This window comes from Methylobacterium sp. WL8 (genome assembly GCF_008040045.1).
In the GTDB taxonomy this organism is placed as follows: domain Bacteria; phylum Pseudomonadota; class Alphaproteobacteria; order Rhizobiales; family Beijerinckiaceae; genus Methylobacterium; species Methylobacterium cerastii.
In genome coordinates this window covers 1-44,450 of the sequence record NZ_VRVF01000041.1, presented here as the reverse complement: position 1 = coordinate 44,450, position 44,450 = coordinate 1, and the positions used below count along the sequence as shown (strand labels likewise).

The window sequence follows — 44,450 nt, the reverse complement described above, 5'->3', positions numbered from 1 at the left end:
GGCGTGACCGTCGTGCAGAGCGGCCTGAACCGCAACAACAGCACCGAGTTCGCTGTCGTGCGCGCCGGCCTGAACTACAAGTTCGGCTCGTACTAGGACCTTCGGGACCGGACGCGGCCCGCACCCCGGGCCGCAGCCGAACCCGATCCTCGACCCGATACAGAGAAGCCCGGCCGAAAGGCCGGGCTTCTTGCGTTTTGCAGACCCGTTACTCGCACTGAGCTACGCACGAAAAAGCCCGGCCGCAGGGCCGGGCTTCGTGTCGCACCGCCAATGGGGTCGCCTCAGATGTCGAGGTCGGTCTTCTCGGCGAAGACGGCGCGCTCGGAGATGAAGGCGAAGCGCGCCTCGGGCTTGTTGCCCATCAGGCGCTCGACCGCGTCGCCCGTCGATTCGCGGGCTTCGTCGAGAACCGCGACGCGCAGCAGGATGCGCTTCTTCGGGTCCATCGTGGTTTCCTTCAGCTGCGCCGGCATCATCTCGCCCAGCCCCTTGAACCGGCTGATCTCGACCTTGCCGCCCTTGAACACCGACTTGATCAGCTGCTCCTTGTGGGCGTCGTCGCGGGCATAGGCCGTCTTGGTGCCCTGCTGCAGCCGGTAGAGCGGCGGCATCGCGAGGTAGAGGTGTCCCTTGTCGATCAGCTTGGGCATCTGTCGGTAGAAGAAGGTGATCAGCAGCGAAGCGATGTGGGCGCCGTCGACGTCGGCGTCCGTCATGATGATCACCTTGTCGTAGCGCAGGTCCTCCCCGCGGTACTGTCCGCCCGTGCCGCACCCTAACGCCAGGGTCAGGTCGCCGATCAGCTGGTTGGCGCCGAGCTTGTCGCGGCTCGCCGAGGCGACGTTCAGGATCTTGCCGCGCAGCGGGAGGATCGCCTGCGTGGCCCGGTCGCGCGCCTGCTTGGCCGAGCCGCCGGCCGAGTCGCCCTCGACGATGAAGATTTCGGAGCCCGCGGTGCCGGCGGCCGAGCAGTCGGCGAGCTTGCCGGGGAGCCGCAGCTTGCGCGTCGCGGTCTTGCGCGCGACCTCCTTCTCCTGGCGCCGGCGCAGGCGCTCCTCGGCCCGGTCGATCACCCAGTCGAGCACCTTGTTGGCCTGGGCCGGCGAGGCGGCGAGCCAATGGTCGAAGGCGTCGCGGATCGCCGTCTCGACGATGCGCGACGCCTCGACGGTGGCGAGCTTGTCCTTGGTCTGGCCCTGGAACTCGGGCTCGCGGATGAACACCGACAGCATCGAGGCGCAGGTGGCCATCACGTCGTCGGTGGTGACGGCCGTCATGCGCTTGGCCTGGTTCACCCGCTCGGCATGCTCGCGCAAGGCCCGCAAAAGCGCGACGCGCAGGCCCGATTCGTGGGTGCCGCCCTCCAGCGTCGGAATGGTGTTGCAGTAGGAAGCCGAGACGCCGTCGTCGTGCACCATCCAGGCGACGGCCCATTCGAGGGAGCCGTGCGAGCCGGGTTTGGTGATCTTGCCGGAGAAGATCGCGTCGGTGACGAGCTCCTTGCCCTCGATGTCGCGGGCGAGGTAGTCGCGCAGGCCGCCGGGGAAGCGGTGCACTGCCTCGGCCGGCACGTCGGTGCCCTCGATCAGAGACGGCGCGCAGCGCCAGCGGATCTCGACGCCGCCGAACAGGTAGGCTTTCGAGCGCGCCATCTTGAACAGGCGGCGCGGGTCGAATGCCAGCGAGCCGAAGATCTGCGCGTCGGGATGGAAGCGGATGCGCGTGCCCCGGCGGTTCTGCACCCGCCCGACCGTCTCCAGCCCACCCTGGGCATGCCCGCGCGAAAAACTCTGGCGGTAAAGGGTCTGGTTGCGCGCGACCTCGACCTCCAGCACGTCGGACAGCGCGTTGACGACGGAGATGCCGACGCCGTGCAGGCCGCCGCTGGTCTCGTAGACCTTGGAGTCGAACTTCCCGCCCGCATGCAGCGTCGTCATGATGACTTCGAGGGCGGACTTGCCCGGAAACTTCGGGTGCGGGTCGACCGGGATGCCGCGGCCGTTGTCGGTGACCACGAGCGCGCCCGACGCCTCGAGCTCGACCTCGATGAAGCTGGCATGGCCCGCTACCGCCTCGTCCATCGAGTTGTCGATCACCTCGGAGAAGAGGTGGTGCAGCGCCCGCTCGTCGGTGCCGCCGATATACATGCCGGGCCGGCGCCGCACCGGCTCCAATCCCTCCAGCACCTCGATGTCGGACGCGGTGTAGCCGGCCTCAGAACCGACGAGCGGGTCGAGCGCCGCCATCGGCGCCGCGGGCTTGCGCCGGCGGTCGGATGCGGGCGGAAGGTCGACGGCGCCCTTGGCAGCGCCTTTGGCGCCCGGTCCGAACAGGTCGCGAGCGGGGTCGCTCACGCGACGGGCTCCAGGCTTAGGGTCACGTCTCGCATGGGCTTTCATCCGCTCACGATATCGGAACAAAACAGAAACATCAAAGGCGATCCGCCCGCGATTCCGTGGCGCAGCTTCGCATGTGCGGCGCGCGCCCACCAAACGCTGCGATGCAACCGTCATCGGAGTGATGCGCAGCTCTGGTTAAGATCGCCTCACGTTGCAGTTTCGCGCGGAACTGGGGAGGGCATCCTGCATTATACCGCAAAAGCTCCGCCGCGCTTAGGGCAGGGAACGCCACCGATGACGACCGCTTCGATCGAGGCCCGGACCCTCACCCTCGCTCGCCTGGAGCGCGCCGCCGGACAGGCCTTCGGCTGCGAGCAGGAGGGTGCGTCCGCGTCCCGCCTCACGCTCGTCGGCCCGACCACCATCGCCCTGGCGACCTTCGCGACGGCGCTTGCGGCGACGATCAGCTATCTGATCTGAGACGTCCGAGCGTCTTCACGCGAAGCGGTCACCGGCTCGCATGAAGACGATGCTTCGTGATTGGACCGGATCACCGAGCCGGCGGCGAACGGTCTAGCCGCTCGCCTTCTTCGTCGCAGCCGGCTTCGCAACGGTCGTCTTGGATGCGGGCGTCTTGGATGCGGGCGTCTTGGCCGCCGCGGCCTTCGGGGCCGTGCGCTTCTTCGCAGCCGGCTTGGCAGCGGATTTGGCAGGTGCGTCCACATCCTTGGTGGCCTTCGCGGGCTTCCGCGCCGCCGTCTTGGCGCCACGGGCCGGCGCGGCCTTGCGGCCCCGGCTCGGCTTGCCGCCGCCGGCCGCGCGCTTGGCGTTGACCAGGTCGATGCCCTCTGCGAGCGTCAGCGCCTCGGCGGCCGTCGACTTCGGCAGGGTCGCGTTGACCTCGCCGTCGGTGACGTAGGGGCCGTACTTGCCGGCCTTCACAACGAGCTCGCGCCCCGTCGCCTCGTCCTTGCCGATCGGACGGCCGGGATCGGAGGAGGGGCGACCGCGCCCGCCACCCTGTTCCTTGGCGACGATCAGGTCGATCGCCCGGTTGGCGCCGACCTCGAGCACGTCGTCGTCCTTGCCGAGGTTCGCGTAGGTCTTGCCGTGCTGCACGTAGGGCCCGAAGCGGCCGAGGTTGGCCAGGATCGGCTCGCCGGTCTCAGGGTGCTTGGCGACCTCGCGCGGCAGCGATAGCAGACGCAGCGCCTTCTCCAGGTCGACCATCGAGGGCGTCACGCCCTTCGGCAGCGACGAGCGCTTGGGCTTGGCCGCATCCTTCTCTGTCGATGCCTCGCCGAGCTGGACGAACGGACCGAAGCGGCCGTCGCGGATCGTCACCGGCAGGCCCGAGACCGGGTCGTTGCCGAGCAGCCGCGTCCCGGGCGGGCTGCCGTCCGGCGAAGACCCGTCGCCCTCGCCGTCGACGCCCGCGGCCGAGAGCTGGCGGGTGAACTTGCACTCGGGATAGTTCGAGCAGCCGACGAAGGAGCCGAACTTGCCGAGCTTCAGCGAGAGCTGGCCCGAGCCGCAGGTCGGGCATGTGCGCGGGTTCGAGCCGTCCGCCTTCTGCGGAAAGATGTGGTCGCCGAGCAGCGTGTTCAGCGCTTCCAGCACCTCGGTGACGCGCAGCTCCTTGGTGCCGCCGACGGCGGCCGAGAAGTCGCGCCAGAAGTCGCGCAGCACGTCGCGCCAGTCGATCTCGGCGTTCGACACCCGGTCGAGCTGGCCTTCGAGGTCGGCTGTGAAGTCGTACTCGACGTAGCGCTTGAAGAAGCTCTCCAAGAAGCCGGTCACCAGCCGGCCCTTGTCCTCGGGCTGAAGGCGCTTCTTCTCGATTTTCACGTATTCGCGGTCGCGCAGGGTCTGAAGCACGGCGGCGTAGGTCGAGGGCCGGCCGATGCCGAGTTCCTCCATGCGCTTGACCAGGCTCGCCTCGGAGAAGCGCGGCGGCGGCTCGGTGAAATGCTGGGTCGAGGCGATGCGCTCGCGCTTCAGCGCCTCGCCGGCCTTCATCGGCGGCAGGCGCTTGCCGTCCTCGTCCTCCTCGTCGTCCTTGCCCTCTTGGTAGAGGGTGAGGAAGCCGTCGAACTTCACGACCTGGCCGGTGGCGCGCAGGTCGATCTTGCGCGGGCCGACGCTGGCCGTCACGTCCACGGTCGTGCGCTCCAGTTCGGCCGACTCCATCTGGCTCGCGACGGTGCGCGTCCAGATCAGGTCGTAGAGCTTGGCCTGCTCGGGATCGAGCATGCGCGCGACCTGCTTCGGCAGCCGGCCCATCTCGGTCGGGCGCACGGCCTCGTGGGCCTCCTGCGCGTTCTTGGCCTTGACGCTGTACTTGCGCGGCACGCCCGGCACGTACGTGTCGCCGAACTCGCGGCCGATCACGCGGCGCGCGTCGGCGATGGCTTCGGGCGCCATGTCGACGCCGTCGGTCCGCATGTAGGTGATGAGGCCCACGGTCTCGCCGCCGATGTCGACGCCCTCGTAGAGTTTCTGCGCGACGCGCATAGTCTGCGCCGGCGCCATCCCGAGTTTTCGCGATGCTTCCTGCTGCAGGGTCGACGTGGTGAAAGGCGGCTGCGGGTGGCGCTTGGCGGGCTTGGCCTCCACGCTCGCCACCTGGAAGGTCGCGAGCTCGAGGTCGCGCTTGAACGCGGCCGCGTCCTCGCCGTTGCCGACGTCGAGGCGCTGGATCCGCTTCCCGTCGGCGCCGACGAGCCGGGCCTCGAACACGCCGCCGTCGGCGGTCGAGAGCGTCGCCACCAGCGACCAGTACTCGCGCGGCTTGAAGCGCTCAATCTCGACCTCGCGCTCGCAGACGAGTCGCAGCGCCACCGACTGCACGCGCCCGGCCGAGCGGGCGCCGGGGAGCTTGCGCCACAGCACAGGCGAGAGGTTGAAGCCGACGAGGTAGTCGAGCGCCCGGCGGGCGAGGTAGGCGTCGACCAGCGCCTGGTCGATCTGGCGCGGCTGGCGCATCGCCGTCTCGACCGACGCCTTGGTGATCGCGTTGAAGGTGACGCGCTCGACGGGGATGCCCTTCAGCACCTTGCGGGCATTCAGCGCCTCCAGCACGTGCCAGGAGATCGCCTCGCCCTCGCGATCCGGGTCGGTCGCCAGGATCAGCTTGTCGGCGCCCTTCACGGCGCGGGCGATCTCGGACACCTGCTTCGATCCGCGGGCGTCGAGCTCCCAGATCATGTTGAAGTCGGCCTCCGGGTCGACCGAGCCGTCCTTGGCAGGAAGGTCCCGGATGTGCCCGAACGAGGCGATGACTTCATAGTCCCGGCCAAGATACTTGTTGATGGTCTTGGCTTTGGCCGGCGACTCGACGACGACGACTTTCATGGACGAAACAGCCTCTCGTCAAAGCCCGAGCAGCGGCAGGAACGCACCAATTGTGGGGTTTCGCGCCGCGGCCGGGCCGGACCTGCGCCGGGCATGAAGTGGTTCATGCCCCGCGGGTTGTCAAATGGGGGCTGTCCAAGGCGTGGCGCGAACGCGCCAGTACAGTCTCGCCGCAGCGGCGCTCCGACGGAGGGTGAGGACTCCGGAAACGCTACGCGACTCCCCCTCCCATGGGAGAAGGGACCCGCGCTCGACCAAACACCCGGTCGAGCGCGGCAAATCGCCAGGATTCGGAAGCGCGAGCCTCAGATCCCCGCGTACCACTCGTAGCCGCGGTCTTCCCAGTAGCCGCCCTGGCCGTCGCCGATCTTGGCGAGGGAATCGACCACCTCGATCCGCATCACGTACTTGGCCTGCTTGTAGCCGAGCTGGCGCTCGATCCGAAGGCGCAAGGGGGCGCCGTTCGAGACCGGGAGCGGCTTTCCGTTGAGGTCGTAGGCGAGGATCGTCTGCGGATGGAAGGCGTCGGTGAGGTCGATGCTCTCGTAGTAGCGGATCGGCGTGCGCGTCTCCTCCGGCTCCTCGGGCGGCGTGCCGCCCCAGGCGTCGGCATCGTTGCCCGCCGCAGCGACCTGGACGTGGCGCACCGCGCTCGGGTTCTCTGGTTGTATGAAGGCCCCGTCCTTGGTGCCGTCCTTGCCGCCCTCCAACCCGCCGCCGGCATATTCCAGCGTGTCGGCGCAGTGGAACACGACGTAGCGCGCCTGCGGCTTCAACCCGGCGCGGTTCAGCACCTCGGACAGGGGCACGCCGGCCCACTTGCCGATGCAGCTCCAGCCCTCGACGCAATCGTGCCGCGTGGTCTGCGTCCGCGACGGCAACCCGCGCAGGTCCGCGAGGCTGAAGCTCTGCGGGCGCTCGACCAGGCCGCCGACCTCGAGCTTGAAGGTGGAGAAGTTCGAGGCCGCCAGCGCCTTGTAGGCCTTGTCCGGCGGGTCGATCGTCCCGTTCGGCTTGAACACGGCCGAAATCTCGGACTCGGGGAATTCCCTGGCGAGCGAGGCGTTCGAGAGCAGCAGGCGCTGCACGAACAGGTTGGCGTCCTCCCCGGCCTTCAGGGTCCGCGGGCCGTAGGCGGAGCCGGCGAAGCGGTCGCAGCCGGCGAGCATCGCGGTGCCACCGAGCGCGGCGACGGTGGTGAGGAAGCGGCGGCGGTCGAGGGTGCTCATCGGCGGGTCGCTCCATCCTGCTCGATCGCGAACCAGCCGGTGACCATGCCGCGCATGTTGTTCCAAAACCCTGAGACCAGCACCAGCACCACGTGCACGATCACGAACAGCACCAGGAGGTTGGCCACGATGAAGTGGACCGTGCGGGCCGATTGCCGGCCGCCGAACGCATCGACGAGCCAGGGCCAGGCGGCGTCCATGCCGGGCGACATCGCAAGGCCGGCCAACACCATCGCCGGCAGCAGACCCGCGATGACGGCGAGGTAGGTCAGCTTCTGCAGCACGTTGTAGCGCTTGGCCTCCTCGCCCTTGGGGAAGTGCAGGGTGAGGTGCTCGCGCACCGAGCCGCCGATGTCGCGCACCTGGTCGCCGTCCGGGATCACCCGGCGGCGCAGCTGCCCCGACACCAGCCCGTAGAACAGGTAGATCGCGCCGTTGATCACCAGCGCCCAGGCAAACAGGAAGTGCCAGCGCCGGGCGGTGGCGAGGTCCTGCCCCGAGGGGATCGTGCTCCACGAAGGGAACGCCCGGTCGGCTATCTGGCCCTGGTCCTTGGAGAGGCCGAGCACGCCGGTCGTGTCGAAGGTGTAGCCGCCGACCGTGACGACGCCGCGGGCGTTGCCCTTGGCGTCGGTGTCGCTGGTGATCGCGAGCGCCGGGGTGTCGAAGGTCGACTTCGCGCCCCAGTACAGGGCCGGGTGCGCATTGAAGATTTGCAGCCCGCTCATCAGCAGGATCAGCAGGGAGGCGGCGTTGAGCCAATGCGCGAGGCGGATCACCAGCGGATGCCGGTAGATCGTCTCGCGGCGGGGGGACGCGGCGCCGGAGGGAATCGCCGGGGAAGCTGCCAAGGGAAGTTCGCCTGATTGCAGGAAAAGGATGGGAGGAACTGCGACCCATTCGCCGCGTGGTCCCAGCCGGTTACGTACAACCGCCGCGGAAAGTTGCCAGCCTCCGGATCGCGGCCCGCGCTTGCCGTCGCACCGGCCGCGACCTATCACGCGAGCCGATGAGCCAGCCGACGCACCCGAACTATCCCCACCGGCATCTCCTCGGGATAGAGGGCCTGTCGCGCCCCGACATCGAGGGGTTGCTCGACCGGGCGGATGCCGCGGTGGCGATCTCCCGCCAGGTCGAGAAGAAGCTCTCGACGCTGCGGGGCCGCACCCAGATCAATCTGTTCTTCGAGCCCTCGACGCGGACGCAATCCTCGTTCGAGCTCGCCGGTAAGCGCCTCGGCGCCGACGTGATGAACATGTCGGTGGCGTCTTCCTCGGTGAAGAAGGGCGAGACGCTGATCGACACTGCGGCGACCCTGAACGCGATGCGCCCCGACATCATCGTGGTGCGCCACCATTCGGCCGGCGCCGTGCACCTGCTCGCCCGCAAGGTGGACTGCTCGGTCGTGAACGCCGGCGACGGCGCCCACGAGCACCCGACCCAGGCGCTGCTCGACGCGCTGACCATCCGGCGCAACAAGGGGCGGATCGAGGGGCTTCGAGTCGCGATCTGCGGCGACGTGCTGCACAGCCGCGTCGCCCGCTCGAACCTGATCCTGCTTCAGGCGATGGGCGCGCGCGTCCGCGTGATCGCGCCGTCCTCGCTCCTGCCCGCTGGCATCGAGCGCTTCGGCGTCGAGGTGTTCACCGACATGCGTAAGGGCCTCGACGGCTGCGACATCGTGATGATGCTGCGCCTGCAGCGCGAGCGCATGAACGGCTCCTTCGTGCCGTCGGTGAAGGAGTACTTCCGCTATTATGGCCTCGACGCCGACAAGCTCGCGCTCGCCGCCCCCGACGCCCTGGTGATGCATCCCGGCCCGATGAACCGCGGCGTCGAGATCGCCTCGGACATCGCCGACGGCGCGCAATCGCTGATCCGCGAGCAGGTCGAGATGGGCGTCGCCGTGCGGATGGCGGTGATGGAAGCGCTGGCCTCGCACCTGCCGAACGCTTGACATGCCTCCGCGCGACTTCGACCTTGATATCCAGGCCATTCGGCGGCGCCTGGAACGGGAGGGTTGGATGACGCGACCGTTCAAGGGACCGCACGACATCTACGCGCATCCCGAGCGGGCGGGGACCGTCGCGGTGCCGCGCGGCCGCGGCGACCTTCCGGCCGGGACCGCGCGAAGCATCGCCCGGGCGGCCGGCTGGACGAAGGGGAGGCAGGAATCGTGACGGCGTATGTCGGCATTCTCGAGAAGGACCCGACCAGCCTCTGGGGCGTATGGTTCCCCGACCTGCCCGGCTGCATCGCCGCCGCCGAGACGGCCGACGCGACCGTGATCCAGGCGGCCGAGGCGCTTGTGCAGTGGATGGCGCTGATCGAGGAGGACGGACGGACCCTGCCGCCTGCGCGGACCATCGAGGTCCTCCGTCAGGACGTGGACGTCTCGCAGGCACTTGCCGCCGGCCACGCCGCCGTCGTCATCCGTCCCCCCTTCGACGAGCTCGGACTCGACGAGACGGCGATCAGAGCGATCGATTCGGCTGCCGAGCGCCGCGGCCTTTCCCGGCGTGATCTCGTTCGCGAGATGGTCCTCAATCAGATCGCGGTTTGATCCCCCCCAGATGCTGCTCCTCACCAACGCCGCCCTCCTCGACCCGGCCTCCGGCCGCGAAGGGCCGGGCCATGTCCTGATCCGCGACGGCCGCATCGCCGACGTCGCCTGGGGCGCCGAGCCCGGCACCCCGGAGGGCGCGAAGGCGATCGATTGCGGCGGGCACGTGCTGGCGCCGGGCCTGATCGACATGCGTGCCTTCGTCGGGGAACCCGGCGCCGAGCACCGCGAGACCCTGGCGAGCGCGAGCGCGGCGGCGGCGGCGGGAGGCGTCACGACGCTGGTCTGCATGCCGGACACCAACCCGGTGATCGACGGGCCGGCGATCGTCGACTTCGTGCTGCGGCGCGCCCGCGACACCGCCTGCGTCAACGTCCTGCCGGCCGCTGCCATCACCAAGGGACTCGCCGGACAGGAGATGACCGAGTTCGGCCTGCTCCAGGAAGCCGGCGCGGTCGCCTTCACCGACGGGCTGAGAGCCGTCACGCATGCTCAGGTGATGCGCCGGGCGATGACCTACGCCCGCGACTTCGGCGCCCTGCTGATGCAGCACGTCGAGGAGCCCGACCTGGTCGGCGAGGGGGTGATGAACGAGGGCGAGTTAGCGTCGCGCCTCGGACTGATGGGCATCCCGCGCGAAGCGGAGACGATGATGCTGGAGCGCGACCTCCGCCTCGTCCGCCTCACCGGCGCGCGCTACCACGCGGCGATGATCTCGTGCGCCGACTCAGTCGAGATCGTGCGTCGGGCCAAGGCGGACGGGCTGCCGGTGACCTGCGGCGCCTCGGTCAACAACCTCGTCCTGAACGAGGGCGACATCGGCCACTACCGCACTTTCTGCAAGCTCTCGCCGCCCCTGCGCGGCGAGGCCGACCGGCAGGCGCTGGCGGCGGCGCTGAACGAGGGGGTGATCGACGTGGTCGTCTCCGACCACAACCCGCAGGACGTGGAGACCAAGCGGTTGCCCTTCGCCGAGGCCGCCGACGGCGCGCTCGGGATCGAGACCCTGCTCGGCGCCTCGCTTCGCCTCGTGCGCGCGGGGGACGTCTCCCTCGCGCGCCTGCTCGCCGCCCTGTCGGCGAACCCGGCTCGGATCCTCGGCCGCGAGGCCGGGCGTCTCGCCGTCGGCGCCCCGGCCGACCTCGTGCTGATTGATCCCGACGTGCCCTACGTCCTCGACAAGCGGACATTGAAGTCCCGCTCCAAGAACTCGCCCTTCGACGAGGCAAGGATGCAGGGCGCGGCGGTGCTGACGCTCGTCGGCGGCCGAATCGTCCACCGCTCACCCGACCTCGCGGCGGCGGCATGACCGCGCCGTCGGACATCGCCTGGCCGGTCGTCCTCGGTTGCCTGGCGCTCGGCTACGCACTGGGCTCGATTCCCTTCGGGCTGATCTTCACGCGGCTGGCCGGCCTCGGCGACGTGCGGGCCATCGGCTCGGGCAACATCGGCGCGACCAACGTGCTGCGCACCGGCCGCAAGGGCCTCGCGGCCGCGACGCTGCTCGGCGACGCGCTCAAGGGCACCGCGGCGGTGCTGATCGCGCAGCGGATCGGCCAAGGGGTTGGCCAAGGCTCCGGCGCTTGGCCGGCGCTCGCGGCCGGGCTCGGCGCCTTCCTCGGGCATCTCTTCCCGGTCTGGCTCGGATTCAAGGGCGGCAAGGGTGTCGCCACCTTCCTCGGCGTGCTGCTGGCGCTGAGCCCCCTGGCGCTGCTCGCCTTCGCCGCGATCTGGCTCGGCCTCGCCTTCACCCTGCGCTACTCGTCGCTCGCGGCGCTCGCGGCCTCGGCCGCAACCCCTATCATCCTGTGGGCGTTGGGCGATCCGAGCCGCGCGGGGCTCTTCCTCGTTCTCGGCCTGCTGCTATGGTGGAAGCACGCGCCCAACATCCGCCGGCTCGTCGACGGCACCGAGGGACGGATCGGTCAGAAGGGCTGAGACCCCTTCCGAGGGAGGGCCCGTGCAGCTCACCGACGCACAGCGGGTCGACTGGCTCCGCCTGATCCGCACCGAAGGGGTCGGCCCGCGCACCTTTCGCGGCCTGATCAACCGCTTCGGCGGCGCCGCGGCCGCGCTCGCGGCCCTGCCGAACCTCACCGCCCGGCGCGGACGACGGATCGAGCCGCCGACGCGCGACGAGGCCGAGGCCGAGATCGCGGCGGCCGCGCGCCTGGGTGCCCGCATCGTCGCGATGGGGGAGGCCGGTTACCCGAAGATCCTCCAGGCGGCCGATTCTGCGCCGCCGCTCGTCGCGATCCGCGGGTCCGCCGAAGCGCTGGCCCGGCCCGCGGTGGCGATCGTCGGCTCGCGCAACGCCTCGGCCTCGGGATTGGCCTTCACCGAACGGTTGGCGCGGGGCTTGGGCGAGGCGGGCCTCGTCGTGGTCTCGGGCCTGGCCCGCGGCATCGACGCCCGCGCCCACAAGGCCTCGGCCGCGACCGGCACCGTCGCGGTGCTCGCCGGCGGGCACGACAAGATCTATCCGGCCAACCACGCCGGCCTCGTCGAGTCGATGCTGGAGGCCGGCGGCGCGGTTGTCGCCGAGATGCCGATGGGCTGGGTGCCCCGCGGACGCGACTTCCCGCGGCGCAACCGCATCATCTCGGGGCTCGCCTACGGCACCGCGGTGGTCGAGGCGGCGCGCCGGTCGGGCTCGCTGATCACCGCGCGCTTCGCCCTCGAACAGGGGCGCGAGGTGTTCGCGGTGCCGGGCTCGCCGCTCGATCCGCGGGCGGAGGGCACCAACGACCTCATCCGCCAGGGCGCGACGCTCGTCGCCGAGATGGATCACGTCCTCGCCGCGATCGCGCCGCTGATCGAGCGCGGCGGCGACCCCGACCAGGCGCCGGCCTTGCCGCCACCGGATCTGGCCGACCAGCCGGATTTCTGGGACGAGATCGACCTCGATGACGGCGCCTCATCAATGCCGGCGCCGTCGTTCGAGGCGCCGGAGCCGGCAGAGCCGGTGGGCGACCGCGAGACGATCGTCGCCGCGCTGAGCCCGACGCCGGTCGGCACCGACGAGATCGCCCGCGCGACCGGCCTGTCGGTGCGCGTGGTGCAGACGACGCTGCTCGAACTCGAGCTCGACGGGCGGATCGAGCGGCACGGCAGCGGGATGGTGTCGCTCGTCGGGTGACGCCTTCAATCCAGGTCGTCGTCCTCCGATTCGACCATCCCGCGCATCCGGTCGAGGCAGCCCTGCAGGATGTAGGCGGCGGCGAGCTTGTCGACGAGTTGGCTGCGCTTGGCCCGAGAGGTGTCGGCCGCGATCAGCGCGCGGGTGACGACGGCGGTCGAGAGGCGCTCGTCGTAGAACAGGACCGGAAGGTCGAGGAGCGGCTTCAGGTTGCGCACGAACGAGCGCGTCGACTGCACCCGCACGCCCTCGCTCCCGTCCATGTTCAGCGGCAGGCCGATCACCAGGCCGCCGACCGCGTGCTGCTCGCACAGGAACCGCAGCCGCGCCACGTCGGGCGTGAACTTCACGCGCTTGATCGTCTCAAGCGGCGAGGCGATCTGCCGTCCGAGGTCGGACAGCGCGAGGCCGATGGTCTTGGTGCCGAGATCGATGCCGATCAGCCGGGGTCCGCCGCGGGAGGCCTCGGCGAAGGTGCGTAGCGCGTCCGTGTCCATCGTGTCCCATCCCGCCAAGCGCTCACACCGGCGCGCCGTCCTGCGCCGGCTCGCCGGCCCGCGCCAGCACCGCCGCCTCGATGCCCTCGAAGGTCGAGACGAGCGGCGGGGTGCCGTCGCCGAGCACGTCGAGGATCGTCAGCCCCTGCGTCCGCTTGAAGAACGCGTCCAGGGTGTCGCCGCCGAAGCGGACGGTCTCGAGGTCGGGGGCCATCACCCAGATCGGGTACTCGCCCGCGCCCGACACGTCCCAGAACAGGAAGCTGCCGTCGTCGCCCTCGCCGAAGAAGCAGGCGCGCTCCAGCCGCGACAGGTCGCCGTCCTCGATCGAGAAGCGGTGCGGCGTGTCGGCGGCGGAAAGCGCCTGGATCGCTGCGTTGATGCTGTCGGCGACGATCTCGGCCCGCGTCACCAGGTCGGCCGCCGGGTAGGGCAGGGGCGTCGCGATCCGGAAGTGGCCGTTCGCGAGCCCGGCGCCGCACGCGCGGCAGAAGCTGCGATACGATTCGGGCAGCGCGAACCCGAGTTCGGCCTCCGCCCGCGCGATCTCCGCCTCGCTCGACCGCGCCCCCGGATGAAGGCGCTCGAACACCGTGTTCCACATCGCGTCCCCGCTCCATCCACAGGCGTTAACCGCGTCCCGAACTTGCCCTGGCGCAGGACGCAGCGCTTCCCTCATAACGATGGTTAAGGTTTCGTTAACCCCGTTGCGGAGGCAATCGTGCAGGCTATCGGTTCGTTCGTCCCCCAAGCTCCCGTCAAGGCGCCCGCCCGGCGTGCCATGCCGCGCAAGCACAAGCTGATGCTGCTGATCGCCTTCGAGGTGCTGGTGCTGGGCTTCGCCCTCGCGGAGTTCCGCCCCATCCGCCCAAGCGGCATCCTCATCGAGACCACGGGGATCCCGAACCATATCGTCACCTGATCGCCGGCGCGTTGCGGCGCCGCGAAGCCCGGTGCTATAGCGCCTGGACCGTGGAAGGGCCGGCAATCGCCGCTGCCGGCGCCCGACCTTCCGAGACGAACGCGCAAGACGAACAGGCAGCATGTCGGTCGACGAGAAGACAGTCCGGCGCATCGCGCATCTGGCCCGCATCGCGGTGGCCGACGACGAGGTCGCGCCGCTGCAGGGCGAGCTGAACGCCATCCTCGCCTTCGTCGAGCAGCTGAGCGCGGTCGACGTGACCGGCGTCGAGGCGATGACCTCGGTGACGCCGATGGCGATGAAGAAGCGCAAGGACGTCGTCACCGACGGCGGTCGCGCGGTCGACGTGGTCGCCAACGCGCCGGAGACCGAGGACCACTACTTCCTCGTTCCCAAGGTCGTCGAGTAGGCCGGCCGGGCCGCGAAACGCCGGCCCGTGAACGACATCTGCCGCGTCCGCCGGCTCCGCCGGCCGGAACGCCCCTGACCCGCATCGCGGCCGAACGGCCGAGGACGAACAGCGTGACGGAACTCAACGAACTCAGCCTCGCCGAGGCGCGCGACGGCCTGAGGGCCAAGACCTTCTCCGCCCGCGAGATCGCGCAGGCGCACATCGACGCCCTGGAGAAGGCGCGCGTGCTCAACGCCTACCTGCTGGAGACGCCCGACCGCGCCCTCAAGATGGCCGAGGCGTCCGACGCGAAGATCGCCAAGGGCGAGGCCGGGCCGCTCGAAGGCCTGCCGCTCGGCATCAAGGACCTGTTCTGCACCGAAGGCGTGACCACGACGGCGGGCTCCAAGATCCTGGAGAATTTCGAACCGCATTACGAATCCGCCGTCTCCGCTAACCTCTGGCGCGACGGCGCGGTGATGCTGGGCAAGCTGAACCTCGACGAGTTCGCCATGGGCTCCTCGAACGAGACCAGCGCCTACGGTGGAGTGATCTCGCCGTGGCGGCGTACCGGGTCCGACGTGAAGATCGTCCCCGGCGGCTCGTCGGGCGGCTCGGCCGCGGCGGTCGCGGCGCATCTGTGCCTGGGCGCCACCGCCACCGACACCGGCGGCTCGATCCGGCAGCCGGCCGCCTTCACCGGCACGGTCGGGATCAAGCCGACCTACGGCCGCGTCTCGCGCTGGGGTACGGTGGCCTTCGCCTCCTCCCTCGACCAGGCCGGGCCGATCGCCCGCACGGTGCGCGACTGCGCGATCCTGCTCGGCTCGATGGCAGGGCCTGATGCCCGCGACACCACCTGTGTCGACCTCCCCGTGCCGGATTTCGAGGCCGCGGTCTCGCGCGGCGTGAAGGGCCTCACCATCGGCATCCCGAAGGAGTACCGGGTCGAGGGCATGCCCGCCGAGATCCAGAAGCTCTGGGACGACGGCGCCGCCTGGCTGAAGGACGCGGGCGCGACGATCCGCGAGATCTCGCTGCCGCACACCAAGCTCGCGCTGCCGGCCTACTACATCGTCGCGCCGGCCGAGGCTTCCTCGAACCTCGCCCGCTACGACGGCGTCCGCTACGGCCTTCGCGTGCCGGGACGTGACATCGCCGCCATGTACGAGAACACCCGCGCGGCCGGCTTCGGCCGCGAGGTGAAGCGCCGGATCATGATCGGCACCTACGTGCTGTCGGCCGGCTACTACGACGCCTACTACGTCCGCGCTCAGAAGATCCGCACGCTGATCAAGCGCGACTTCGAGGAGGCCTATGCGGCGGGCGTCGACGCCATCCTGACGCCGGCGACGCCGTCCTCCGCCTTCGGCGTCGGCGAGAAGGCCTCCGCCGACCCGGTCGAGATGTACCTCAACGACGTGTTCACCGTGACCGTGAACATGGCCGGGCTTCCCGGCATCGCGGTGCCGGCCGGTCTCGACGGCCAGGGCCTGCCGCTCGGTCTGCAGCTCATCGGGCGGCCGTTCGACGAGGAGACCCTGTTCGCCACCGCCGAGGTCATCGAGCGCGCGGCCGGGCGCACGGTGCTGCCGAAGGCCTGGTGGTGACGGTCCCGTATTATCCCTGGACGGTCTGGATCTGGGCCGGTTTCGATCCGGTCCTGATCGCGGTCTGCCTCTATCTCGGCTGGTCGGCGGACCAGTTCGGCAAACTCTTCGTCGCGGTGATCGCGGGGTTCGTGGCGGCGGTGCTGTTCTCCTGGGCGGTCACCGCGATCGGCATTCCCTGGCCGGCGCCCGTGAGCCACGACGGGCCGACCTTCTTCCCGGTACGGGTCGGCGCGGCCATCCTGTGGTCGATCCTGGGCTTCACCGCCCGAAAGATCCTGCGGCCGCACGCGCCTTGACCGGCCTGCGCACCGCCACGACACTCCGCGGCGCTCCGGCGCTTCGTTGCATGAAAGTCCGAGCATGACGGCTCCCGTGAACCCGAAGAAGCTCATCAAGGGCGCCGAGCACGACTGGGAGGTCGTGATCGGCATGGAGATCCACGCCCAGGTCACCAGCCGCTCGAAGCTGTTCTCCGGCGCCTCCACCGAGTTCGGGGCCGAGCCGAACGACCACGTCTCGCTGGTCGACGCGGCGATGCCGGGCATGCTCCCGGTGATCAACGAGGAATGCGTGGCGCAGGCCGTGCGCACCGGCCTCGGCCTGAAGGCGCAGATCAACCACCGCTCGGTGTTCGACCGGAAGAACTACTTCTACCCGGACCTGCCGCAGGGCTATCAGATCTCGCAGTACAAGGACCCGATCGTCGGCGAGGGCGAGGTCGTGGTCGACCTGCTCGACGGCGAGTCGATCACCGTCGGGATCGAGCGGCTGCATCTGGAGCAGGATGCCGGCAAGTCGCTGCACGACCAGAACCCGACCCAGAGCTTCGTCGACCTCAACCGCTCCGGGGTCGCGCTGATGGAGATTGTCTCGCGGCCGGACCTGCGCTCCTCCGAGGAGGCGCGCGCCTACGTGACCAAGCTGCGCACGATCCTGCGCTACCTCGGCACCTGCGACGGCGACATGGAGAAGGGTTCGCTCCGCGCCGACGTGAACGTTTCGGTGCGGCTGCCCGGCCAGCCGCTCGGCACCCGCTGCGAGATCAAGAACGTCAACTCGATCCGCTTCATCGGCCAGGCGATCGAATCGGAGGCGCGGCGTCAGATCGCGATCATCGAGGACGGCGGCACGATCGCGCAGGAGACGCGCCTGTACGACCCGTCCAAGGGCGAGACCCGGTCGATGCGCTCGAAGGAGGAGGCGCACGACTACCGCTATTTCCCCGACCCGGACCTGCTCCCGCTCGAGTTCGACCAGGCCTACGTCGACGCCCTCGCCGAAGGGCTCCCCGAGCTGCCGGATGCCAAGAAGGCGAGGCTCATCGCCGATTTCGGGCTCTCGCCTTACGACGCCAACGTGCTCGTCGCCGAACGGGCGTCTGCCGACTACTACGAGGCGGTGGCCGCCAAGCGCGACGGCAAGGCGGCCGCGAACTGGGTGATCAACGAGCTGTTCGGGCGCCTCAACAAGGAAGGCCTCGGCATCGAGGCGACGCCGGTCTCCGCCGACCAGCTCGGCCAGATCATCGACCTGATCGGCGAGGGCGTCATCTCCGGCAAGATCGCCAAGGACCTGTTCGAGATCGTCTGGACCGAGGGCGGCGACCCGCGTGCGGTCGTCGAGGCGCGCGGGATGAAGCAGGTCACCGACACCGGCGCGATCGAGGCGGCGATCGACGACATCGTCGCCAAGAACCCCGACAAGGTCCAGCAGGCGAAGGAGAAGCCGACGCTGCTCGGCTGGTTCGTCGGCCAGACCATGAAGGCCACCGGCGGCAAGGCCAACCCGGCCGCCGTCAACGCCCTGCTGAAGAGCAAGCTCGGGATCGACTGAGCCGCCTGCGCCCAGAGCCGGTCCGCCTTGTCACCGGCGGTCGGCGTCGGCCTCCCGCGTGGCCGGCGGATCGCCAGCGAGGCGACGGCGCAGGTCCATGAACCAGGCCGGCGGCGGTGCGCCGCCTTCGCCCACCACCACGGTCGCGGTCATGCCGGCCACCAGCGGCACCCCCGGCGGCACGTGCGCGATGCGGATGCGCACCGGCACCCGCTGCGCGAGCCGCACCCAGGTGTAGACCGGGTCGACGTTCGGCAGCCCCTGCGTGCTCGCCGCGGCGTTCGCGGTGGAGATGCCCTGCGTGATGCTCTCGACCGTGCCGCGCAGGTGGTTCGAATATCCCATCAGCGCCATCTCGGCCGGGTCGCCGACATGGATGTTCGCCATCTTGGTCTCCTCGAAATAGCCGTCGACCCAGAACGAATCCGTGTCGATGACCGAGATGTTCGAGGTGCCGGTGGTGGCGTAGTCGCCGGCGCGCAGCAGCAGGTTCGTGACCCGGCCGTTCACCGTCGATTTCACCTGCGTGCGCCCGAGGTTGGTCTTGGCCTGCGAGAGCTGCGCCTTCGCGGTCTCCAGGGCCGCCTCGGCGATCTTGGCCGTGCCGGCATATTGCTGCTTCTCCTCGACGGAGGTCGAGACCGTGGTCAGCGCCTGGCGCCGGGCCGACTGGGCGTTCTTCACCGAGAGGTCGGCCTCGCGGTTCTTCACCTCGGCTTCGCCGGAAGCGACGTTCACCTCGAAGTCGAACGGGTCGATGACGTAGAGCACGTCGCCGCGCTTCACGCTCTGGTTGTCCACCACCCGCAGCTCGACGATCTGCCCCGAGACCTGCGGCGCGATGCTCGCCACCTGGACGCGCACCCGGCCGTCGCGCGTCCACGGCGCGGTGACGTAGTACGACCACACCACGGTCGCGGCGAGGAACGCCAGCACCAGGATCACGCCGGTGGCGGCCAGGCGAAACACCTTGCCGATGCGGCCGCCGCGCGCACGGGCGGGACGGTCGTCGGCCAGAGCCGGCGGATCGCCGCGGGGGGCCGCGGCATGGTCGCTCCCAGCCCGGTCACCGTTCGAGGCCTTGGGGTCGTCTTCGTCGGCCATCACAGCAACACGATCAGGAGGGCGAGGACGCAGACGTAGATCCCGGCCTCGGCGAGCGGCGGGTTGGCGACGTAGCGGCTGAAGCGGATGCGCGCGAAGACGAAGCGCAGCGCGATCAGGATCGCGAAGGCGCCCAGCGCATAGGCGACGAAGGGCGAGACAAGGATCCCGCCGATTTGCAGTTCATGACGCATCGTCGCCTTCGAGACCCTCGCGAAACCCTTCGCCTCAGAAACCCGGCATGTCGAGCCGCACGAGGAAGCGCCGATGCCGCTCGATAACGCGCGCGGCCGCCACGATATCGGCGGCCGCGCGCGCGACCGTCATGCGCGCGCCGCGGTCGTCCGCGGGCGCGGCGCGCAGGAGGTCGCGGGCCGCGTCCTGCAGGCGCCAGGCGTCGCCGCGCGCGAGCGCGTCCCGGCCCTTCGCCACGGGATCGCGCATTCCCGCGGTCCCGTCTAGCAGCCGCATCTGTGCGTGGGCGCGGGCGGCGGCCGATTCCAGCTGCGACAGGGCGAAGGCGTGGACCATCGCCATCCGGCGCACCGCGCGGCTGCCGGAGGTGTAGCCCGCGAACTGGAACAGCCGGTCGGCGTTCAGGCTGGTCCGCGTGGTCGCGTCGCCGCCTTCGCCAGCCAGGGCTTCGGCGAGCGCGCGCTTGGCGGAATCCAGCGCGAAGGCGCGATGCTGCGAGGGCGAGATCGGCAGGACCAGGCGCACCGCGAGGAACAGGATGATCGCCGCCGCGATCACCAGCGCGACGTTCATCAGGTAGGTCTGCGGATCGTAGCTCTGCGGATTCTCCGGGGCGATCAGCACCGGCGTAAACACCAGCGCGATGAAGCCGATGCCGAAGGTCGACTGGTTCAGCGACAGAAAGCAGGCGACGAAGACCGGCACGATCATCGCGATGGCGAGCAGCGGGAAGCCCTGGTTCCCGTTGAGGAAGGCGAACAGCACGATGCCGGCGAACAGCGACGCCAGCGGCATGCCGATCAGCACGCCGACGGCGAACTTCTTCGGGTCCGGGGCGGTGGACGACAGCGCGCAGGTGGAAGCCACCTGCACCAGCGCGAACGAGGTCTGCGGCAGGCCGGACAGGATCATGAAGGCGGCGGTGAGCCCGAAGCCGATCGCCACCCGCAACGCCGCGCGCAAGGCCACGGGGAAGTCGCGGTGCGTCGGGAGCTTCACGTCGCGCAGCGGCACGTGGCCGTCGGCGAGCGCGCGCACTCCGTCGTCCGCGAAGGTCGCGGCGTTGACGAAGTCGAGGCAGCGCTGAAGCGCCACCAGCTCGTCGAGGGGGCGGCGCCCGTCCCGGACCGCCTCATCGACGAGGTCGCGCAGCCTCGCGTCGATCCGGTCGAGGCGTGCGGCCTCCGGTTCGCCGACGCCGCCGCCGGAAACCTCGCGGCACAAGCCCAGCGCCTCCTCCACCGCCGGGCTCGGATGGCGAAGCGCCGCCGCGGCGTTGACGGCGGCGCGGCTCGCTGCCGCCATCACGTAGAGCGCCGCGATCGCGCTGCGGGATCCGGCCGCGCGATACGGGCCGTCGTCGAGCTCGCCGGCGATGGCGCTGGCGTCGGCGCGCATCGGCGCGATCGTGCGGATGAGGGCTGCGGTGCGTAGGGGCCCGGGATCGCCTGACGTGAACGCCTCGTGGGCGAAGGCCTTGGTGCCGTCGTAGCCCGACGACAGGGTCGGCAACAGCGTGCGCCACGTGCTGGGAGAGGCGAGAGCATCGTTGATGAAGGTGATCGTGACGATCGCCACCGTGATCGCCGCAAGCCGCCCGACCGCCGCGTCGAAGGTCGTCTGCGGCGCATCGATATGCGCAAGCGCGATGATCGCGACGGTATAGCCCGAGAGCATCGCACCGTAGGCGCGGGTGTCCTGCAGGTACTGGGCGGTGAAGACGCAGAGCCCGATCCACACCGAGAAGGCGACGAGCAGCGTCACGCGGTCCTGCGCGAACAGCGCCATGAACACGATCGCCACGATGCCGCCGACGACGGTGCCGAGGAAGCGGTAGGCCGCCTTCGAGATCGCCTGCCCGCGCTTGGGCTGCGCCAGGATCGCGACGCCTGTGGCGGCGGACGACGCGCTGTCGAGCTGCAACCAGAACGCGGCGTAGAGCGCCAGCATCATCGCCAGCCAGATCCGGAAGGCGAAAGCCCAGGCGGCCGGCTTCGGCACGATCGCGTCGAGCCGGTCGATCGCGCGGTCGAGCCACGGGGCGCGCCGGGTGGCGGCCGCGCTCATCGCAGGCGCGCGCCGGGCGCGGCGGCTGTGCCGAGGACCGCCTCGGCGTCGCGCGCCCGTCCGGCGATCCGCGCCTGCCACAGGCACAGCGACGGCGTGACGCCGAGCTCCATGCCCAGCGCCGCCAGCATCGTCAGCGACGGGACGCCCGTGAGCCACAGGCCGAGCAGCCGCGCAAGCCCACCGAGCACGACGACGAGGGTCAGGAACCGGAACAGGCGTCCCTTGTCCTCGATCCCGGGGACGCAGGTGAGGAACAGGATGCCGACGCCGGTAAGCAGGCCGGAGAGATAGCGGAAATGGCTGTCCGCGGAGATGTTGGGCACGCCGCCCTCCATCCCGTTGATGCCGAAGACCACGCCGTACAATCCGGCGGCGACCGGCACGATCGCCGCCACCGCCACCACACGCTGAAGCGCCTGCCGTTCCGTCATCATGCCGTTCGGTTACGCGTGGGCACCCGGACGCACAACCCGCAGAGCGGGCGGACGATCCGTCAGGCCTTCTCACCCTTCAGGCGCTTGTTGCACTTGCTCCAGTATTGCGGCCACTTCGGCCCCTGCGACACCTTCTCGGCGTCGGCCAGCGCACGCCATTGGGCGCCGCAGGTCTTCTGGCGCTGGCGCGCCGCCGTCTGCCCGGCGCTCGGCGTCGCGCCCGGCTTGGCGGCGGGCGTGGCCGGCGCCGCCATCGGGGTCTCGGTCGGCTTGGCCGCGGGCGCCTCCTTGGCCGTGGCCGGCTGGGCCAGGGCCAGCGGGACAGAGAAGGCGGCGATCGCGAGGAAACGGGCGAACATGACGGCGGACCCTCCGTGGCGGCCCATCGAATCCCGATGCGGCGAACCTCACACCATCACAGCGGCAAGCGCGCCCGGGAACAAGGCCGTGCGCCTCCGCACCAACAGCCGCCGGCCCCGCCTCTCGAAATCGTGAGTGGTGGCCTGGCGCTCTTGAGTACGCGGCGAGTTCCGCGGTAGCTACCGTCGGCAGCCGAGGCCCGTCGTGTCGGCTGGCCGATCCGGCGAGAGCGAAGGCAAGCGATGGCGGCCGTGACCGGCAAACCGATCGACCTCCACACGTGGAGCACGCCGAACGGCTGGAAGATCCCGATCATGCTGGAGGAGTGCGGCCTACCGTACCGCGTCGTGCCGGTCGACATCGCCAAGGGCGAGCAGATGGCGCCCGCATTCCTTGAAATCTCGCCGAACAACAAGATCCCGGCGATCGTCGATTACGACGGACCCGGCGGCGAGCCGGTCTCGATCTTCGAGTCGGGCGCGATCCTGCAATATCTCGGGCGCAAGACCGGCCGCTTCTACCCGACCGACGAGCGCGCCCGCGTCGCGGTGGACGAGTGGCTGTTCTGGCAATGCGCCGGCTTCGGGCCGATGCTCGGCCAGACCCACCATTTCAAGATCTACGCGAAGGAGAAAATCCCCTACGCGATCGAACGGTTCACCGCCGAGACCAATCGCCTCTACGGCGTGCTCGACCGGCGGCTCGCGGACCGCGAGTACCTCGCCGGGGACTATTCCATCGCCGACATGGCGACGGTGCCTTGGGCGAAGTTCACCGGAAAGCAGGGCGTCGACCTCGGCACGCTGCCGAACGTGAAGGCGTGGCTCGACCGTGTGCTGGCGCGGCCGGCGGTGCAGCGCGGGTTGGCGGCGATCTAGCGTCGTCGGGCGGAGCACCCACCATGATGCAGGGTCCGCGCGAGGCAGCTTCGGCCTATTTCGCGGCGGGCTTGGCCGGCTTCTGCGGCGCCGCCTCTGACGCGGTGTTGGCGGCCTGCTGGTTCACGTCCGGAACCTTGGTCCAGGTCTGCGAGCCGCACAGCACCTTGAGCAGGCAGCCGGAGACGGACAGCTCCGAGGCGTTCTCGCGCTCGAGGCTGACCTGATAGATCTTGCCTTCCTCGATGTTGTAGATGCTGCCCGAGAACTTCGCCTCGTCGGGCTGCAGCCCCTCGATCAGCGGCAGGCCGAGCACCGGCCGCGAGCGCTTCTTCGGATCGGGGTTCTTGATGTCGGTGCGCGGCGTGCCGGCCTCCGTCGTGGCCACCTTGAGCCAGACCACCTTGCCGCAGACCTGCGCCTGGCCGGCGCCGCAGCGGTCGATCCGGATCTTCGCGCGGCCGTCCTCCGTGAGCCAGGTGCCGGAGGGGTCCTTGCCCGCGTCGGCGTGAGCCGAGGCGAGACCGGTGAGGAGGAGGGCGGAGGCGAGGGCGAGACGCATGTGGCTTAAGCTCCGAAGGCTGGCGCCTGACGGCGCGGGGCGGGTGGAGTTCGTGGCGACACTGAAGCCTTCGCATTCAGGCGAATTTTCGGCAGTGTTGCAGCCACGCCATGGCCGAGCTTGATTCGGCGTCGGGTTGAGGGCGGTGGGCGCCCCCGCTATAAGCCCGGCGCGAAAGCGATTTTCCCGGCCGCCTCAGGGCGGCTTTCTTTTCTCCCGAACGGACTGACCATGGCCACCGAGCGCACCTTCTCCATCCTGAAGCCCGACGCGACCAAGCGGAACCTCACGGGCGCGGTCAACGCGGTCATCGAGAAGGCGGGCCTGCGGATCGTCGGCCAGCGCCGCATCCAGATGAGCCAGGCCCAGGCCGAGAAGTTCTACGAGATCCACAAGGAGCGCCCGTTCTTCGGCGAGCTCGTGACCTTCATGACCTCCGGCCCGGTGGTCGTTCAGGTGCTCGAAGGCGAGAACGCCGTGGCGAAGTACCGTGAGGTGATGGGCGCGACGAATCCGGCCCAGGCCGCCGAGGGCACCATCCGCAAGACCTTCTCGGAGTCGGTCGGCGAGAACACGGTCCACGGTTCGGATAGCGCCGACAACGCCAAGATGGAGATCGCGCAGTTCTTCCAGGATTCCGACATCGTCGGCTGAAGACCACGCGGACATCTCGGCCGAGGGTGGTCGCCGGAGCACACCGGCGACGCCTTCGACCCTGTCGAATGCCACACCGCCCGGAATGGAGGGCGGTGTGGCCGCACCGCCATTGACGAAGCGTGCGGCCAAAGAGTCCAACGGCATCGGATTTCCCGATCTCGCCAACGGACCTGCCATGACGACCCGCCGCCTGTCCCTGATCGCCGCCGGCCTGCTCTCGCTCGCCGCGACCGCCGCCCTCGCCAGCGGCTCCTCCGCGCCGTTCGAGCAGTACCAGCCCGATCCGGCGCTGCGCACGGCGCCGAAGGCGAACCTCGAAGGCCGCGTGCGCCACGCCTGCGCCGTGGTGCAGGCCCGCCTCACCAGCGCGCCGGAAGCCTCGCTGGAGCGTCCCTGCGGCTGCTACGCGAAGCAGACCATGCGCTCGCTCGACGAGTCCGAGATCGAGGCCTACCGCGCCACCGGCTACTTCAACGATTCCGCCCGCGCCAAGGCGCTGAACGCCCTCGACGCGTGCAAGCTGCAGCGGCCGGTCTGACGACCGAGCGCACGATCTGCCTCCCTCGCAGAAGCGGGGAGGGAAGAGCGGTTCAGAGGCTCAACAGGGCCGCGTCGGCGGCAGCACCGTCGTCCTCGATCACCACGCGATCGCCCTGCAGCCGCGCCCCGCCGCCTGCCACCAGGGCGAGCGCCGCGGGGTAGAGGCGGTGCTCCTGCACGATCACCCGCGCGGCCAAGCTGTCGGGGTCGTCGCCGGCGCGCACCGGCACCGCCGCCTGCGCCACGATCGGGCCGGCATCGAGTTCCGGCACCACGTAATGCACCGTGCAGCCGTGGAGGCGGACGCCGGCGGCGAGCGCCTGCGCGTGGGTGTGCGTGCCCTTGAACAGCGGCAGCAGGGAGGGATGGATGTTGATCATTCGTCCGGCCCAGGCCTCGACGAAGCCGGCGGAGAAGACGCGCATGAAGCCCGCTAGGCACACCAGCTCGACCCCGGCAGCGCGCAGCTCCGCATCGAGGGCGGCGTCGAAGGTCGCCCGGTCGGGGAAGGCCCTGTGGTCGATGGCGTGCGCGGTGATGCCGACTGACCGGGCGTGAGCGAGGCCGGCGGCGTCCGGCCGGTTCGAGAGCACCAGCACGATCTCGGCCGGATAGCCCGGCGCCTTCGCCGCCTCGATCAGCGAGACCATGTTCGAGCCGCGGCCCGAGATCAGGATCGCGACGCGGGTCTTCGGCTTCGTCGCCATCAGAGCGCGAGGCGGCCGGTGAAGGTCACGGGCTCCGCGCCGCGGGCGGTGATGGCGCCGAGCCGCACCGGCGCCTCGCCGGCCTCGCCGAGCGCCTTCGACACCGCTTCGGCGCGATCTTCCGCGACGACGAGCACCATGCCGACGCCGCAGTTGAAGGTGCGCAGCATCTCCGACTCGGCGACGCCGCCCTCGCGCGCCAACCAGCCGAAGACCGGCGGCGGGCGCACCGCGTCGAGGTCGATCGCGATGCCGACGTCGTCGGGCAGCACGCGGGGCAGGTTGTCCGGGAAGCCGCCGCCGGTGATGTGGGCGAGCGCCTTGATCCCGTCCGTGGCCTTCAGCACCGCGAGCAGCGGCTTCACGTAGATCCGCGTCGGCTCGAGCAACGCCTCGCCCAGCGTCTTGCCGGTGGCGAAGGGCGCGGCCGCGTCCCAGGCCAGGCCGGTGCGCGCGACGATGCGGCGGACGAGCGAGAACCCGTTCGAGTGCACCCCGGAGGAGGGGAGGCCGAGCACCACGTCGCCGGCGCGGATACCGGGCTTCGGCAGCAGCGTGCCGCGCTCGGCCGCGCCGACCGAGAAGCCGGCGAGGTCGTAGTCGGCGCCGTCGTAGAGGCCCGGCATCTCCGCCGTCTCGCCGCCGATCAGCGCGCAGCCGGCCTGCCGGCAGCCCTCGGCGATGCCGCGGACGATGTCGGCGCCGACGCCCGGCACCAGCTTGCCGGTGGCGTAGTAGTCGAGGAAGAACAGCGGTTCGGCGCCCTGGACGATGATGTCGTTGACGCACATCGCCACGAGGTCGATGCCGATCGTGTCGTGCCGGCCGGTCTCGATCGCGATCTTCACCTTGGTGCCGACGCCGTCGTTGGCGGCGACCAGGATCGGATCCTTGAAGCCCGCGGCTTTCAGGTCGAACAGGCCGCCGAACCCGCCGATCTCGGCGTCGGCGCCGGGCCGGCGCGTCGCGCGCACCAGCGGTTTGATCGTCTCGACCATCGCGTTCCCGGCGTCGATGTCGACGCCTGCATGCGCGTAGGTCAGCCCGTTCGTGGTCTCGGCCGTCATCGGCGTCCCGTTCCTGTGGTCCGCGGATGCTTTAGCCGAGTTTCGCGCCGACCGAACCCGTCGGCTCACAAGAAAACGACCCACCCGGATCGGTTCCGTGCCCCGTCGGCGGCGCCGGCAGCCTTGACCGTGCGGAGACGCCTTCCCACTGTCTCCGCTCTGTCGGGTGGGGAGGACGTCGATGCGCGCGAGGGCTGTGATCGGTCTGGCGGTGCTCGTCGCCCTCGGAATCGTCGTCTACCTGCTGCGCGAGGTGATGCTGCCGTTCGTCGCCGGGATCGCGCTGGCCTACCTGCTCGACCCCCTGGCCGACCGCCTCGAACGCCTCGGCCTCGGACGCCTGACGGCGAGCCTGCTGATCCTGGCGATGTTCGTGGCCGGCCTGATCGTCTCGCTGCTGATCGTGGTGCCGCTCGCCGCCAACCAGGTCGCGGCCCTGGTCAACAGCCTGCCCGGCATGATCGGGCGGCTGCAGGGCATCATCGCCGAGCGCGCCGGCCCGGTGCTGCAGCGGCTCGGCGGCGCCGACGTGGTCAACGAGCTGCAAGCCTCGGTGGGGACGCTCGCGACCCAGGGCGGCGCGTGGCTGCTCGCCTTCCTCAAGTCGATCTGGTCCGGCTCGCAGGCGGTGATCTCGCTGGTCTCGCTGCTGGTTGTGACGCCGGTGGTCGCATTCTACATCCTGGTCGACTGGGACCGGATGATCGCCACGCTCGACACCTGGGTGCCGCCGCGCCACCGCGCGACGGTGCGCCGGCTCGCGGCGCAGATCGACCGCGCGATCATCGGCTTCGTGCGCGGGCAGACGCTGGTCTGCCTGATCCTCGGCACCTTCTACGCGCTCGGCCTGTGGCTCGTCGGCCTGAACTTCGGCGTCCTGATCGGCCTGATCGCGGGCTTCCTCACCTTCATTCCCTACGTGGGCACGCTGACGGGCTTCCTGCTCTCGGTCGGCGTCGCGCTGGTTCAGTTCTGGCCCGGCTCGGACTGGCTGCATCTCGGGCTGACGGTCGGGGTGTTCCTGGTCGGCCAGTTCCTGGAGGGCAACGTGATCGCGCCCAAGCTCGTCGGCGAATCGGTCGGCCTGCATCCGGTTTGGCTGATGTTCGCGCTGCTCGCCTTCGGCTCGCTGTTCGGGTTCCTCGGGTTGCTCCTGGCGGTGCCGGTGGCGGCTTCGATCGGCGTCCTCGTGCGCTTCGCGCTCTCGCGCTACCTGCAGAGCCGGCTCTACCATGCCGAGCAGCCGGTGCTGATCGAGGTGCCGCGGGCCTGAGCGGGACGCTTGACTGTCGGGCCGGCAGGGTCACCCTGGACGCCGCATGCGCGAGAACGCCCCCCCGAAGCAGCTGGCCTTCGACCTTCCGCTCGATCCACGCTACGGCCGCGAGGATTTCCTGGTCGGCACGGCCAACGAGGCCGCCTACGCGTCAATCGAGGCCTGGCCTGATTGGCCGGACACCGTGCTGGTCCTCACCGGGCCGCCGGGAAGCGGCAAGAGTCATCTCGCCTCGATCTGGGCGACGCGGGCCCATGCCTGGACCGTGTCGGCCGCCGACGTCACCGCGGAGGCGGTGACCCACTGCGTCTCGAACGGCGCCCTGGTGATCGAGGACATCGACCGCCCCGGCCGCGACGAGGCGGCCCTGTTCCACCTGCTCAACCTCGCCCGCGAGCGCAAATGCCCGGTGCTGCTGACCAGCGGCGCGGCGATCGACCAGATCGGGCTGACCGTTGCGGACCTGCGCTCGCGCCTTCGGCTCGCGCCGGGTGTCGCAATCCGCGAGCCCGACGACGCCCTGCTCCGCGCGGTGATGGTAAAGCTGTTTGTGGATCGGCAACTGGTTGTGGATCTGCGTGTGATCGACGCCCTGGCGCTCCGCATCGACCGCTCGCTCGGACGGGCGCGGGAGGTGGTGGCCGAACTCGATCGCGACGCCCTCGGCCGCGGCCGCCGCATCACCCGGCCGCTGGCGCTGGCGGTGCTCGAACGCCTTGGCATCGCCGAAGGCGGCGAGGACGGCGAAGAGGACGGCGAGGACGACTGAGCGCGACGCATGGGCGGCGGTCGGCGCGCTTCGGATGCGAGGGTCGCGTGCCGACCGTCACGGCAATGTCGCATTCCGGCGGACCACCCATGTTAGGGACGCCGCGACAGGCGGCAGGTGAGGAGTGGCAGGGTTGTCGGATATCGAATCGAACGTGGACGCCCTCGATCGCGACCGGACGGACGACGTCGTCGAGGCCGGCGACGAGGCGACGCCCAAGCGCACCGTACGGCGCGCGCCGCCCGCCCGCGCCCCGCGCCGAGCCGCAGCCTCCGACACCGCCGGCGACGAGTGGCCGACAGCCGCCGAGATCCCCGAGCCGCCCAAGGCCGACGACGACAAGGCGGCGCGCGAGACCATCCTCGAAGCCGGCCGTGCCCTGCGGAACTCGCCCGAGCGCTTCGTCAACCGCGAGCTGTCCTGGCTGCAGTTCAACCGGCGCGTGCTGGAGGAGGCGGCCAACACCTCGCATCCCCTGCTAGAAAAGCTGCGCTTCCTCTCGATCTCGGCCAACAACCTCGACGAGTTCTTCATGGTGCGCGTCGCCGGCCTGATCGATCAGGTCCGCGCCGGGCTGACGCTGCCGTCGCAGGACGGCCTGTCGCCGTCCGAGCAGCTCGCCCGCATCGGCACCGGCGTCTCCAAGCTCGCCGAAGACCAGCAGGCGCGCTGGCGGGCTTTGCGCGAGGAGCTCGACGGCGTCGTCGCCCTCGTCGAGCCCGACGCGCTGCGGCCGGAGCACGCGGCGTGGCTGGAGGAGTACTTCCTCAACCACGTCTTCCCGGTGCTGACGCCGCTGGCGATCGACCCGGCCCACCCGTTCCCGTTCATCCCCAACCTCGGCACGACCATCGCGCTGATGCTGACGCGGCCGCGCGACGGGCGGGTGCTGCGCGCACTGATCCGCATGCCCGGCGTGCTCGACCGGTTCGTGCGCCTACCGGCGATCGAGGACGACACGGTCGCGCGCTTCATCGCCATCGAGCAGGTGATCGTGCTGTTCACCGGCCGCCTGTTCCCAGGCTACCTCGTGAAGGGGCAGGGCGCCTTCCGGGTGATCCGCGATTCGGATCTCGAGATCGAGGAGGAGGCCGAGGACCTCGTCCTGCATTTCGAGACCGCGCTGAAGCAGCGCCGCCGCGGCATCGTCATCCGTCTCGAGGTCGAATCCGGCATGCCGGAGGACCTGCGCAGCTTCGTCTGCGACGAGCTTGAGATCGGCGCGGACGCGATCTTCATCGTCGAGGGCATGCTGGCGCTGAACGAACTGTCGCAGATCGTCGGGATCGACCGTCCCGACCTCAAGTTCAAGCCCTACAACCCACGCTTCCCGGAGCGCATCCGCGAGAGCGGCGGCGACGTGTTTGCGGCGATCCGCCAGAAGGATTTCTGCGTCCACCACCCTTACGAGTCGTTCGATTCGGTGGTGCAGTTCCTGGCGCAGGCCGCCCGCGACCCGAACGTCGTCGCGATCAAGCAGACGCTGTATCGCACCTCCTCCAACTCGCCGATCGTCGCGGCGCTGGCGGAGGCGGCCGAGCTCGGCAAGTCGGTGACGGCTTTGGTCGAGCTGAAGGCGCGCTTCGACGAAGAGGCCAACATCCGCTGGGCGCGCAACCTCGAGAAGGCCGGCGCGCAGGTGGTGTTCGGCTTCGTCGAGCTGAAGACCCACGCCAAGCTGTCGATGGTGGTGCGGCGCGAGGGCGACAAGCTCGTTACCTACTGCCACGTCGGCACCGGCAACTATCACCCGATCACCGCGCGCATCTACACCGACCTGTCGTTCTTCACCGCCGACCCGGCGGTGGCGCGCGACGTGTCGCGGATCTTCAACTTCATCACCGGCTACGCCGAGCCGGCGCAGCTGGAGCGGATGTCGGTCTCGCCGCTCACCGCCAAGGCGCGGCTGCTCGCCGACATCGAGGCGGAGGCGGCGCATGCCAAGGCCGGGCGCCCGGCTGCGATCTGGATCAAGTGCAACTCGCTCGTCGATGCGCAGGTGATCGATGCGCTCTACGACGCCTCTCAGGAGGGCGTGCAGATCGACTGTGTCGTCCGCGGCATCTGCTGCCTGCGGCCGGGCGTTCCGGGCCTCTCTGAGACGATCCGCGTCAAGTCGATCGTCGGGCGCTTCCTGGAGCACGGGCGCATCTACGCCTTCGGCAACGGCGTCGGGCTGCCCCACCCGAAAGCGACGGTCTACATCTCCTCGGCCGACCTGATGAGCCGCAACCTCGACCGCCGCGTCGAGTCCCTGCTGCCGATCAGCAACCCGACGGTCCATCAACAGGTTCTCGACCAGATCATGCTGGCCAACCTCCTCGACAACCGCCAGAGCTGGCGTGTACTGGCATCCGGCGGCGCCGAGCGTATCCACCCCGCCGAGGGCGAGGAACCGTTCAACGCGCACAAGTACTTCATGACGAACCCGAGCCTGTCCGGCCGCGGCAAGTCGTCGAAGAAGTCGAGTCCGCGGGCCCTCAGCCGTCGCGCACAGCGGGGCTGATCGTCCGGCCGCCGGACGGATACATGGATCGGGCGGCGCGGATCGTGCCGCCGGATCGGTCAGACGTGCGTTCGACGCAGCCGGTCGGTATCATACAGCGAGGTCGTTGCTTGGGTCCCCATCGCGCCAACCTCACGCTCGCCCATTCCGCCGATCGGGAGCCGGCCTTGGTCAACGCGCCCGTCGCGATCATCGACATCGGTTCGAACTCGGTCCGCCTCGTGGCCTATGACGGCCTGAGCCGGGCGCCGACGCCGCTCTACAACGAGAAGGTCCTGTGCGGGCTGGGCCGCAACGTCCTCACCACCGGCCGCCTCAACGACGAGGCGGTGCGCCGGGCGCTGGCCGCACTCGCGCGCTTCCGCGTGCTCTGCGAGACGATGCGGGTCGGGCGCCTCTTCGTGCTCGCCACCGCGGCTGCCCGCGACGCCTCGAACGGCCCCGCCTTCCTCGAGGCGGCGGAAGCCGCCTGCGGCACCCGCATCGAGCTCCTGTCCGGCCGGCGCGAGGCCGAGCTGTCGGCGCTCGGCGTGGTGTCGGGCTTCCATGCGCCGGACGGCGTGGTCGGCGACCTCGGCGGCGGCTCGCTGGAACTCGTGGACGTGCGCGGCGCGGTGGTCGGGCAGGGCGTGACGATGCCGCTCGGCGGGCTTGCGCTGCAGGACCTCTCGGGCGGCTCCCTGAAGAAGGCCGGCAAGATCGTGCGCGAGCACATGAAGAAGGCCGCGCCGCAGCTGGAGACGCTCCGCGGGCGCACCTTCTACGCCGTCGGCGGCACCTGGCGGGCGCTCGCCCGCCTGCATCAGGCCGCGCGTCAATATCCCGTCCACGTGATGCATGGCTACACTGTCGAGCCGACTGACGAGCTGAGCTTCCTTCAGGTGGTCGAGCAATCCGACGCGGCGACGCTGCAGGACGTCGAGGCGATTTCGGAAGCGCGCCGCCCGCTGCTCGCCTACGGGGCCGTGGTGCTGGAGGAGATCATCCGCGTCGGCCGGCCGCGCGAGGTCGCGATTTCGGCCTCGGGGGTGCGCGAGGGCCTGCTCTACGAGCAAGTCGACCGCGACACCCGCGCGCTCGATCCGCTGCTCGCCTCCTGCGCCGAGCTGAACCAGCTTCGCGCGCGCTCGCCGCGCCACGCAGACGAGCTGATCGCCTGGACCGACCGGTTCGTGGCGGCGCTCGACGGACCGGAGACCGCCGACGAGCGCCGGCTGCGGCATGCCGCCTGCCTCCTGTCCGACATCGGCTGGCGGGCGCATCCCGACTACCGCGGCGAGCAGAGCATCGCGATCATCCAGAACGCGGCCTTCGTCGGCATCGACCATCCCGGCCGCGGCTTCCTTGCCCTGGCGATCTACTTCCGCCACGAGGGCGTCGCCCCGGAGAAGGCCAACCCGATGCTGCGTGCGCTCGCTGGGCCGCGCCTGTTCGAGCGGGCCCGCCTCATCGGCGCCCTGCTGCGGGTCGCGTTCCCGATGACCGCCGGGATGGAGGGCGCCCTGCGCCGCATGCCGCTCACGATCGAGGACGGCCGCGTCATACTGAGTCTGCCGCCCGAGTGGGACGCTTTGAATGGCGACCGCCTGCTCAACCGCGTCCGCGGCCTCGCCCGCATCGTTGGGCTCGAAGGGCGCGTCCGCGTCGGGTGACGCGCCGGTAGATGCGCGGGGTGAGCGCCGAGCAGCCGTTCAAACCGTTCGCTCGGCGAAGATCGCCTTCTTGACGATCGCGTGGACGCCCCAGTTGCCGTCCACCACCTGGGTGATGCCGAAATCGACTGCGATCGACATCAGCGAGATCGCCTCGTCCTCCGTCAGCCCCTTCGCGTGCATCAGGAACTGCCGCATCTTGCGGAAGGCGTCGCGCATGGCGAGGTCGATCGAGGATTTCTGGAAGATGGCTTCCTGCGCACCGGCGCCGAGGTCCTTGAGATAGTTCGGATAGCTGAAGCCAGAGAGGACCCACTCGTCCCTGGTCTCGATCATCGGAAAGTCGAGGCTTTCGAGGGCGGTGCCGGCGAGGTCCTGCTTCTTGTGCAGCACGAACTGGAACGTGCCGGTCAGCGAGCACTCGATCGCGGTGCCGCAGAGTTCGGAATCGCCCTGGCTCGCATGCGGGTCGCCGACTGAGAACAGCGCACCCGGCACGGCGACCGGATAGTACATCGTCGCGCCCTTGCCGATGCGCCAGTTGTCGATGTTGCCGCCGGTGTAGCTCGGTGGAATCGAGTTCACCATGTCGGCTTCCGCCGGCGCCAAACCCATTGTGCCGAAATGCGGCCGGATCGGCACGCGGATGCCCTTCAGAACATCGAAGTTCCGGTCGGTCTTGGTGTGATCGACCAGCAGGCCTGGATAGTCGATCGTCGGATGCGCGATTCCGTTCGGATCGGTCACGCCCGGCCAGCGAAAGCTGTAGACGGCCTTCGCCCAATCGCGCGTCCCGGTCACGTCGACCTCGTAGATGGTCACGACCTCGCGCGGCTTTTCGCCCGTCAGAAGGTCCTTGTAGTGGTAGCCCCACCAGGCGGCGGCGTTGCTTCCGAAGGCGAGGCCCTTGAACTTCGGGTTGGCGCAAGGGCCCGGCGTGACGTCGAGGATGCGGACCTCCAACACGTCGCCGGGCTCCGCGCCGCGGATCGCCACCGGGCCGGTGCAGATGTGGACGCCGAGGCCGCCGCCGGGACCGAGCTTGGCATCGTCGGGGCCTGCGCCACGCCGCGCGACGCCCTTCTTGTCCTTGGTCTAGAGGTAGACGCTCTCGGCGCCCGGATCGCCCTGGATCATCCACTCGGAATCGTCGCTGGCCTGGTGCGTCAGCGTCTCGATCGTAACGAAATCGCCCGACGCGATCTCGACCTGCGGTTTCAGGTTCTTGCTGAAATAGCCCCAATGCACCGTGTCGGCGTTGGCCGGCAGCATCTGGTGCGTCGCCTGCCGCGGCCCGCGGCCCGCACTGGTCTGAGCGAGGGCCGGCGTGACCAGCGACAGGCCACCGGCGGCAAGGGCGACCGCGCCGCCCGTCGCGACGAACCCGCTCTTTAGGAAGGCGCGGCGTTCGGGCGCGAGATCCCCGAGGAAGCGGCGGCGATGCTCGGCGAACGCCGCGCAGTTCGGATCGTCACCCTGGCACATCGTCTCGGCCCACACGGTTTCGGTGGGACCGGACGATGCAAGGGGATTGCCAGGCTCGCGCCGGTTACTCCGAGATCATCCCAACGCCGGGCTCGGCCGAGTCGAGCTTCTGCTCGTCGCCCGCCTGCGCCTCCACCACCGCGGCGGTGGTGACGTTGACGATACCCCGCGCCGTCACCGACGGTGTGAGGATGTGGGCGGGCTTGGCCGGGCCGATCAGCAGCGGGCCGACGGGGAGGGCGTCGGCCAGCACCTTGGCGAACTGGTAGGCGATGTTGGCCGCATCCAGGTTCGGGAAGATCAGCACGTTGGCCGCGCCCTTCAGCGGCGAGCCGGGCAGCACCCGGTCGCGAACGATCTCCGAGAGGGCGGAATCCGCCTGCATCTCGCCGTCGACCTGGAGGTCGGGCGCGCGCTCGTGGATCAGACCGAGGGCGGCCCGCATCTTCATCGCCGAGGGCGTGTCGGACTGACCGAAGTCGGAATGGCTCAGCAGCGCGATCTTGGGGGTGATGCCGAAGCGCGTGACGTGCCCGGCGCAGGCGACGGCGAGCTCGGCGATCTCCTCGGCGCTCGGGTCCTGGCGCACATGCGTGTCGGCGAGGAAGTAGGCGCCCTTCTTGGTAACGATCAGACTCATCGCGGCGCATTGCGTCACGCCGGGCAAGAGCCCGATGACGTCGCGGATGATGCGCAGGCGGGTCTCGAACCGGCCTTCCAGCCCGCAGATCAGCGCGTCGGCCTCGCCGCGGCGCACGGCGATGGCGCCGATGATCGTGGTGTTGGTGCGCACCAGCGTGCGGGCGGCGTCCGGCGTGATGCCCCGCCGGCCGGCGATGTCGAGGTAGGTCTGGACGTAGGAGCGGTAGCGCGGATCGTCCTCCGGATCGATCAGCTCGAAGTCGCGGCCCTCCTGGATCGACAGGCCGAAGCGCTTGAGCCGGGTCTCGACCACCCGCGGCCGGCCGACGAGGATCGGTTTTGCGACGCCGTCCTCGACAATGGCCTGGACCGCGCGCAGAACGCGCTCGTCCTCGCCCTCGGCGTAGATGACCCGCTTCGGGTTTTCCTTCGCCTTCGAGAACAGCGGCTTCATGATGAAGCCCGAGCGGTGCACGAACCGGTCGAGGGACTCGGCGTAGGCTGCGATGTCCTCGACCGGACGGCCGGCGACGCCGGAATCCATCGCCGCCTGCGCGACGGCCGGCGCGATGCGCAGAATCAGCCGCGGGTCGAAGGGGCTCGGGATCAGCGAGCGCGGCCCGAACGGGCGCGCCTCGCCGCCATAGGCGCGGGCGACCACGTCGGAGGGCGTCTCGCGGGCGAGCGCCGCGATCGCCTTCACGGCGGCCTTCTTCATCTCCTCGTTGATCGAGCGCGCGCCGACGTCGAGCGCGCCGCGGAAGATGTAGGGGAAGCACAGGACGTTGTTGACCTGGTTCGGGAAATCCGAGCGCCCGGTGCAGATCATCGCATCGGGGCGCTTCTCCTGCGCGAGGTCGGGCATGATCTCGGGATAGGGGTTGGCCAGCGCCATGATCAGCGGCTTCTCGGCCATCTTCTCGAGGTACTCGGGCTTGAGCACGCCCCCGGCCGAGAGGCCGATGAAAACGTCGGCGCCGGGGATCACCTCGGCCAGCGTCCGCGCCTCGGTCTCCTGCGCGTAGATGTCCTTCCACCGGTCCATCAGCTCGGTGCGACCCTTGTAGACCACGCCCTTGATGTCGGTGACCGTGATGTTCTCCCGCGTCGCGCCGAGCGAGACCAACAGGTTGAGGCAGGCCAGAGCCGCCGCGCCCGCGCCCGAGGTGACGATGCGGACGTCCGACAGCTGCTTGCCGGCGAGTTCCAGCGCGTTGAGGACGGCGGCCGCGACGATGATCGCTGTACCGTGCTGGTCGTCGTGGAAGACCGGGATGTTCATCCGAGCGCGGCACTGCTCCTCGACCTCGAAGCACTCCGGCGCCTTGATGTCCTCGAGGTTGATGCCGCCGAAGGTCGGCTCGAGCGAACACACGACATCGACGAGCTTGGCCACGTCGAGCTGGTCGACCTCGATATCGAACACGTCGATGCCGGCGAACTTCTTGAACAGGACGGCCTTGCCCTCCATCACCGGCTTGGACGCCAGCGGGCCGATGTTGCCGAGGCCGAGCACCGCGGTGCCGTTGGTGAGCACCGCCACGAGGTTCTGGCGGATCGTGAGGGTCGCGGCCTCCTGCGGGTCGGCGGCGATGGCCTCGCAGGCGGCGGCGACGCCGGGCGAATAGGCGAGCGCCAGGTCGCGCTGGTTGCCCAGCGGCTTCGTCGCCTGGATCTCGAGCTTTCCGGGCCGCGGAAGGCGGTGGTAGACGAGAGCCCCCGACTTGAGATCCTCGGACATGTTGTCGCCCATGGCCCATTCTCCCTCGATCAGGCGGGTGCGCCCTCCGGCATCGACCCCCTCCACATGAAGGCCCTGTTGCACCGGCTGCGCAGCGGGCGCAACCCGAACAACGAGACGCGAATCCACCTGGAAAAGCTGGTGCGCGCCTACGGATTCTCCATCGGTGCCTATTCCTACGGGCTGCCGAAGGTGCGTTTCGCCGAATCCGGCCGGAGGCTGACGATCGGCCGCTATTGTTCCATCGCCGACAAGGTCGAGATCCTGCTCGGCGGCGACCACCGGCTCGACTGGGCCTCGACCTATCCGTTCGCGGCGATGCGCGGGCTCTGGCCCGGGGCCGACGCGCCGGCCGACTACCACGCCTCGCGCGGGGACGTGTCGATCGGGCACGACGTCTGGCTCGGCTCAGGCTGCATGATCCTGTCGGGGGTCACGGTCGGCCACGGCGCGGTGGTGGCGGCACGCGCTGTCGTCGCCCGCGACGTGCCGCCCTACGCGGTCGTCGCCGGCAACCCGGCGCGGGTGGTGCGAACCCGCTTCGACGAGGCGACGGTCGCGGCCCTCGTCGCCTGCGCCTGGTGGGACCTGCCGCACGCCACGGTGGCGCGCCTGGTGCCGCTTCTCCAGAGCGGGCGCATCCCCGAGCTTGTCGAAGCCGCCCGCGCCGTTGCGCCGCCTGCCTGAATCCCTTACCCGCGGGCCGATCGTCTTCGCGAGGCCGTCCTCGCAAGCGCGCCCATTGCAAGTCTTCGCCGAAGGTCCGCCCGATGTCACAGACGCCCCCCGACCGCCTCGCCGTGAACCCGAACAGCCCGTTCTACGACGAGACCGTTCTGGAACGCGGCATCGGCATCCGCTTCAAGGGCGTCGAGAAGACCAACGTCGAGGAATATTGCGTCAGCGAGGGCTGGGTTCGGCTGAGCGCCGGCAAGACGCTCGACCGCGCCGGAAACCCGATGACGGTGAAGCTAAAGGGCCCGGTGGAGCCCTATTTCCGGGATGCCGCGCCCGAATCCGAAGCTGCCCCCGAGGCCTGAGCCTCCCGTCGGCCGCGCGCGAGGTCGAAGTCGCGCAACGTACCGGCCACCAGGGCCGCGACCTGCTCGGGGCTGCAGGCGTCGCGGACCACGAGGCTCGCGAGCACGTCGGTGCGGCGCTGCCGCTGCTTGGCCGTCCGGGCGTGGTTCGACAGTCGCAGGGCGAAGGCGCATCCTTCGCGCTGCAGGTACAGGCTGTCGCCGCGCTCGTTCCGCGCGACGACATGGAACCCGTGCTCGGCGAGCAGTCGGGCCGCGTGGTCGAGCGCTGCGAGCGGCGGGAGGCGACGCGGGGCCTGCCCGCTCACGGGCCCGCCGGCTCGATGGTGCCGAGCGTCCGCCGCCCCAGGGTCCGCGTCTTCAGCCGCAGCGCCGGGCGCTCGATCGCGTACCAGGAGGCCGCCGCCACGGGAAACGTGAGCGCCAGCGCCGGCAGCAGCAGCGGCAGCGCGGAGATTCCGGGCCAAAGCGCGTGCAGGCTCTGCTGCACCGGCCAGCCGTAAAGGTAGATTCCGTAGGACAGGTCGGCCTTCGGGTCGAAGACCTTGCGGGCGAGCCACGGCGACAGGCCGAGCCAAATCGTGCCGTAGCCTTCCGCGACGAACAGCAGCGCCCGGTAGAACGGCCCGTGTCGCACCAGGAGGCAGGCGAGGCCCAGGATCGCCACGGGCACCGCCGACAGGCGAACGACCTCCCGCGCGGTGTAGAGCGCCGCGCCGACGGCGAAGATCAGCGGCAGGCGCAGGGCCGTCTCGAGGCCCTTGGGCAGGTCGGGCCGCGTCGCGTCGGCGACGAGCAGCGCCAGCGCGAAGCCGGCGACGACGAGGGGCGCGATCCAGCGTGAACGCAACGCCCCGAGCAGCCCGGCGCCGACGACGCCGAGATAGCAGAGCACTTCGTATTTCAGGGTCCAGACCGTGCCGAGCGGGCTGCGATACGGGTTGTCGGTGAAGACGCCCGGCAGCGACGCGTTGCTTTTGAAGGTCGTCAGCGTGCCGCGGACGAAGCGCCAGACGCCGCCGTCGCGAAGGTACTCGACGAGGGGCAGCGTGCTCATCGCGGCGCCGAGCACGAGGGAGACGACCAGCGTCGCCGCGATGAGGCCGGGCAGGATGCGCAGGGTCCGCGAGATCAGGTAATCGACGAGGCCGCGCCGGTCGAAGCTCATCGCCACGAGGAAACCCGACACGGCGAAGAAGCCGTTCACGGCATGCTCGCCGAGGGTGAAGCCGGTCGCGCGCGCAAGCGGCTCGTCGAGGGCGTTGCCGCTGGTGACGCTGAAGGCGTGCGAGACCACTACCGCGACCGCCAGCACCAGGCGAAGCCCGGAGAAGCCGTTATGCGGGCGCGCCAATGCCTCGGCGACGGTCGGCGCGCGGCTCATTCGAGGCCCTCGCGAGCCAGCGCGGTGTGCCCCATGAGCGCGGCCCAGGCGCCGGCGGCCGATCCGCCGTAGCGCTCGAAGCCTGAGCGTCGCAGGATCAGCACGGACAGAAACGCCTTGAGAACGTTGGCGACGAGGCTAGGGAGGATGGGGTCGGCGAGACCGTATTTGCGGGCGACGTAGGCGCGCGACCACGCCTGGTGCCAGCGGGTGCGGAACACCCGTCCGCGCTCGGGCGCCGAGGAGCGCCCGCGCCCGTGCAGGACCTCGGCACCATGCACGTGGACGAGTGCTCGTCCCGCGTCGGCGACGCGGCGGCAGAGGTCGTCGTCCTCGTAGAACAGGAAGATCCGTTCGTCGAAGCCGCCGAGCGACAGGAAGAACCCGCGCTCGATCATCAGGCAGGCGCCGGACAGGAACGGCGCGCAGGCGTCGCCCGAGGGCAGGTCTCGGCGCCCACTCGGGTTGGTGAGGTAGGGCGCCAGCAACGAGCGCGGCTGGTAGAAGAACCGGCCGTCCGGCTCGACGATCCGCGGGGCGAAGAGCCCGGCTTCCGGCCAGCGTTCGGCGGCAGCGAGCAGGGCGTCGGCCGCGCCCGGCCGCAGGGTGACGTCGGGGTTGAGGATCAGGACGTAGCGGGCCTGCGCGGCGGCACGGATCCCGCGGGTGTTGGCGCGGCCGTAGCCCTCGTTGCGGCCATTGCGGACCACCTGTGCGCCGGCAGCCTCGGCGATCTCGACCGAGCGGTCGCGGCTGGCGTTGTCGACGACGATCGCCGGGACGTGCTCGGCCGCAAGCGCCGAGAGGCAGGCCGGCAGGGCCTCGGCGCTGTCATGCGCGACGACGACCGCGACGAGGCTCGCCACCTAGCGGGCTCCATGCAGGACGCGCGTCTCCCGCCCTCCTCTATGGGGGAGGGGGGAGGAAGACGCGCGGCGCGTCACGCCTTCTTCTCGGGCAGGTTCAGACGGATATGCAGCTCGCGGAGCTGCTTCGGCGTCGCCTCGGAGGGGGCGCCCATCATCAGGTCCTCGGCGCGCTGGTTCATCGGGAACAGCACGACCTCGCGGATGTTCGGCTCCTCGCAGAGCAGCATCACGATGCGATCGACACCCGGTGCGATGCCGCCGTGCGGCGGGGCGCCGAGGCGAAGCGCGTTGAGCATGCCGCCGAACTTGGCTTCGAGCACATCCTTGCCGTAGCCGGCGATGGCGAAGGCCTTCTCCATGATCTCGGGCTTGTGGTTCCGGATCGCGCCCGACGACAGCTCGATGCCGTTGCAGACGATGTCGTACTGGAACGCCTTGATGTCGAGGATCTTGGCGTCGTCGCCCTCGCCCAGCGCCAGGAAGGCGTCGTGGTCGAAGTTCGGCATCGAGAACGGGTTGTGGGAGAAATCGATGTGCTTCTCGTCCTCATTCCACTCGAACATCGGGAAGTCGGTGATCCAGCAGAACGCGAACTGGTCCTTGTCGGACAGGCCGAGGTCGTCGCCGATGCGGATGCGGGCCTTGCCGGCGAGCGCCGCCGCCTTGGCCTCGGTGCCGGCGGAGAAGAACACCGCGTCGCCGGCCTTCGTCCCGGTCTTCTCGGCGATCCGCGTCAGGATCGGTGCGGGGATGAACTTGGCGATCGGCCCCTTGCCGGCCAAGGCGCCGTCGACCTCCTCGAACACGACGTAGCCGAGGCCGGGCGCGCCCTCAGCGCGGGCGAAGTCGTTGAGCTTGTCGAAGAACGAGCGCGGCTGCGTCGCGGCGCCCGTGGCCGGGATCGCGCGGACCACGCCGCCGGACTTGATCACGCCCTTGAACGCCTTGAACTCCACCGCGTCGTCGGCGAACTCCTCCGTCACGTCGGCGATCAGCAGCGGATTGCGCAGGTCGGGCTTGTCGACGCCGTACTTGAGCATCGCGTCGGCGTAGGTGATGCGCGGGAACACGTCGGTGACGCGCTTTTCGCCGGCGAACTCCTTGAACACCCCGTGCAGCACCGGCTCCACCGCCTGGAACACGTCCTCCTGGGTGACGAAGCTCATCTCGATGTCGAGCTGGTAGAACTCGCCCGGCGAGCGGTCCGCGCGGGCGTCCTCGTCGCGGAAACAGGGTGCGATCTGGAAGTAGCGGTCGAAGCCGGCGATCATCGTCAGCTGCTTGAACTGCTGCGGCGCCTGCGGCAGCGCGTAGAACTTGCCCGGGTGCACGCGCGACGGCACGAGGTAGTCGCGGGCCCCCTCCGGCGACGATGCCGTCAGGATCGGGGTCTGGAACTCGAAGAACCCACCCTCGCGCATGCGCCGGCGGAGCGAATCGACGATGGCGCCGCGCTTCATGATGTTGGCGTGCAGCTTCTCCCGGCGCAGGTCGAGGAAGCGGTAACGGAGGCGGGTCTCCTCCGGGTATTCCAGGTCGCCGAAGACCGGCAGCGGCAGCTCGGCGGCCGCACCCAGCACCTCGAGCTCGTCGATGTAGACCTCGACCGCGCCGGTCGGCAGCTCGGGGTTCTCGGTGCCGGCCGGCCGGGTGCGGACGCGCCCGTCGAGGCGAACGACCCATTCCGAGCGCACGGCGTTCGCCGCCTTGAAGGCCGGCGAATCCGAATCGACCACGCACTGCGTCAGTCCGTAATGGTCGCGCAGGTCGATGAAGAGCACGCCGCCGTGGTCGCGGATGCGGTGGCACCAGCCGGAGAGACGGACCGACGCGCCGACGTCGGATGGGCGGAGCGCCCCGCAGGTATGGGTCCGGTAACGGTGCATCGCAAAACCTTGGGATTGAAGCGCGGCACCATTCACGCGAGGGGGGCGAAGTCAAGCAGTCGGGCGCGGGTCCGCTGCGGCTCGACGACGCGAAGCACTCGCGGCACGGATGCGTCCACGCGAAGGCAGCGGAAGATATCAAGAGAGTCGGTGCAAGAGTGTGGGCGCAAGAGAACGGATAAGCCGGCACCCGGCTCCCCTTTGCAAAAAACCTCCGATATAGCCGGAGGCATGGATCTGATCAGTACGACGCAGGCGCTCCGCGAAGCCTGCGACCGCCTCGCCGCGCAGAGCTTCGTCACCGTGGACACGGAGTTCATGCGTGAGACGACCTATTATCCCAAGCTCTGCCTGATCCAGATGGCGGCGCCGGACGGGACCGGCGTGCTGGTCGATCCTCTGGCCGAGGGCATCGACCTCCAGCCCTTCGTCGACCTGATGGCGGATGAAGGCGTGGTGAAGGTGTTCCACTCCGCCCGTCAGGACCTCGAGATCATCTGGCTGATGGGCGGGCTGCTGCCGCAGCCGTTCTTCGACACGCAGGTCGCGGCGATGGTCTGCGGCTACGGCGACTCGGTGTCCTACGAGCAGCTGGTCAACGACGTGGCCAAGGCCAAGATCGACAAGTCCTCGCGCTTCACGGACTGGTCGCGGCGACCGCTCTCCGACGCGCAGCTTTCCTACGCCCTGTCGGACGTAACCCATCTGGTGACGGTGTACGAGAAGCTCGTCGCCGACCTCGTCCGCGACGACCGCGGGCAGTGGCTCGACGAGGAGATGGCGGTGCTGACCTCGCACGACACCTACCGCGCCGACCCGGCCCAGGCCTGGCGCCGCCTGTCGGGCCGGATGCGCAAGCCCCGCGAGATCGCGGTGCTGATGGAGGTCGCCGCCTGGCGCGAGCGCGAGGCGCAGACGCGCAACGTGCCGCGCGGGCGCATCCTGAAGGACGAGGCGGTCATCGACGTCGCCACCTCGGCGCCCCGCAGCGTCGAGGCGCTCGGCCGCCTGCGCTCGATCCCGGCCGGCTTCGAGCGCTCGCGCACCGGCACGGACATCCTCGCGGCCGTCGAGCGCGGTTTCGCCCGCGACACGGCCGAGATCGCCTTGCCCGAGCGGGGGCGCGGCCGCAGCGGCGGCAACGGCGCGCTGGTCGAATTGCTCAAGGTGCTTCTGAAAGCCGTGTGCGAGACCGAGGGCGTCGCGCCCAAGATCATCGCCACGGTGGACGACCTCGAGGCGGTGGCCGACGACGACGACGCCGACGTGCCGCTGCTCCAGGGCTGGCGTCGCGAGTTGTTCGGCAGCAAGGCCCTCGACCTCAAGCACGGCCGCCTCGCGCTTTCAGCCGAGGGCGGGCGGATCGTCGTCCGGACGCTTACCTGAACCTTCGTCGCGCCCGGGCCCTTACGGCCAGCCTCCAGAGACATCGTAGCGCGACGTCATCGGCGAGCCCGTGACACGGGTCGAGGCCGGGACTAAACGGCAATGCCTTTGCCGAAACGTCCCAGGGCCGCACGTCGCATCCGATGCACGAACCCAACGAAGTCCTCCAGACGCTGACAGGGCGTGGCACCGTCTCGGCGGAGGGCTGCGGCACCGTCCGCGTTCGCTACCGAGTGGTCGTGGAGCGGCGAGACTCGACGGTGACCGCGCATGGCAGCCTGCACGGAAGCCATGCGGGCCTGCGTCCGATCTGGCTGACGCCCGACTCCACCCTTCGCCTGAAGACGGGACGGGCTTTGGCGATTTCCATCACCGACCTCGTCGGCGACACCGCGGAGTTCGAGAGTACTGGGCCGGTCGGGCCTCTTTGAGGGTCTAACCCGGTGTTGTGGCCAGGTGCGCGATGGTGGTGCCGGAGTCGGTGCAGCCCGGCACCCGATTCTCGCAGCCGAGGGAAGCATGAAAGTGCATTCGATCGCGCACCGATCGACGAGGATGCGGCGAGAGCGCGCAGAAACGGCAGAAAATCGTCAACCACACTGCTCGGTTCTTCGATCGGTAACCCGATACGGGTTTTGCGCTGCATCCGGCTCTCATGCAGGCGACAACACGGGATGGTGATGGAATGGGCAACGCACCGTGCGCTGGACGCATGAAAAACCGGGAGCTAGAAAAGATAGCCGCAGTGCGCGCATGTGTTTCGCTCTGAAAGCGAAGCAAAGCCTCGCACGAGCATCCGCCATTGTGCGATGCACAACGATATTTTGCGCTGCATCATCGGCCCAGCACTTCACGAGAGGGGTGCGGCGACTTGCGCACAACCCTATGGCCGACGGCACAACCGAGTTGACGACGCTCAAAAATCTCTTAGAGTTCGTTCAAGCTTCGGTTTCGAGGGGGCCGCCTCAGGGATGGCGGTCTCTGGCTCGACGACCCTAAAGGCGTAGATTTCCCGCCCGCTATCGAAGCATATCGATCCCTGTCGCAAAGAGTCAGGTCAGGTCTTCACGTCGCGATCTGCGTCGCGCCGCGTCGGCATCAAGACTTGTCGGAGGAACACACATGAGAGCGGTCCATCTTCTCGCCCTGGGCGCCAGCATGGCGGTTGCCAGCCCGGCGTTCGCGAACGAAGACCTGATGAAGCACCTGGCGAACCCCGCCGAGCAGGTTCTTCAGACGGTCGACTACGCCAACACGCGCTATTCCAAGCTCGACCAGATCAACGCCGGAAACGTCAAGAACCTCCAGGTCGCCTGGACCTTCTCGACCGGCGTGCTGCGCGGCCACGAGGGCTCGC

At 69.7% G+C, this 44,450-nt stretch carries 42 protein-coding genes and 3 pseudogenes; 25 read left to right on the top strand and 20 right to left on the bottom strand.

What is annotated here, in order from left to right; all coding sequences use genetic code 11:
• Window positions 1-96 (top strand): annotated as a pseudogene (locus tag FV234_RS26710) (porin family protein); the annotation flags it as partial.
• Between the two features lie 188 nt (window positions 97-284).
• Here FV234_RS26710 and parE read toward each other — a convergent pair.
• Entirely contained in the window at window positions 285-2,357 is a 2,073-nt protein-coding gene (gene parE, locus FV234_RS15635; RefSeq protein ID WP_147830292.1) for a DNA topoisomerase IV subunit B, read from the bottom strand.
• Window positions 2,358-2,636: 279 nt separating this feature from the next.
• Here parE and FV234_RS15630 point away from each other — a divergent pair, with 279 nt between their 5' ends.
• On the top strand, window positions 2,637-2,822 hold the full coding sequence (locus FV234_RS15630) for a hypothetical protein (RefSeq protein WP_147751177.1): 186 nt from the start codon (window positions 2,637-2,639) through the stop codon (window positions 2,820-2,822).
• Between the two features lie 93 nt (window positions 2,823-2,915).
• Here FV234_RS15630 and topA read toward each other — a convergent pair whose 3' ends face one another.
• From topA to FV234_RS15615, 3 genes are all read right to left on the bottom strand, one after another.
• Window positions 2,916-5,696 carry a type I DNA topoisomerase gene (gene topA, locus FV234_RS15625; protein ID WP_147830290.1) on the bottom strand — a complete coding sequence of 927 codons (2,781 nt, stop codon included), beginning with the start codon at window positions 5,694-5,696 and terminating at the stop codon, window positions 2,916-2,918.
• Between the two features lie 305 nt (window positions 5,697-6,001).
• Window positions 6,002-6,925, bottom strand: coding sequence for a molybdopterin-binding protein (locus FV234_RS15620; RefSeq protein WP_147830288.1), 924 nt, complete (start codon window positions 6,923-6,925; stop codon window positions 6,002-6,004).
• Window positions 6,922-7,776, bottom strand: coding sequence for a cytochrome b/b6 domain-containing protein (locus FV234_RS15615; RefSeq protein ID WP_238273113.1), 855 nt, complete (start codon window positions 7,774-7,776; stop codon window positions 6,922-6,924). Before FV234_RS15615 ends, FV234_RS15620 begins: the two co-directional genes overlap by 4 nt.
• A 158-nt stretch (window positions 7,777-7,934) precedes the next feature.
• Here FV234_RS15615 and FV234_RS15610 point away from each other — a divergent pair, with 158 nt between their 5' ends.
• From FV234_RS15610 to dprA, 6 genes are read left to right on the top strand one after another with little or no spacing between them, the layout of a single operon-like run.
• Window positions 7,935-8,882, top strand: coding sequence for an aspartate carbamoyltransferase catalytic subunit (locus FV234_RS15610; RefSeq protein ID WP_147751180.1), 948 nt, complete (start codon window positions 7,935-7,937; stop codon window positions 8,880-8,882).
• 1 nt (window position 8,883) lies between these two features.
• Window positions 8,884-9,105 carry a type II toxin-antitoxin system HicA family toxin gene (locus FV234_RS15605; protein ID WP_147751181.1) on the top strand — a complete coding sequence of 74 codons (222 nt, stop codon included), beginning with the start codon at window positions 8,884-8,886 and terminating at the stop codon, window positions 9,103-9,105.
• Window positions 9,102-9,488, top strand: coding sequence for a type II toxin-antitoxin system HicB family antitoxin (locus FV234_RS15600; RefSeq protein WP_187273701.1), 387 nt, complete (start codon window positions 9,102-9,104; stop codon window positions 9,486-9,488). The genes FV234_RS15605 and FV234_RS15600 overlap by 4 nt, the downstream gene beginning before the upstream one ends.
• A 10-nt stretch (window positions 9,489-9,498) precedes the next feature.
• Window positions 9,499-10,797 (top strand): dihydroorotase, encoded by a 1,299-nt coding sequence (locus FV234_RS15595; RefSeq protein WP_147830286.1) that lies wholly within the window; start codon window positions 9,499-9,501, stop codon window positions 10,795-10,797.
• Window positions 10,794-11,426 carry a glycerol-3-phosphate 1-O-acyltransferase PlsY gene (gene plsY / locus FV234_RS15590; protein ID WP_147830284.1) on the top strand — a complete coding sequence of 211 codons (633 nt, stop codon included), beginning with the start codon at window positions 10,794-10,796 and terminating at the stop codon, window positions 11,424-11,426. The genes FV234_RS15595 and plsY overlap by 4 nt, the downstream gene beginning before the upstream one ends.
• Window positions 11,427-11,448: 22 nt before the next feature.
• The gene (gene dprA / locus FV234_RS15585) at window positions 11,449-12,627 is read left to right on the top strand and encodes a DNA-processing protein DprA (RefSeq protein ID WP_147830282.1); all 1,179 of its coding nucleotides are present in this window, start codon (window positions 11,449-11,451) and stop codon (window positions 12,625-12,627) included.
• 5 nt (window positions 12,628-12,632) lie between these two features.
• Here the strand turns inward: dprA and ruvX are convergent, their stop codons facing one another.
• Both ruvX and FV234_RS15575 read right to left on the bottom strand, forming a co-directional pair.
• Window positions 12,633-13,124 (bottom strand): Holliday junction resolvase RuvX, encoded by a 492-nt coding sequence (gene ruvX / locus FV234_RS15580; protein ID WP_147762023.1) that lies wholly within the window; start codon window positions 13,122-13,124, stop codon window positions 12,633-12,635.
• Between the two features lie 22 nt (window positions 13,125-13,146).
• Entirely contained in the window at window positions 13,147-13,728 is a 582-nt protein-coding gene (locus FV234_RS15575; protein WP_147830280.1) for an SMI1/KNR4 family protein, read from the bottom strand.
• Between the two features lie 177 nt (window positions 13,729-13,905).
• Between FV234_RS15575 and FV234_RS15570 the strand changes: the two genes are divergently transcribed.
• The 5 genes from FV234_RS15570 to gatB all read left to right on the top strand — a co-directional run bounded on the left by FV234_RS15570 (window position 13,906) and on the right by gatB (window position 17,883).
• Window positions 13,906-14,046: a hypothetical protein gene (locus FV234_RS15570; RefSeq protein WP_210250913.1), complete on the top strand. Its 141-nt coding sequence runs from the start codon at window positions 13,906-13,908 to the stop codon at window positions 14,044-14,046.
• A 121-nt stretch (window positions 14,047-14,167) separates the two neighbouring features.
• On the top strand, window positions 14,168-14,455 hold the full coding sequence (gatC, locus tag FV234_RS15565; RefSeq protein WP_147830278.1) for an Asp-tRNA(Asn)/Glu-tRNA(Gln) amidotransferase subunit GatC: 288 nt from the start codon (window positions 14,168-14,170) through the stop codon (window positions 14,453-14,455).
• 113 nt (window positions 14,456-14,568) lie between these two features.
• Complete coding sequence (gene gatA, locus FV234_RS15560; RefSeq protein ID WP_147751190.1) at window positions 14,569-16,047, top strand: Asp-tRNA(Asn)/Glu-tRNA(Gln) amidotransferase subunit GatA; 1,479 nt, start codon at window positions 14,569-14,571, stop codon at window positions 16,045-16,047.
• Window positions 16,044-16,346: a hypothetical protein gene (locus tag FV234_RS15555; RefSeq protein WP_147830276.1), complete on the top strand. Its 303-nt coding sequence runs from the start codon at window positions 16,044-16,046 to the stop codon at window positions 16,344-16,346. Before gatA ends, FV234_RS15555 begins: the two co-directional genes overlap by 4 nt.
• A 64-nt stretch (window positions 16,347-16,410) precedes the next feature.
• Window positions 16,411-17,883: an Asp-tRNA(Asn)/Glu-tRNA(Gln) amidotransferase subunit GatB gene (gene gatB / locus FV234_RS15550; RefSeq protein ID WP_147751191.1), complete on the top strand. Its 1,473-nt coding sequence runs from the start codon at window positions 16,411-16,413 to the stop codon at window positions 17,881-17,883.
• Between the two features lie 30 nt (window positions 17,884-17,913).
• On the opposite strand, the gene FV234_RS15545 is transcribed toward gatB, so the two are convergent.
• From FV234_RS15545 to FV234_RS15525, 5 genes are read right to left on the bottom strand one after another with little or no spacing between them, the layout of a single operon-like run.
• Window positions 17,914-18,987, bottom strand: coding sequence for a biotin/lipoyl-binding protein (locus FV234_RS15545; RefSeq protein ID WP_147830274.1), 1,074 nt, complete (start codon window positions 18,985-18,987; stop codon window positions 17,914-17,916).
• Complete coding sequence (locus tag FV234_RS15540; RefSeq protein ID WP_147729829.1) at window positions 18,987-19,181, bottom strand: DUF1656 domain-containing protein; 195 nt, start codon at window positions 19,179-19,181, stop codon at window positions 18,987-18,989. Before FV234_RS15540 ends, FV234_RS15545 begins: the two co-directional genes overlap by 1 nt.
• A gap of 34 nt (window positions 19,182-19,215) precedes the next feature.
• A complete protein-coding gene (locus tag FV234_RS15535) occupies window positions 19,216-21,249 on the bottom strand; it encodes an FUSC family protein (protein WP_147830272.1) in 2,034 nt (677 codons plus the stop codon).
• Entirely contained in the window at window positions 21,246-21,686 is a 441-nt protein-coding gene (locus FV234_RS15530) for a DUF4345 domain-containing protein (protein ID WP_147830271.1), read from the bottom strand. Before FV234_RS15530 ends, FV234_RS15535 begins: the two co-directional genes overlap by 4 nt.
• A 59-nt stretch (window positions 21,687-21,745) precedes the next feature.
• Window positions 21,746-22,045 (bottom strand): hypothetical protein, encoded by a 300-nt coding sequence (locus FV234_RS15525; protein WP_147762014.1) that lies wholly within the window; start codon window positions 22,043-22,045, stop codon window positions 21,746-21,748.
• 243 nt (window positions 22,046-22,288) lie between these two features.
• On the opposite strand from FV234_RS15525, the gene FV234_RS15520 reads away from it, so the two are divergent.
• Window positions 22,289-22,924, top strand: a complete 636-nt coding sequence (locus tag FV234_RS15520; protein ID WP_147751196.1) for a glutathione S-transferase N-terminal domain-containing protein — start codon at window positions 22,289-22,291, stop codon at window positions 22,922-22,924.
• A 55-nt stretch (window positions 22,925-22,979) separates the two neighbouring features.
• On the opposite strand, the gene FV234_RS15515 is transcribed toward FV234_RS15520, so the two are convergent.
• A complete protein-coding gene (locus FV234_RS15515) occupies window positions 22,980-23,486 on the bottom strand; it encodes a DUF2147 domain-containing protein (protein ID WP_147830268.1) in 507 nt (168 codons plus the stop codon).
• A 231-nt stretch (window positions 23,487-23,717) separates the two neighbouring features.
• Between FV234_RS15515 and ndk the strand changes: the two genes are divergently transcribed.
• Both ndk and FV234_RS15505 read left to right on the top strand, forming a co-directional pair.
• Window positions 23,718-24,140: a nucleoside-diphosphate kinase gene (gene ndk, locus FV234_RS15510; protein ID WP_147726086.1), complete on the top strand. Its 423-nt coding sequence runs from the start codon at window positions 23,718-23,720 to the stop codon at window positions 24,138-24,140.
• A gap of 178 nt (window positions 24,141-24,318) precedes the next feature.
• A complete protein-coding gene (locus FV234_RS15505) occupies window positions 24,319-24,681 on the top strand; it encodes a hypothetical protein (RefSeq protein WP_147830266.1) in 363 nt (120 codons plus the stop codon).
• 52 nt (window positions 24,682-24,733) lie between these two features.
• Here FV234_RS15505 and purN read toward each other — a convergent pair whose 3' ends face one another.
• Window positions 24,734-25,390, bottom strand: coding sequence for a phosphoribosylglycinamide formyltransferase (purN, locus tag FV234_RS15500; protein WP_147830264.1), 657 nt, complete (start codon window positions 25,388-25,390; stop codon window positions 24,734-24,736).
• The gene (purM, locus tag FV234_RS15495) at window positions 25,390-26,457 is read right to left on the bottom strand and encodes a phosphoribosylformylglycinamidine cyclo-ligase (protein ID WP_147830262.1); all 1,068 of its coding nucleotides are present in this window, start codon (window positions 26,455-26,457) and stop codon (window positions 25,390-25,392) included. Before purM ends, purN begins: the two co-directional genes overlap by 1 nt.
• Window positions 26,458-26,638: 181 nt before the next feature.
• Between purM and FV234_RS15490 the strand changes: the two genes are divergently transcribed.
• The 4 genes from FV234_RS15490 to ppx all read left to right on the top strand — a co-directional run bounded on the left by FV234_RS15490 (window position 26,639) and on the right by ppx (window position 32,660).
• Window positions 26,639-27,730: an AI-2E family transporter gene (locus FV234_RS15490; protein ID WP_147830260.1), complete on the top strand. Its 1,092-nt coding sequence runs from the start codon at window positions 26,639-26,641 to the stop codon at window positions 27,728-27,730.
• A gap of 46 nt (window positions 27,731-27,776) precedes the next feature.
• Window positions 27,777-28,502 carry a hypothetical protein gene (locus tag FV234_RS15485; RefSeq protein ID WP_147830258.1) on the top strand — a complete coding sequence of 242 codons (726 nt, stop codon included), beginning with the start codon at window positions 27,777-27,779 and terminating at the stop codon, window positions 28,500-28,502.
• A gap of 133 nt (window positions 28,503-28,635) precedes the next feature.
• Window positions 28,636-31,008: an RNA degradosome polyphosphate kinase gene (locus FV234_RS15480; protein ID WP_147830256.1), complete on the top strand. Its 2,373-nt coding sequence runs from the start codon at window positions 28,636-28,638 to the stop codon at window positions 31,006-31,008.
• Window positions 31,009-31,118: 110 nt separating this feature from the next.
• Window positions 31,119-32,660 carry an exopolyphosphatase gene (gene ppx / locus FV234_RS15475; protein WP_147830254.1) on the top strand — a complete coding sequence of 514 codons (1,542 nt, stop codon included), beginning with the start codon at window positions 31,119-31,121 and terminating at the stop codon, window positions 32,658-32,660.
• Window positions 32,661-32,699: 39 nt separating this feature from the next.
• Here ppx and FV234_RS15470 read toward each other — a convergent pair.
• Both FV234_RS15470 and FV234_RS15465 read right to left on the bottom strand, forming a co-directional pair.
• A pseudogene (locus tag FV234_RS15470) lies at window positions 32,700-34,145 on the bottom strand (acetamidase/formamidase family protein).
• Window positions 34,146-34,209: 64 nt separating this feature from the next.
• Window positions 34,210-36,540, bottom strand: a complete 2,331-nt coding sequence (locus tag FV234_RS15465) for an NADP-dependent malic enzyme (protein ID WP_147830252.1) — start codon at window positions 36,538-36,540, stop codon at window positions 34,210-34,212.
• 54 nt (window positions 36,541-36,594) lie between these two features.
• Here FV234_RS15465 and FV234_RS15460 point away from each other — a divergent pair, with 54 nt between their 5' ends.
• Window positions 36,595-37,215 (top strand): CatB-related O-acetyltransferase, encoded by a 621-nt coding sequence (locus FV234_RS15460; RefSeq protein WP_187273700.1) that lies wholly within the window; start codon window positions 36,595-36,597, stop codon window positions 37,213-37,215.
• 83 nt (window positions 37,216-37,298) lie between these two features.
• Window positions 37,299-37,568: a DUF3297 family protein gene (locus tag FV234_RS15455; protein ID WP_147751207.1), complete on the top strand. Its 270-nt coding sequence runs from the start codon at window positions 37,299-37,301 to the stop codon at window positions 37,566-37,568.
• Here FV234_RS15455 and FV234_RS15450 read toward each other — a convergent pair.
• The 4 genes from FV234_RS15450 to aspS all read right to left on the bottom strand — a co-directional run bounded on the left by FV234_RS15450 (window position 37,520) and on the right by aspS (window position 41,707).
• Window positions 37,520-37,876, bottom strand: coding sequence for a hypothetical protein (locus FV234_RS15450; protein WP_147830250.1), 357 nt, complete (start codon window positions 37,874-37,876; stop codon window positions 37,520-37,522). The genes FV234_RS15455 and FV234_RS15450 overlap by 49 nt on opposite strands.
• Complete coding sequence (locus tag FV234_RS15445) at window positions 37,873-38,952, bottom strand: acyltransferase (RefSeq protein ID WP_147830247.1); 1,080 nt, start codon at window positions 38,950-38,952, stop codon at window positions 37,873-37,875. Before FV234_RS15445 ends, FV234_RS15450 begins: the two co-directional genes overlap by 4 nt.
• Entirely contained in the window at window positions 38,949-39,818 is an 870-nt protein-coding gene (locus FV234_RS15440; RefSeq protein WP_147830245.1) for a glycosyltransferase family 2 protein, read from the bottom strand. The genes FV234_RS15445 and FV234_RS15440 overlap by 4 nt, the downstream gene beginning before the upstream one ends.
• 74 nt (window positions 39,819-39,892) lie before the next feature.
• Window positions 39,893-41,707: an aspartate--tRNA ligase gene (gene aspS / locus FV234_RS15435; RefSeq protein WP_147751211.1), complete on the bottom strand. Its 1,815-nt coding sequence runs from the start codon at window positions 41,705-41,707 to the stop codon at window positions 39,893-39,895.
• A gap of 231 nt (window positions 41,708-41,938) precedes the next feature.
• On the opposite strand from aspS, the gene rnd reads away from it, so the two are divergent.
• The 3 genes and pseudogenes from rnd to FV234_RS15420 all read left to right on the top strand — a co-directional run.
• Window positions 41,939-43,093, top strand: a complete 1,155-nt coding sequence (rnd, locus tag FV234_RS15430; RefSeq protein WP_147830243.1) for a ribonuclease D — start codon at window positions 41,939-41,941, stop codon at window positions 43,091-43,093.
• 143 nt (window positions 43,094-43,236) lie between these two features.
• Window positions 43,237-43,524, top strand: a complete 288-nt coding sequence (locus FV234_RS15425; RefSeq protein WP_147751213.1) for a hypothetical protein — start codon at window positions 43,237-43,239, stop codon at window positions 43,522-43,524.
• A gap of 691 nt (window positions 43,525-44,215) precedes the next feature.
• Window positions 44,216-44,450 (top strand): annotated as a pseudogene (locus FV234_RS15420) (PQQ-dependent dehydrogenase, methanol/ethanol family); the annotation flags it as partial.

Bases quoted from the DNA above. Each gene is read 5' to 3' on its own strand.
- aspS (WP_147751211.1), bottom strand. From the start codon at position 41,707: ATGCACCGTTACCGGACCCATACCTGCGGGGCGCTCCGCCCATCCGAC.
- FV234_RS15570 (WP_210250913.1), top strand. From the start codon at position 13,906: ATGCCGCGCAAGCACAAGCTGATGCTGCTGATCGCCTTCGAGGTGCTG.
- FV234_RS15540 (WP_147729829.1), bottom strand. From the start codon at position 19,181: ATGCGTCATGAACTGCAAATCGGCGGGATCCTTGTCTCGCCCTTCGTC.
- FV234_RS15490 (WP_147830260.1), top strand. From the start codon at position 26,639: ATGCGCGCGAGGGCTGTGATCGGTCTGGCGGTGCTCGTCGCCCTCGGA.
- gatC (WP_147830278.1), top strand. From the start codon at position 14,168: ATGTCGGTCGACGAGAAGACAGTCCGGCGCATCGCGCATCTGGCCCGC.
- FV234_RS15535 (WP_147830272.1), bottom strand. From the start codon at position 21,249: ATGAGCGCGGCCGCCACCCGGCGCGCCCCGTGGCTCGACCGCGCGATC.
- FV234_RS15575 (WP_147830280.1), bottom strand. From the start codon at position 13,728: ATGTGGAACACGGTGTTCGAGCGCCTTCATCCGGGGGCGCGGTCGAGC.
- gatB (WP_147751191.1), top strand. From the start codon at position 16,411: ATGACGGCTCCCGTGAACCCGAAGAAGCTCATCAAGGGCGCCGAGCAC.
- ruvX (WP_147762023.1), bottom strand. From the start codon at position 13,124: ATGGACACGGACGCGCTACGCACCTTCGCCGAGGCCTCCCGCGGCGGA.
- purN (WP_147830264.1), bottom strand. From the start codon at position 25,390: ATGGCGACGAAGCCGAAGACCCGCGTCGCGATCCTGATCTCGGGCCGC.
- FV234_RS15445 (WP_147830247.1), bottom strand. From the start codon at position 38,952: ATGAGCCGCGCGCCGACCGTCGCCGAGGCATTGGCGCGCCCGCATAAC.
- purM (WP_147830262.1), bottom strand. From the start codon at position 26,457: ATGACGGCCGAGACCACGAACGGGCTGACCTACGCGCATGCAGGCGTC.
- FV234_RS15425 (WP_147751213.1), top strand. From the start codon at position 43,237: ATGCACGAACCCAACGAAGTCCTCCAGACGCTGACAGGGCGTGGCACC.
- FV234_RS15620 (WP_147830288.1), bottom strand. From the start codon at position 6,925: ATGAGCACCCTCGACCGCCGCCGCTTCCTCACCACCGTCGCCGCGCTC.
- plsY (WP_147830284.1), top strand. From the start codon at position 10,794: ATGACCGCGCCGTCGGACATCGCCTGGCCGGTCGTCCTCGGTTGCCTG.
- ndk (WP_147726086.1), top strand. From the start codon at position 23,718: ATGGCCACCGAGCGCACCTTCTCCATCCTGAAGCCCGACGCGACCAAG.
- FV234_RS15630 (WP_147751177.1), top strand. From the start codon at position 2,637: ATGACGACCGCTTCGATCGAGGCCCGGACCCTCACCCTCGCTCGCCTG.
- FV234_RS15530 (WP_147830271.1), bottom strand. From the start codon at position 21,686: ATGATGACGGAACGGCAGGCGCTTCAGCGTGTGGTGGCGGTGGCGGCG.
- FV234_RS15595 (WP_147830286.1), top strand. From the start codon at position 9,499: ATGCTGCTCCTCACCAACGCCGCCCTCCTCGACCCGGCCTCCGGCCGC.
- FV234_RS15460 (WP_187273700.1), top strand. From the start codon at position 36,595: ATGAAGGCCCTGTTGCACCGGCTGCGCAGCGGGCGCAACCCGAACAAC.
- FV234_RS15455 (WP_147751207.1), top strand. From the start codon at position 37,299: ATGTCACAGACGCCCCCCGACCGCCTCGCCGTGAACCCGAACAGCCCG.
- topA (WP_147830290.1), bottom strand. From the start codon at position 5,696: ATGAAAGTCGTCGTCGTCGAGTCGCCGGCCAAAGCCAAGACCATCAAC.
- FV234_RS15610 (WP_147751180.1), top strand. From the start codon at position 7,935: ATGAGCCAGCCGACGCACCCGAACTATCCCCACCGGCATCTCCTCGGG.
- FV234_RS15525 (WP_147762014.1), bottom strand. From the start codon at position 22,045: ATGTTCGCCCGTTTCCTCGCGATCGCCGCCTTCTCTGTCCCGCTGGCC.
- FV234_RS15520 (WP_147751196.1), top strand. From the start codon at position 22,289: ATGGCGGCCGTGACCGGCAAACCGATCGACCTCCACACGTGGAGCACG.
- rnd (WP_147830243.1), top strand. From the start codon at position 41,939: ATGGATCTGATCAGTACGACGCAGGCGCTCCGCGAAGCCTGCGACCGC.
- FV234_RS15515 (WP_147830268.1), bottom strand. From the start codon at position 23,486: ATGCGTCTCGCCCTCGCCTCCGCCCTCCTCCTCACCGGTCTCGCCTCG.
- FV234_RS15605 (WP_147751181.1), top strand. From the start codon at position 8,884: ATGCCTCCGCGCGACTTCGACCTTGATATCCAGGCCATTCGGCGGCGC.
- FV234_RS15505 (WP_147830266.1), top strand. From the start codon at position 24,319: ATGACGACCCGCCGCCTGTCCCTGATCGCCGCCGGCCTGCTCTCGCTC.
- FV234_RS15545 (WP_147830274.1), bottom strand. From the start codon at position 18,987: ATGGCCGACGAAGACGACCCCAAGGCCTCGAACGGTGACCGGGCTGGG.
- FV234_RS15485 (WP_147830258.1), top strand. From the start codon at position 27,777: ATGCGCGAGAACGCCCCCCCGAAGCAGCTGGCCTTCGACCTTCCGCTC.
- FV234_RS15465 (WP_147830252.1), bottom strand. From the start codon at position 36,540: ATGGGCGACAACATGTCCGAGGATCTCAAGTCGGGGGCTCTCGTCTAC.